We start from the raw sequence: 57671 nt of genomic DNA on the forward strand, positions 1-57671 counted from the left end.
CGTGGTGAAGACCATCGCCGGGACGGCGATGCCACGATGCCACGCACATCCACACCATCGCCGAGACGGGGGTCCTCGTGGCACGGGCGTCCCGCCCGTGATGAAGACCATCGCCGAGACGGCGATGCCACGGGTTGTGACCTCTTACTCCGGCTTGTAGGACCGCGGAACGCGCGATGTAGCATCCGGCAGCGGCGGGAGAGGCTCCGACCGCTTAGTCTGATACCAATACGCCACGCTGGAGTAGTCGTTGGACTGCAGGTTCGCATGCCCGTGCTCGATGCTCATCCTTAGGCTCTTCTCGAAGCACACCGGGTCTTCTATGTGGAAGCGATAGCTCGTACACATCTTGCGCGTGGGGCGGTCGGGGTCGTGTTCGTGAATGGAGGTACCGGAGTAGGGATAGGCTTTGTCATGCATCCCCCACGCCTGGGAGAAGTAGTCCTCGGAGCCCGTTCCGTGCAGGCTGGGCGGCCACGTCTCGCCGTCTATGAAGAACATGTCGTCGCCCTCGCCCCACCAGGTCAGCTCGTACACGTCCACTTCCTTCGATCCGACCAGCTTCTTGGAGACCATGGGGTCTATATTGTCCACCGAGATGTTGCAGCCGACGAAGTGGCCCGCGCCCTTAGTGTCCAGCACGAGGTAGTTGCCATCGCCGCCGATGTTGGGCACATCCATGTGCTTCCAGTAGTTGAGGCCCTTGCCGCTCAGATCACCCTGCTCGCCCTGGGTCGGATACTCTTGCCGGTAGTGCGCATGGAAGAGAAGGGCATCCTCGGGCACGTCCGTGTCCTCGTAGTCCACGTAGTAGTAGAAGGACCCGATGTCTTCGGTGCATTCGCTCTGTACTTCGATACGAGCCGATTGGTGATAGGGCATGGCGAAGTAGCAGTTGAGCGCGATCCCGCCTCCGAAAGCACCCTCGTTCGCTTTCTCCGTGACACAGGCGAACGGCAGGCAGGCGAAGCTCCGTGCGATGCCGTGGCCGAGGCAGAAGAAGTCGCCTAACGGCGCATGGATGCTGGGGGTCGTTTCGCTGTTCCAGTAGGCCCGTAGGACTGTCTTGCGAAGGTACATCTTGTCCTTTGCGCCCACCGTGATCCAGATATGGCGGATGCATCCTGGCTGGTCCATCTCGGCGAGAACTCTGGTCTCTCCGGGCGCGATGGTAAGGTAGTCACGGTTGCCACCCGTTCGATCCCAGCTAGACTGGCGGCGGCTGCGTGCCTGACGTCGGTACACCAAGGCCGACAGAGCTCCGGGGCCGGGCAGATGAAGGTCCACTTGTTTCTCCTCCATGCGATGCGTTGGGCTTAGCTTCCGCACCTCCACCTTCCCTCCTGCGACGCCGGGACTTGGGACTGGGATAGACTCGCACTCATGGAGTACACCCCCCGGCAGCGAATGGTGGATGCGCTAGAGATGCGTCAGCCACGAGACAAAGTCCCGCACTTCGAGATGCAGTTTCAGCTCTGCGAGGAGGCGTTCGGCCGCGACTTTCCCGAAGAGGAAGAGATTGCGGCGGCACAGGGAGCAGAGCGCGAGCGGCTGGTGGCGCAGGCAGCCGAGATGTCGCTGCTAGTGGCAGAAACCTTCGACTGGTCGGCGTTGGCTATATGGAGGCCCTATGCAGGCGAGGCCTACCTGGAGACTGTTCGGCTCTTGAAGAAGGAAACGGGCGACCACTACATGATCATGGCGTTCGCCGGCAACGGAACGCTTGGCATCCCGGACGGCCAAAGTATGGAGGACCTGGCGGTCAAGCTTTATGAGCGACCCGAGGAGATGCACGCGGAGTGCCGCAATATGTTGAGAGACGCCCTCGAGTGGGGCAAGCGCGCGTACGACGCAGGAGCGGAGTTGCTGATTCTGAACACCGACTACGCGCTGAACAAAGGACCGTTTCTGTCGCCGAAGCTGTTTGCGGAGTTCGTAACTCCGTATCTCCAAGAGAACGTACGGGTATTGCGCGAATACGGAGCGTACGTGATGCTGCACACGGACGGGCAGATCATGCCGATCATGGATCAGCTGATGTCCTCCGAGCCCCATGCGCTCCAGTCCATTGACCCGATGGCCGGTATGGACATCGGGGAGGTCAAGCGCCTCTACGGGGATCGCCTGTGCCTGATGGGCAATGTGAACTGCGCCATGCTGCAGGACGCCACACCCGAGCAAGTGATCGAAGAGAGCCGCCGATGCATCGAGGTCGCAAAACCAGGAGGCGGCTACATTTTCAGTTCGAGTAACGTTATCTTCAAAGGGATGCCGCTGGAGAATTACTGGGCGATGCTGGACGCCCTGAAGACCTACGGAGGGTATTCCGATTCGGAGTAGGTCTCGGTACAATCGCATGTCTCGAGAGTACATGAGTGGGGGGTTGCATGGAGTCTCTGGCTTCGAAGAAATGCGTGCCGTGTATGGGTGGGGTGCCGCCTCTAGAGCGAAGCAGAGTGGACGAACTACACGGCGAGGTAATTGACTGGCAGGTAGTGTCCTACAAGAAGCTGAGACGCAGCTATGATTTTCCGGACTTTCGCACTGCGCTGGAGTTCGTGAACCGGGTCGGTGAGATCGCGGAAGCCGAGGGGCACCATCCGGACATCCTGCTAAGCTATGGCAAAGTGGAGATATCCATCTGGACGCACAAAATTGACGGGCTGACGGAGAGCGACTTCATCCTCGCAGCGAAGATTGACAAGCTGAACAACGCCGAGTCATAGGATACCGTCCGGCGGCATCACGACCAGTTCGTCTATGTTCATGGTGTCCGGTGCGCTCAGGATTTGAGCGATTGCGGCCCCAACGTCTTTGGCGGGAAGCATGCGGTCTCGCTTCGGCCTCCAGGTCTGGCTGTCCCAGAACGGGGTGTCTACGCTTCCCGGCAGGAGGGCCGTTATCTTGATTCCGCGCACTCGGTACTCGGCGGCGAGGGAGAGCGTCAGTCCGAGCGCACCCCATTTGGAGGCGCAGTAGGCTGCGCTCGCGGGAAATGGCACCTTGGCGGCGATGGATAGGACATTGACGATCCGGCCCGAGCCTGCAGGCAGCATTCGGCGGACGGCGTGCTTGCAGCAGAGATAGACGCCTCGTAGGTTCACGGCTATGCAGCGGTCGAAGGTAGCGGTGTCCTCCTCCTCGGTAGGCCCGAACCTGCCGAAGCCGGCGCAGTTCACCAGCGCATCCACCCGCTCCAACCCGTCGAAGAGCCCTTTGACGGCGGACTCGTCTTGCACGTCCAGGCAACGGACGAGCGTGCGCGCCCCGGCCGCCTCGCACTCGCCGCCGACCAGTTCGAGCGCAGGTCGGCGCCGGGCGACCAGCACCAGCTCACGGTCTTTGGCGGCGAGGGCCTGGGCGGCGGCACGACCGATGCCCTGGCTTGCGCCGGTGATTACGATAACCACGCTCATCTTACTTCGAGATTCGCAGGTTCGGGCAGGCGTCCTTCGGCGGGGTAGCAGCTTTTTGCGGAGATGGTGTAGAATACGGAAGTTCCCCCATCTCTCCCGCGCGCAGCGCGCTGTTTAGGAGCGAGTGTCTTATGGCAGAAACCGGCAACGAAGGTAGGGACCGACTACGCACGCCCAAGGTGGCGGTTAGCCGTGCCTTTCGTGGTTTCTTCAAGAGAGGTGGACCGAAGGCGGTCTATCTGGACGTGGCCAAGGAGATGCGACAGACGACTTGGCCCAGCTCACAAGAGACATGGCGCCTGACTGGAGTCGTGCTCATCGTGATCGCGGTCTCCATGGGATATCTGTTTGCGATTGACACTATCCTGACGTGGTTGATGCGGTTCATCATGGGGGGTGCGTAGGGGTGTACCGAGCGTGGTACGCGGTGCACACGTTTGCGGGGCACGAGAACAAGGTTCGGCGCATCATCGAGCGCAGGGCCCAGATTCAGGGCCTGTGGGACCAGCGAATTTTCAAGATCCTGATCCCGACCGAACAGGAGCTTCGGACCCGAGGCGGGAAGCGCACGGTGGTGCAGCGGAACGTGTTCCCAGGGTACATCCTGGTGGAGATGACGCTCGACGATGACACGTGGGCGCTGATCAAGTCCACGTCCGGGGTCACCGGCTTCGTGAGTTCGGGCGAGAAGCCAGTACCGCTGAGCGAGCGCGAGGTCAAGGACATTCTGGACAGCTTGGACACCGGCAAGGCGAAGCCGAGGGTTTCCTGGAAGCGAGCCGACACGGTGCGGGTCACCAACGGCCCGTTTGCAGACCTGACGGGCAAGATTGATGAAGTGGATGTGGATCGGGAGAAGTTGCGTGTGCTGATCAACATCTTTGGGCGTGACACTCCGGTAGAACTGGAGTTCACGGACGTGGAGAAGATATAGCGAGCACGCGGCGCCGGAACGAGGACGACAATGGCAAAGAAGATCACCGGAGTAATCAAACTTCATATCGCAGCAGGAAAGGCGACTCCCGCACCGCCTGTCGGCCCGGCGCTGGGTCAGCACGGGATCAACATGATGGAGTTCATCAAGAAGTTCAATGAGGAGAGCGCGAGCCAGATCGGGATGAAGCTCCCGGTCGAAATCGTGGTGTACGAGGATCGTTCGTACAGCTACACGATCAAGCAGCCGCTTGCCGCCGACCTCCTGCGAACCGCAGCCGGCATAGACAAGGGCGCCGGCAACCCGAAGAACGAACGCGTGGGCAAGCTGACGCCCGACCAGCTTCGGCAAGTGGCGAAGCTGAAGATGAAAGACCTGAACGCCGAAGACGAAGAGGCCGCGATGAAGGTGCTGGCGGGAACGGCCCGCAGCATGGGCATCGAGATCGAAGGCTACACGCCCTAGATGCGTGAGGCCCTGACACCGAGGGAGTGGCGCGATGATCAAGCAAGAGCGAAAGAAACTGAAGACCAAACCGCACAGCGGGCGCTATGTCGAGCTGACGAAGAAGGTGGAACCGGACAAGTTTCTTCCAATGTCCGAAGCCATCGAGGTAGTCAAAGGTTTGGCCAACGCGAAGTTCGATGAGACCATCGAACTGGCAGTTCGGCTGGGTGTGGACCCTCGCAAGTCCGATCAGGTGGTGCGCGGAATCACCAATCTGCCTCATGGGACGGGCAAGAAACGAACCGTGGCCGTGCTAGCCCGAGGCAACCATGCCGAGGAGGCCAAGGCGGCGGGGGCGAGCCGCGTGGGCGCCGAAGACTTGATCGAGGAGATCCAGAACGGCTTTCGCGACTTCGACGTGCTGATCGCTCACACCGAGATGGCGCCGCTGGTGGGCAAGATCGGTCGCCTACTCGGCCCTCGCACACCCAACAAGCGAAACGGCACGGTGACGGACAACGTGGCGCAAGCGGTTCGCGAGATCACGATGGCCACGCGCGTGGAGTACCGCACGGAGAAGGCGGGCAACGTGCATCTGCCCATCGGCAAGGTATCGTTCACGAACGAGCAGATCGAGGAGAACCTGGTGGCTGCCCTGACTGCCTTGATGAAGGCGAAGCCCGCGGGCGCGAAGGGACGCTACTTCCGCTCCATCACCCTCTCCACCACGATGAGCCCTGGGGTGCCCGTGGACGTCGTTGCAACAGCCAAGGCGATAGGCGCGGCATAGGCGAAGGACCACTGACCTCTGTAGCTCCGGCGTCCCGCCGGTTCCGAACCCATCGCCGACACGGCGAAACCACTAGAGGAAGAGGCTACGGGCCTTCGGTGGACTGTGCACTAGAAGCGAACGAGAAGTCAGCTATGCTACGGGCGACGGTGGTTCCCGAAGGCGGTGCATCCAGGCAAAGTACGTTCAGGATTCGCTCGGGCGTGCGCAGCGAGAGACGGTAGTTGATCCCCAGACCATACATCATGTGCCCGCTTCCGGCGATGATCACCATCACCGTGTCCTTGGTTCGCGGGGTCCGGGACCAGTAGCGCAGTGCGTAGTGCGCCATCGCCGTGTCCCAAAGGACCTGACCAGCGTATACGTTGTCACCCATCCCGTGGCCCCCTGCCCCACCGATCATCGCGTTGAAGAGGGCGCGGTGTTCTGCGTTGGTCGTGTCTAGGTCCGGCATGTCCGCCTGGTCCTCTGGTGTGAGCGCCGCGGCTCCCCCACGCGAAACCTTCCTCACTAGCTCTCTCGGCACGTTCAGCCCGGTAAGCCGCAGCTTGTGTTCTCGAACGACGTCGAAGATGGGCTTGTACAGGGAGTAGTCGAAGCCCCAGACGGTCTTCCACTCCGAGCGTTCGATGAACTGCTCTTCGCTGAGCCGGCCCAGGCTCCAGAGGTCGAGGCTGGTCTGGGCGGTGTGTGGGAACATCTCCATACCGACGATGACGCTGCGACCACGCTCCACGAGAGCCCGGATGACGTCGGCTTGGAAGCGGTGGTGTTCGGCCTTGTCGTGCGACTCACCGACGAACACGAAGGAGGCGCCGTCCGCCGCGGCTGCGATGTCGCGCAGTGTGGCGGACGACCCGCTTCGAAGGTCGTGCAGTGTGTTCGGCGAGACGGTGATGGTTTTGCCTCGAAGGTGAGCAGGTCCGAGGTCGAGCCGATACACGTCGGCCTGGGCAGTGATGAGGATGGGAAGAACGGCAAGCAGGTTCATCGGTCCAGTTGCTCCGCTTCGGGATAGCTGCCTAGCACCGTGAGCTCGAGGGCGTAGCTCTCCAGGGTCTCGACGGCGCGGCTGACATTGGTATCCTTCTGGTGGCCGAGGGTGTCCACGTAGAACAGGTACTCGAAGGTGCCTCGTGGGGCAGGACGGCTCTCGATCATGGAGAGGTTCACGCCGTGCCTCTCGAACGCGCCGAGGGCGCGATACAACTCGCCGGGACGGTTGCGCAGGTTGAATAGGATGGATGTCTTGTCCCGTCCGGTCGGCTGGGGCTCGTTGTAGCCGACGACGAGGAAACGCGTGCGGTTGTTAGGGTTATCCTGGATGCCGGGGAACAGGATGGGCAGGCCGACGAGCTCCGCGCCGAGGGCGTTCGCGATGGCTGCCCCCTTCGGGTCCTCGGCGGCCATCTCGGCGGCGCGCGAGGTCGGGACCGCGGGGATGATCTGGGCGTTCGGCACGTTCATGCGCAGCCAGCGCTTGCACTGGGCGGCGGGCTGCGGGCCCGCGTAGACTCGCTCGATCTCCTTGATATCCGTCAGCTTGGTGCACAGGTGGTGTCGGATGCCGACATACACCTCGGCGCAGATTTTGACGTTGGTCTGCGGGAACATATCGAGCGTCTCGGGCACCACGCCTGCGATGGAGTTCTCGATGGGGACCACGCCGTACTCCGCTTTGCCGTGCTCCACCGCCTCGAACACTTCTTGGATGCTCTCCTTTTCCAGCAGCTCGGTGCTGGCGCCGAAACGCTCGATGGCGGCCATGTGGGTAAAGGTACCTGCGGGTCCCCAGAAAGCAGCCACCAACGGCTTCTCCAGCGATCGGGCGGCGCTGATGATCTCGCGAAAGATGGCCTTTACCTGGGCCCGCTGCAGAGGTCCGCTGTTGTCCTTTAGCAGGCGGCGGTAGATGGCGAGTTCTCGTTCCGGGGTGAAGAAGGGCTTGCGCGAGCGGCCTTTCGTCTCGCCGATCTCCTTGGCCAGGCGCGCACGCTCGTTGAGCAGCTTCAGCAATTCGGAATCTAGGCGGTCAATCTCACGGCGGAGGGCCTCGATGTCCTTGCTCATGGGCGGAGAGTGTATCACATAAAGCGGAGCGCTCCCCGGGAGTCGGGGAGCGCGCCTGTCGTTGCAGGAATCGTATTCAGAGGCTTACAGAAACCGTTACCGGCTCAGCAAGCCACGAAGTTCCCGTAACGGCCACAGATCCTGGGAAGATCGGCTGAATTGGCCGCGAGCCCCTCGACCCCTCCCTCTCCCTTGCGAAGGGGGAGGGAGGGACAGGTTCTCATGCTCGGAGGCGAAGATGCAACAGGGTGGCGCCGATGGAGGCTGCGGAGGCCGAGGCAATCAGCGGTGCCAGCGGCACACCGGGGTGGTCAGGATACTCGAGACTCGTCTGGACGTATTCCGGCGGAATCAGCCGCTTCAGTTCCTCTTCCGAGAGCTCCTCGGCGCCTGTCGAGCCGATGCGCACGGCTCCGCCGGGAAGCTGCACCACGACCGTATCCCCTACCTGGCTGTAGGACGCCAGCTTGCGGTAGCGTTCGATGAGCTGGATGTGCGCGCGGCTGAACGCCTGGACCTCCACCAGCTTGTCGCCCGGCTGCAGCATGCTGTCCACCATGGCGTTGCCTGCCTGGTAAAAGGTCTTGTCGGCGGCGTACACACCACCTTGTTGCCTCTGAGAGCGGGCCTCCCATCGGGCTTGCCCTTGTACCATCGGGCCGGCTTGGGCGATTCCTTCCGCGCCTTTCGGGCCGCCGACCTGATAGCCGCCGCCGTAGGCCTTGGACATCGGTGCGGCATCGGCATGCTGCTCGGTGCGGCCTACCCACTGGCCGAGGCGCTGGGTCGTGCCCTTCCTGTAAGCGTCGGCCGAGCGCTCCATCTCGGCATCGAGTTCTCGCATCCCCTCTGGCGCTCGGATGTCCTCTCCCCAAGCCCGGCGGGCGCGCCACATTTGGGGTACCGGCCCGTCGTCGGCGATCAGGAAGGCAGTCAGGGGCGTAACGATTCCGTACTCGAGTGAAAGACGAACAATCTCCTTCTCCAGCTCAGAGCTGCGGCCCGATCCGTTCAACTCGGTGAGCAGGTAGCCAATCTTGCGGGTTGCCCAGATTCGTGGGATGAAGTCGTCGCGATCGTGTCTGCCGCCGAGGTCCAGACGCAGTTCGACTTTTTCCTCTCCGCTCGCGCCTCGGCCGGTGACCATAATCCGGCCCGAACCCGTGCCACGATAGCGGCCGGCGATCACGAGTGCGCTGCCACGGAACAGGTCTCGCTGCTCGCGCGGGAAGATGTCGTAAGCGTCCATGCCCTCGTAGGTGATGCGGACGTCGCGGAGGGCCGGCACGCTGACCTTCTCGAAGAAGCCGGCCACTACGGGCTCGATGGCCTCGCCCTCGGTCACGTAGTTGTCGTCGCCACCCGAATCCATGCTCAGTCTGTTGAGCAAGCGGCTATTCACGTCGCGCCCGACGCCGAACGAGTAGATGCGTACGCGGGCGGGGCGTCGCTCCTGTTTCTCCGGCGCGCCCGGCACAGGGGCATGGTTGATTATATGCTTCAGCTCTTGGTTCCGGTCGGCGATCTTGTCGGCAATGCGCTTAGGGTCGGTCTCGCCGACAGTCGGCTGGCCGTCGGTGAGGAAGACGATGGCGTCGAAGGGGCCCGTCGAGGTGCTAAGGGCATCGAGTGCCGCGTCCAGGGCGGCGAGGATGTTCGTGCCGCCGCGCGCTTCCATGCTCTCGGCAAAGCGAATGGCCTTCTCGATGTTCGCTCTGGTGGCCTCGACAGTTCCACGGAAGAGCGCATCGGGGGAGTCGTCGAAAGCGATCACCTTGAAGCGGTCCATCGGGCGCAGCTTTTCCAGGCAGTAGCGCAGGGCCGTGCGTGCCTGCACAATCTTCTGACCGCTCATGCTGCCGGTGCGGTCGAAGACGAACACGACGTTCTTGGGAATCTCGGCCTCCGGCGCGTGGAGCCGTGGTGAAAGGAAGAGCAGGAAGAAGCCATCGCCGAAGGTGCGATAAGTCATGGCACTGAGCCCCAGGTTCTCGCTACCGGAGCGAATCAGCAGTTGGAAGTCCACGGGCTGGTAGGGCCGTCCACTCTCCCACGAGACGGTCGCTCGGCTCGCACTTTCGACGCGGATTGCCGCGGTCGGATGGCTAGGCGAGGTGACCGTTTGCAGGGGCTGTGAGCTAGAGATATCGGCGCGAAGCGTCACGAGGTCGGGCGCGCCCTCCGAGCGGGCGTCCATGCGGAACGGATACACGTACCGGTAGGCGCCGCCTTCGCGCTGCATCGTTTCACTGTAGGTAAGCTGGATTCGGCGCGTGCCCTGCGGTGGGATTGGGAAGATGCGCAGACGGACGAGGCGGTTGCCCGCGAGCTCGAGCAGCGCCGGGTCGCGCAGACCGCGCACGATGCTCTCGTAGATGCGGCGCGCCTCGTCGGCGGGCATGATCTTGGCTTCCATCAGCTTGTCGCCGTCGGTCATGCTGAGGCGCGAGATGTTGGCGCTCGCGGGGATTGGAAATAGGTAGTCGGCTTCGAGCGGTCGCGTTCCTTTGTTGAGGAAGACCTGCTCTACCCGGGTTTCGGCAACGCCATCCCGGATGCCGACCTCCACTCGATGCGACTGCAGGACCCAGGGGCCCCAACTGTCGGGGATGGGCGGCCGAATCTCCCTAGGAATGAGTGTTCCCTGGCTCCAGCAGGCCACCGACATGAGTCCCAACATGATGCTCAGCCATCGCCGCATATCCGCACCTCTCTCGCCGTCAGTGTGGCGCATTGTCTCTGCACATTTGGATGCAAGGGACCCGGGGACGGTTACACCCCCTCGAAGTTTCACGGGTAAGATTTGCAGGTCGGTCATGGGTTCGATGCACCTTGGGTCGGACTCGATGTGGCGGCGGGCTCCGGATGGGAGCCAGTGCAAAGCCGCCAAGAAATGCAAAGTATCCGGGTAGCTCTTCGGGGAGGTTCGAATGCGGTTCATTCTCAGCTTTCTGATTGCCTTCGTCTCGCTGGCCGGGGGCGCGCAGGCTCCACTTCGGGAGGCGCTGCTCGCGGACAAGGGACCTCGGCTCGTGGTCCTTATCGTCATTGACCAGTTTCGCGGGGACTATCTCACTCGTTTCAGCGACTTGTACCTACCCGCCCGTAAGGGGGGGACGCTCGGCGGCTTCCGATTCCTGATGGAAGAGGGAGCCTTTTTCACGAATGGGAGATTTGACCACATCCCGCTCGAGACGGGTGTCGGGCATTCGGTGATCGGTACCGGCGCGCCGCCGTTCTATAGCGGGATCGCAGGCAATGACTGGTTCGACCGCGCGACGCGCAAAGCCGTGTACTGCACGCAGGACCCACTCGATCCCAGCGAGATGTCACCTCGCAATCTGCTCAGCACTACGTTCGCGGATGAACTGAAGCTGGCGACCGGGGGCAAGGCGAAGGTGGTATCCATCTCGATCAAGGACCGAGCGGCGATTTTGCAGTCGGGTCACTTGCCGGATACCGTTGTTTGGTACGACTCGCGCACGGGACAAGCCAGAACCGGTAAGTACTACCATGGTGGCCGACTTCCGAAGTGGGCGCAGGAAGCGAACGAGCAAAAGCTCGCCGATAGTTACAAGGGCAAGGTGTGGGAGGCAGTCGTTCCGCAAGCGCACGACCGTTGCATACCGGTGCCAGCGGCGAACGTCGGTGCACCCGCATCGTTTGGTGCGAGGTTCCCACACAAGTTGGACGGCTCGGACTCGGGGTACTACGGAATCCTGAGGATGACCCCTTGGGGCACGGAGTGGACCCTAGAGTTGGCGAAGCGCGCGGCGGTCACCGAGCAGATGGGAAAGGACGAGGTGGCCGACGCACTCCTTGTCAGTATCTCTACCAACGACTACCTCGGTCATGCATTCGGACCGGACAGCCCCGAGGTGCTAGAGCTCTCGGTGGCGACTGACCGGATGCTATCGCAGTTCTTCAACTGGCTGAACACGCACGTTCCGGGCGGGATCGATCGATGCCTCATTGCGTTGACCGGAGACCACGGGGTGGCACCAATCCCGGAGCAGGCGATGCGTTCCGGCATCGGCGCGGGCAGGCTGGACATGGGGTCGGTATACAAGAAGATCATTGCCGCTCTGGACGAACGCTTTCCCGGCGAGGGGGACTGGCGGCTGGGTGAATCGGCCCAGTGGGTCCACTATGATCCCGATACTGCGAAGGCGCGTAAGGCCGATCCGGAGGCTGTCGAGAAGGTGATCGCGGACGTGCTGAGTCAGGAGCCCGGGGTGTTCGCCGCATATACACGCACTCAGTACATGGAGGGTCGCCTGCCTATCACAGAGCTGGGTAAGACCCTTTATCGCAGCTTTCGACCCGACCGCTGCGGCGACGTGCACATCGTGCTACAACCATGGTGGATGTTGGGTGCGTATCCTTCCGGAACCACCCACGGTCAGCCGTTCGTGTACGACACGCATGTTCCGATTCTGTTTCGGGGCCCCGGCATTCAGCCGGGGGTGTACGTCGAGCGAGTGTCACCGGAAGACATCGCGCCGACGATTGCGACGGTGTTAGGTACCACCTTCCCCAGCGCATGCACGGGGAAACCGATCGGCTTGAGCACCGTACGCAGGTAAGACTATCATCTACAAGAGCCAAGACGCTCTCCAGGATGGAGGTGAGAGCATCTTGAAGCGAGTGAGCATCTATCTCGGTGCGGTTCTCGTCGTGGGTGCGGTCGCTGCTTGGCTGTTGCGTCCGAGCGGCGACTCCCCGCTAGCCGTCAAAGCCTCGGCTGCGGAGTCGACGGAGAGTTTGTCGTTCGAGGCCTTCACGGTGGAAGAGCGGGACGTACCTATCACCCTCTCACTGCCCGGCACGTTGCGCCCGAAGATGGAGGCATCGGTTTCCAGCAAGATTCTGGCACGCATCGAGAGCATCACGGTTCGCGAGGGTGACTTCGTTCGCAAGGGGCAGACACTGGTAGTGCTGGACTCGCGCGATCTCGAAGCCGGCTTGCGACAGGCAGAAGCATCACTTGCCGCCGCGAAAAGCGGGAGTGCGGCTGCACAAACCGCAACCGACCTGGAGACGCGCCAGGCGGATGCGCGGGTCGCTGCTGCCACCGCACACTACGAGGCGGCAAAGGCACGGCTGGAACAAGCCCGTGCCGGGCTGAGGCAGCAAGAGAAGAGGCAAGCTTCGCTGGCCGTGCAGCAAGCGGAGGCGGACCTGCGGCTTGCCGAGGCGGACTATCAGCGGTACAAGTCACTCTATGACCAGAACGCGATCTCCAAGCAGGCACTCGACCAAGCGACCACACGCCGAGATGTGGCAGCCAGCCGCTTGGCAGCCGCGCGAGAGCAGGAGAGCCTGGCGATGGAGGGAACCCGCTCGGAGGAAGTTCGGGTTGCCGAGCAGGCCTTCGAGGCGGCGAAGGCCGAGTTGCAGGCGGCCAAATCGGCACGGCTCGGCGTGGATATCCGAAAAGCCGAGTCGATGGCCTCGCTCGCGCGCGTTTCGCAAGCCGGTGCAGCCACGCAGGCGGCCAAGGTCGCGATGAGTTACCGGACGGTGGCGGCACCGTTCGATGGTGTCGTAACCAAGCGGCTGGCCGACCCCGGCTCCACCGCTGCGCCGGGCATGCCGTTGTTGCAGATCGAGTCAGCGGGACCGCTGCGGCTAGAGGCTAGCACCCCAGAGAGAGCGCTGCGGTACGTGCGATTGGGTGTGACCTCGGCCAGAGTCGTGTTGGATGCACTGGACGGCGAGCGGGTAGGCCGTGTCGTAGAGATCGTGCCCAGCCTGCAGCCCAGCACGCGCACTGCCATCGTGCGGTTCGAGGTGGGGCGGGAACCCGGAATGTACTCCGGCATGTACGGTCGGGCCGACCTAACGACAGGTAGTAAGCGTGCAATCACCATCCCGGAGAGCGCGATATTGCGGCGCAGCGGCCTGGAATATGTGAGGGTGCTGGACGAACGGAATCGGACTAGGCTTCGGCTAATCACTACCGGCGAACGCATACAGGATGGTGTTATCGTGCTGACCGGGCTGCGGGCCGGTGAGCGCGTGCTAAGGAACGGCGAGGAAAGATAGCATGCACCTCGGATTAGCAGGTCGGCTGGCGCGGGCGTTCGTGGATTCCAAGCTAACACCGATCTTGATTGCGGCGTCGGTCGCGCTCGGGATCTGGGCCGTATGGCGCACCCCTCGCGAAGAAGAACCGCAGATCATCGTGCCGATGGTGGACGTCATCGTGCAAGCGCCGGGCCTTTCTGCAGAGGAGGTGGTAGAGCGGGTCAGCAAGCCGATGGAGGCCCTGCTGTGGGAGATACCTGGTGTGGAGTACATCTACACCACCAGCAGCCCCGGCCAGTCACTGTGTGTGGTTCGCTTCTACGTGGGCCAGAACGAAGAAGACAGCATGGTACGGCTGCGCGAGAAGCTGCAGTCCAACTATGATCGTATCCCACAGGGAGTAACTCCTCCAATTCTAAAACTACGGAGCATCGACGACATCCCGATCCTTGCGCTCACGCTACACGGTGGTGGTTATTCGGCGGACGAACTTCGCCTGATAGCAGCGCGTTTGGAGACCGAGCTCAAGCAGATACCGAAGGTGTCGGAGATAGCAATCATCGGCGGGCGTCCCAGAGAGATGTCGGTGGAGCTAGACGCTAACAGGATGGCAGGGCTGGGAGTCACGGTGCCGGATGTGGCCGGGGCGATACGAGGTGTCAATGAACGGCGAGAAACCGGCGCAGTCACTGCCTCCGACCAGTGGCTCGGTGTGCGCACCGGGCGCTTCTTGCCAGAGCCGTCGGCGATCGGCGAGGTCCCCGTTGCGGTGGCAGAGGGTAGTCCCGTGCGGCTGAGCGACGTGGCGGACGTGCGATTGGGGAGGGGCGATGCGGATCAGTACGTGTTCTTCGGCCGTCCCAATCGCGACGGCGGACCAGAGAACTTCGAAGAGGCAGTTACTCTGACACTCGCCAAGCGCAAGGGCACGAACGCGAGCGATTTAGCTCACGCAGTTCTTGCCAAAGTGGAGCACCTCAAGGGCACCCTGATCCCTTCCGACGTGCAGGTGACGGTGACTCGCGATTACGGCGAGACGGCCAAGGAGAAGTCGAACGAGCTTCTGTTCCACATGGCCATTGCCGTGGTAGGAGTCACACTGCTGATTGCTCTTGCATTGGGCCTCAAGGAGTCGCTGGTAGTTCTCATCGCGATACCTGTCACCCTGGCGCTGACGATGGCAGTGATGTACTTTTACGGGTACACGCTGAACCGTATCACGCTATTCGCGCTGATCTTCTCCATCGGTATCCTGGTGGACGATGCCATTGTGGTAGTGGAGAACATCGTCCGCCACATACGGATGAAGTCGAAGGACCAATCGCTGATAGATGTAGCGATCTACGCCGTGGACGAGGTCGGCAATCCGACGATTCTCGCCACCTTCGCGGTGATCGCGGCGATACTGCCCTTAGCGTTCGTCGGTGGTCTCATGGGGCCTTACATGAGGCCCATTCCCGTCAACGCTTCATCGGCGATGATGTGGTCGTTGCTCGTTGCATTCATTGTTACACCCTGGGCCGCAGTCCGCATTTTGCGCAACCACGTAGGAGGCCACGATCACAGTTCTCATGACCGGAGGGGATTTCTAACACGGCTGTACCTGGTGGTGATGGGATCGCTGCTTCGCAGCAGGTTGGCGCGGTTCGGGTTCTTCGCACTCGTTGGTTTGATGCTGCTGGGGTCAGTGGGCCTGATTGCCACGAAGTTCGTCGTCGTGAAGATGTTGCCGTTCGACAACAAGAGCGAGTTCCAGGTGATCGTAGACATGCCAGAAGGCTCTTCGTTGGAACAGACGGCAGCGGTGACCAAGGCGCTCGCCGACGTGATCGCCGAAGTGCCGGAGGTGACGGACTACCAGTTGTACGTTGGGACTGCAGGGCCCTATAACTTCAATGGTCTCGTGCGCCACTACTTCCTACGGCGAGGGCCCCATGTGGCCGACATACAGGTTAACCTGGTTTCCAAGTCGGAACGCAAGGCCCAGAGTCATGACATTGCGAAGCGACTGCGCCCACAACTACTGAATGTCGGTAGACGCATGGGTGCCAACGTGAAGGTGGCCGAAGTGCCCCCTGGGCCACCGGTGCTGTCCACACTCGTTGCAGAAGTGTACGGCCCGACCGAGGAGAGCAGGATCGCAGTCGCGCGTCAGGTGCGCGAGATCATGGAGCGCACCGAGGGCGTCACCGACGTGGACTGGTACGTGGAGGCGGATCGCCCCGAGGTGCACATCGAGCCGGACTTCACCAAGGCTTCTCTGACGGGTGTGCGGACGGACGACATTCATGCCACTGTGACCGCGGCGCTTTCCGGCCTGCCAGTCGGACTGGCTCATCGCAGCGAAGAGGAAGAGGACGTGCGCATCATGCTTCGCTTCCCGCGCAAGCAGAGGAGCGATGCATATCATCTGGAGTCGTTTCATGTTCGTTCGGCAGGGGGACTATCGCCGCTGTCCACCGTCACGCGAACGATCGAGCGGCCTGCGGACAAGAGTCGTTACCACAAGAACCTGATGCCTGTGACCTACGTGATAGGTGATGTCACCGGCAGGCAGGAGTCGCCGGTGTACGCGATCCTGACGATGAACAAGGAACTTGACAAGCTGCGCATGCCCGATGGCTCCAAGCTGAATGTTCTCTCTACGCGGCTGCCGGAAACCAGCGACAGGTTCTCGATGAAGTGGGATGGGGAGTGGCACATCACCTATGAGGTATTTCGCGATCTCGGCATAGCATTCGCTGCGGTGCTGATCATCATCTACATGCTGGTGGTGGCTAGCTTCCAGAACTTCATCACGCCGTTCGTCATCATGGCACCCATTCCGCTGACGCTCATTGGCATATTGCCTGCACATGGATTGATGGGTGCGTTCTTCACTGCTACCTCCATGATCGGCTTCATTGCGGGAGCGGGCATCATCGTTCGGAACTCCATTATATTGGTAGATTTCATCGAGCTTCGACTTTCTCAAGGGCTAACGCTGGAGGAGGCGGTTCTGGACGCAGGGGTGACGCGCTTCCGTCCCATGCTGCTAACGGCGGCGGCCGTCATCGTGGGGTCGTCGGTCATACTGTTCGACCCGATCTTTCAGGGTCTGGCGATTGCGTTAATGGCGGGCGAGATTGCTTCTACGCTCATCTCGCGCCTCGCCGTGCCAGCGCTGTATTACATGACAAGGGGCAGACAGTTGCGCCGCTCCGGTGGTGCCTAGATCAGTCCTCCGGCGGAGTGGAATGGAGGTAGGCGATGTGGGCGGCGATCTTACCGAGTGCCTCGCCCAGCTGCTTAGGAGTTAGCTGCTTGGTCTTTTCAGAGAAGATGGGAGAGCTGGGTGGTAGGTAGCCGGCTTCGAGTAGGTGTAGTAGCGAGCCGTACGCCCAATGGGTCGGCGCGACACCTACGTTCTTGTCCTTGACGTTCGGGCTCTTGGGAGCTTCCTTCAGCCCCTTCTCTACGTCACGTACGAAGCGATCCAGGGCGACCGCGAACTCGAATCGCGTGATAGGGCGCTCGCCTTGAAAGGTGCTGTCCGGGTAACCCGAGATGTAGCCTCGCGCGCTCATCGCCGTGACGGCTTCATACGCCCAGTGGTCCTTCGGCACATCACTGAATCCACCGAACACCAGTGCGACAGAGAAACAGACACCAAACAGCCACATGGAAGTACTCCTTCCTTCTACCACAGATTGGCGGCGGGGGCGCCGGTTCTTCCGAGGTCCCGCATCTGCTCCAACGCTTTGCCCGTGCCGATGGCCACGCAACTCAGCGGGTTATCGGCGACGTGAATCGGGATGTCGGTCGCGACGTTCAGCAGCTCGTCGAGCCCGCGCAGCAACGCGCCACCGCCCGTCATCACGATTCCTCTCTCAATGATATCGGAGGAAAGCTCGGGTGGGGTCTCCTCCAGCACTTTGCACACCTTCTCGACGATAGCGTTCACTGGCTCAGCGATGGCGTCCCGGATTTCCTCACTGGTGACTTCGACCGTCTTGGGGAGTCCGGCGACGAGGTCCCTGCCTCGCACTTCTAGGCGCATCTCTGGCTGCAGCGTGTAGGCCGAGCCGATCTTGATTTTGATCTCTTCGGCGGTGGCATTGCCGATCATCAGGTTGTAGGCGGTGCGGACGTGGCGGATGATAGCCTCATCCATCTTGTTGCCGCCGACGCGAATGCCCTGCGCTTTCACGATGCCACCGAGCGAGATCACTGCGATGTCGGTCGTTCCGCCCCCGATATCCACCACCATGTTGCCGCCCGGCATGGCGATGGGGAGCCCTGCCCCGATTGCGGCCGCCATTGGCTCTTCGATGGTATCGGCATCGCCTGCGCCCGCCTCCTTGGCTGCCTGCACCACTGCGCGACGCTCTACACTGGTACAGCCGCTGGGGACGCAGATCAGGACGCGCGGCTTCAGCCATCTTCGAGGGCCGCAACACTTGTCGAAAAGGTATTGCAGCATCTTGAGGGTCGTGGTGTAGTCGGCAATGACGCCGTCGCGCAGTGGCCGAACTGCGGTGATGTTGCCCGGAGTGCGCCCCAGCATGAGTCTGGCCTCTTCGCCTACGGCCACGACCTTGCGGGACGGCATGCCGATGGCGACCACGGTCGGTTCGCGCAGCACGATGCCCTTTCCGCGCTGGTACACGAGGATATTGGCCGTGCCGAGATCAATGCCGAGTTCGGGCACGAGGTTCATTTGGCGACCACGTCCATGGGGTCGGGCACGGTGGCACGCTCGATGTCGGCTCCGAGCGAGCCGAGGATGGTATCCACGTGCTCGTACCCCCGTTCTACGTTCTGCAGGTTATGTAGTTCGGTTTCCCCTTCGGCACCCAGAGCGGCGACAATGAGCGACGCCCCCGCTCGAAGGTCGGTTGCCGTTACCTTTGCACCCGTCAGCCGCTCGACGCCGGTTATACTGATGTTGCGGCCGTCCACCCGGATGTCGGCCCCCATGCGACGCAGCTCGGCAACGTGGCCTATCCTAGCCTCATAGATGGTCTCACTGATGAGAGAGGTGCCCGTTGCGGTAGCCAGGTAGGCGCACATGGGCTGCTGGAGGTCCGTCGGAAAGCCCGGATGGGGCATCGTGCGGACATCCACGGCTTTCGGGCGGTTCGGTTGGCTGACGCGCAGCCAATCGTGGCCTTCGGTGACCTGCGCGCCGGCCTCGCGCAGTTTGGCGATCAGCGAGTGCAGGTGCTCGGGCACCATCGCGCGCACGGTTACATCGCCTCGAGAAGCCGCGCCGGCAAGCAAGTAGGTTCCCGCCTGTAGCCGGTCCGCCGGTACTGGGAACTCTCCGCCTCCCAGACGCTTCACCCCTTCGATAGTGACCGTACTCGTTCCCGCGCCGTCTATTCTGGCGCCGAGCCTGTTGAGGAAGTCGGCGAGGGCGACGACTTCGGGCTCGATGGCGCAGTTGTGAATGGATGTCGCGCCCTCGGCCAGCACGGCGGCCGTCATCAAGTGCTGGGTGGCCCCTGCGCTCGGGAAGTCGAGGTAGATGTCGCCGCCGATCAGCTTTTCGGCATTGGCGTGATAGCAGCCCTCGCGCAGCACGAGCGAGGCTCCGAGGGTCTTCAGACCGCGCACGTGGAAGTTCACCGGTCTCGCGCCGATGTTGCAACCGCCAGGTAGCGGCACTACGCACTCCCCCACTCGAGCCAGCAGCGGGCCGAGCAGGTAGAAAGCGGTTCGGATGCTGCGGCAACCCTCTGGTGGCACGATGCCGCTTCGCAGATGCTTCGCATTGAGCCACAGGCCATCGTCCGTCCAATCGGCCTTGACACCGATCTCGCGCAGAAGGTCAACCTTGATACGGACGTCGCGGACGTCCGGCAGGTTTCTGAGAAGGATGTCCTCTTCCGTGAGGATGCTCCCCGCGAGAAGGGCGAGTGCCGCGTTTTTGCTTCCTGCAACCTGCACCTCGCCCTCTAGGCGGAGGCCACCCCGAATCCGTAGTACTTCCAACCGTCCCTCCAAGGCGCTCGCGGCGCGTACCGCGACTGAACTCCAGTGTAGCCGATTCGCGGGAACGCAGTATACTGAGGTGCCCTCGTTTCCGCCCTCTGTTGTTGAAGGCGGGACAGGCACGCACCACTCACTCGAAGAACGATGTTCGCCCGGTTCGCACTGCTATCCTGCGGTCTATTCGCGCTGGCCTTCAGCGGCTGTGCGCGGTTTCCGGACGTGTCCGACGGCACGCGAGCAAAGCGCCTCGTAATCACGATTACGCTTGCGGGCGAGGCGAGGCTGGGAATCGGCTCCGACCTTCGGGACCCGTATTACTACTTCTTCCTCATTCGCAACGAAGGCGATCCGGCCGGGCAGACCGGGCCGCTGCCCGTGATTCAGCCGCCTTGGGGCAACGGGTATGCCGCGGGACGCTACACGCATATGGTGGCGCTGGGGCCGTTTCAGGCACAGCCGCTTGGGCAATACTTCCTGTACCGTTTCGATGATCCGGGGGTGCAGGTACAGGCCGTGCTGCTCGGAACACCGGTCGCCTTCACGGCTCCAGCAACCGGCGACCGCATTCTGCGGTTCGAGATCGACCTTGCGCAGATCAGTGCGACTCCGGCGGACGCGGCCAATATCACTCACCTTCAGGTGAACATCATCGCCACGGATTACCTGCCGACCAATCCGGACGAGCCCTCGAACAGCAAACGCTGGGATGCACTCGGAGCCGGGGCGGGAGACATCAACCGATTCCTGAATCTCTCGGTGACGCAGGACACCACGTACGACAACTCGTACTTTGGGAACATCGAACCGCGAGGCGACGTTGCCGATCCGTCGCTGGACATCGTGGATTTCAGCATCGAGGTCCGGTCTTAGACGCCTCGCGCAAGGAGGACGGTATGCGCCACGTATTGTTTCTGCTTGCTGCCCTGTCGCTATTGACCTTCGCGGGTTGTGGAGGCCAGAAGGGATCTGCGGAAGACGAGCTGGTCATCGTCTGGGCGAAGTGGGAGCCCGCAGACGCCTTGGCCAAGCTGTGCGAGAAGTACACGGAGGAGACCGGAAAGAAGGTCGTAGTGGAGCAAATCCCTTGGCAGAACTTCGGCGACAAGATCCGCAACGTGGTTTGGGCCGGGAAGAGCGCCGAGTATGACATCATCATCGGCGACAGCCAGTGGCTCGGGCAGGCCGTGACGCAAGGCCACTACGTAGACCTCACCGAGTGGATGGCGAAGGCAATCCGGCTTCGCGACATCTCACCCGAGGCGCTGAAGCTGTATGGCGAGTACCCTGCCGGATCTGGCAAATACTACGCGCTGCCTTGCGAGTTCGACGCAATCGGCTTCGCGTATCGCAAGGACAAGTTCGAGGACCCGAAGGAGCGGGAAGCGTTCAAAGCGAAGTACGGCTATGATCTGGCCCCGCCGAAGACCTGGACCCAGCTTCGGGACATCGCCGAGTTCTTCACCCGCCCGCAGCAGAACCTGTGGGGCGTTGCAGCCTACTACTCGAAGGGCTACGACGCGTTGACGATGGGCTTCCAGCAGATACTGTGGTGCTGGGGTGCGGATTGGGCCGACCCGACCACGGGCGATCCGGTGGGCGCTATCAATTCCAACAAGGCCGTCGAGGCGCTGAAATTCTACATAGACTTGAAGCGCTTCAACCCGATCGGCGCGGAGGACTACTACTTCGACGAGACGAAGAACGCGTTCAAGGAAGGCCTGGTAGTGATGGCGATGGAGTGGTACGCCTTCATGCCAGGGTTTGCCGACAAGCAGTACAACCCCTATGCCGACGTGACAGGGTACTTCGTTAGCCCCGGTGAGGTCGCACACGCGGTGTCGCTGGGTGGTCAAGGGATGTCCATATCCACCTACTCGAAGCGGCAGAGCGAAGCGAAGGAGTTCATGCAATGGTTTGCGAAGGAGGAGACGCAGCGGAAGTGGGCACAGCTAGGCGGACTGACTGCTAACGTGGTAGTGCTGCAAAGCGACGACTTCAAGAACGCGAAGCCATACAATCAGGCATTCAGTGATACGGCCGGGCTCCTGCGGGACTTCACGAACAACCCGGTCTACCAAGAAATGCTGGACGTGTCGCAGGAGAAGCTGCACGCTGCGATTACCGGGCAGCTCTCGCCTAAGGAATCACTGGACGCCATCGCTACAGCGCATCGCAAGATATTGGTCGACGCGGATCTCCTGAAAGCGAAGTAGGACGGGCTTGGCGACGATTCGAGCGTTCCGGATGGGCTTGGGCGACCGAGGGGTCGCCAACCTGTTCCTTGCACCTACGCTCGTCTTGCTCATTGCCATGAACGTGTTCCCGCTGTTCTGGTCGCTGTATCTCAGCTTCACGAAGTACCGCGCGGCGGGTCAGGATGCACCTGTGTGGATCGGCGGCGAGAACTACCGCGCCGTGTTCACCGACCCCGAGATGTGGGGCTACTTCGTCACGACGGCACAGATTGTGGTGCTATCGGTCATCGCGCAGTTCGTGATCGGGTTCGGAGTTGCGCTTCTGCTGAACCGGAAGTTCCGGGGGAAGGGTCTTGTCACCACACTACTCCTGCTGCCTATGATGCTCTCACCCGTGTTGGTGGGGTTGTTCTGGCGTTTCTTGCTCGACCCTAACTGGGGGCTGATCAACGTCGTGGCGGGCGTGCTGGGATACGAACCTAGCCTGTGGCTAATGGACCCCACGCGCGCAGTATGGTCGGTGGTAGCGGTGGACACTTGGATGTGGTCGCCGTTCATCATGCTGGTTTCGCTGGCAGGGCTCTCCTCGGTGCCACGGCACCTGTACGAGGCCGCAGAGGTGGATCGGGCGACTGGGTGGTTCAAGTTCCGCTACATAACACTGCCCATCATCATGCCGCTGCTGTTAGTGGCTCTTCTGTTCCGAACGATGGATGCGTTCAAGATGTTCGATCTCGTTTTCGTGCTTACGAGCGGCGGGCCTGGCAGTGCGACCGAGACCGTGGCAATGCAGCTGTGGCGCCTCGCCTTTTCGCGACTCGATACGGGGAAGGCGTGCGCGCTTGCATACGTGGTTCTACTGATGATCATAGGACTGGCGAACCTGTACATACGCATGCTGAACCGAACGAGGGGCGAATCCAAACCGGATGCACGACCGTTGGTGTCAATCCCGGAGCGCATTCTGAACAACGCCTGGTTTGCGCGCCTGGAAGCATCGTGGCCGATGCTGATCCTCGGTGTGCTAGTGTTGTGGAACCTTGATACCGTGCTCGGCGCAATCGCTGTGTTGTTCCGACAACCCGTGGTTGGTGTTGCGGTGCTAGCCGTCTTGGTGGTAGCAGTAGTGGGTGGAATGAAGATCCGCAACGTGCTTGCGTTCTTCGGCATCGCATGTGCGTTAGTCGTGTTTCTGTTCCCTCTCTATTGGATCGGCATCACATCCTTCAAGAATGACAAGGATATCGTTACCAAGCCGCCACGCCTGGTCGCGCCGCTGACGCTGCGCCAATATGACAAGCTGTTGTTTCAGGGCGAGGGACGAAACAGGGAGATGACCGCATATGTGAAGCAGGTGAGCAACAGCCTGATCGTAGGCGTGACCGCCACGGTGCTGGCAGTAGGATTGGGCGCGATGGCTGCCTATGCCTTGGCACGATTCCGTATCAAGGGCAAGAGCGACTGGCTCTTTTTCATCCTATCCACGCGCATGTTGCCACCCGTAGTGGTCGCCATCCCGATCTACCTGATGTACCGTACGCTGGGTCTGTTGGACACCCACATAGGGCTCATCCTGCTGTACACGGTGTTCAACCTGGCGTTCGCGGTGTGGCTTCTGAAGGGGTTCTTCGAAGAGATACCGGCGGAGCTGGAAGAAGCGGCGCTGCTCGATGGGTACTCACGGCTGCGCGCTTTTCGACTGGTGACGATGCCTCAGGTGCTGCCCGGCATAGCGGCCACGGCGGTATTCTGCTTTATCACGGCATGGAACGAGTTCGCCTTCGCCCTGTTCCTCACCAGCCGGGCTGCGCTGACCGCTCCGCCGGGACTGCAGACCCGCGTCGGCTCGGGTGGGTTGGAATGGGGCGTGATCGCCGCGGGTACGCTGCTGTTCCTGCTGCCGGTGGCGATCTTCACGTTTCTGCTTCGGAATCACCTCCTACGGGGGGTCACGTTCGGGGCGATCAAGAGGTAGCGATGGCGGAAGTTCGGGTCGAGAACCTGACCAAGAGATTCGACAACGTGGTGGCGGTGAGAAACCTGTCGCTGACGGTGAACGACGGCGAGTTCGTGGTATTCCTCGGGCCGTCGGGATGCGGCAAGACGACTACCCTGCGCTGCATCGCCGGTCTCGAGATCCCGGACGGCGGGGAGATTCGCATCGGCGACGACGTGGTGACCAATCTGCCGCCCGCCATGAGGGACATCGCGTTCGTTTTCCAGCAGTATGCACTTTACCCACACCTCACGGTCTTCGACAATCTGGCATTCCCACTGCGGGCCACGCGAACGCCGAAGGACGTGATCGCGAGAAGAGTGCAAGAAGTAGCCAAAATCTTGCGCATTGAACGGGTCCTTGAGCGGCGACCTAGCAAGATCTCCGGCGGCGAGATGCAGCGAGTCGCTATAGGTCGAGCGATGGTGAGGCGGCCCAAGGTGTTCCTGATGGACGAGCCGCTGACGAACCTGGACGCAAAGCTGCGGATGGAGATGCGGACCGAGCTAAAGCGGCTTCAGGCGGATCAGCAGGCGACAACGGTGTACGTGACCCACGACCAGGTGGAAGCGATGTCCATGGGCGACCGCGTGGCGGTCATCAATGAGGGGCGTCTGCTGCAGTTCGGGACGCCAGGCGAGGTATACGACCACCCCCGAGACATGTTCGTTGCTGGCTTCATCGGCAGCCCCGCGATGAACATGATCCCCTGCAGCGTGGAGGACGGGCACATTGCGCTGTCGGGCGGCGAGGCAATGTCGCTGTCGAGCGCGCCATCACGCTTCCGCGACCTACCGCGCGAAGCAAACCTCGTGCTCGGGGCTCGGCCTGAGGACGTTGCTCTTTCCACCGAGCCGGCGAAGGAGTTCCTGCAAGGCGAGGTGTACGTCGTGGAGCCGCTCGGCTCGGAGAACATCATAGACGTTCGCCTCGCGGGGCACCTTCTGAAGGCGCGGACGCCGCCCACGTTCCTGGTCAAGACGGGGCAACCGATCTATGTTCGGGTGGACTTGGAACGGGCGCACATCTTCGACCCTACTACCCAAGAGGCGTTGTTCTAGAGATGCTCAGCGGACGATTCGCTCAGTGGATGGAGGCGCTTGCACTCGCGTTGATCGTAGTGGGCATCGTAGCCCTCTGCCAACCGTGGAGCTTCGCGTTGTACCGACACGGCTTCAAAGGGCTCTTCGCGGGCGTTCTGCTGTTCGTGCTTTTCTCCCATCGCCGACCTGTCCGGTAAGAATGCCGGAACTGCGAATAAGCTTCTTGCCCGGCACGAGAGCCTGCGTTAGAATGGGAGTGGGAGTCTTCCGGTGCAACTTGCACCACGTCCTTGCTCGGTGCGCCGTGTTCTTTACCTTCGAGGAGCCGTATCCGCTCGGGCTTAGGCGCGCGAGTAGTGTCATAGTCCCGGTCCCTGCCCTACCGGCTCCTCCATCCGGCCCCTCGCCTCGTGCGAGGGGCCGTTCTGGTCGTGCTTTTGGATGCAGGACGTGTGCGGCAACGCGGTGAACTTAAGCCGCATGTCTCACGCTTCGGCCGAGCCGCTCGAATTGAACGGCGCCGGGCTCACCCTCGGTGCCCTAGCCGAGGTGGTGGAGGGGCGACACGTGCGCCTATCGGCAGTCACGCTGGAGCGACTCGCGGCTGCGCGAGCGGCGGTGATTCAGGCGGCAGGCGGTTCGGAAGCCGTGTACGGCGTGAACACGGGCTTCGGGCCACTCCGGGATCGGCGCGTGGACGCAGCGCGGCTTGCCGAGCTCCAACTGAACCTTGTCCGCAGTCATGCCGCGGGAGTCGGTCCGCTCTTCTCTTCCGGGCAGGTGCGTGGAGCGATGGCGCTACTCATCAACTGCCTTGCCCACGGCAACTCGGGCATCAATCCGAGCATTGTGCAACTTATCGTTGATTTTTTGAACAATTCGATTCACCCAATCGTGCCCTCGCAGGGATCGCTCGGGGCGAGTGGGGACCTCGCGCCGCTCGCGCATGTCGCTCTCTGCCTGGTGGGCGAAGGCGATGTGGAGTTCGGCGGCGCGCGGATGCCGGTACACGAGGCACTCTCCAAAACCGGACTCAGTCCCGTTACTCTCGGCCCCAAGGACGGGCTCTCGCTGGTCAACGGCACGCACTTCCTTACCGCCGTCGGGGCGCTCGCGGCCGTTGAGGCTGCCGACGTGATCAAGTCGGCGGATATCGCTGCGGCGCTGCATGTGGAGGCCTCGCTCAGTTCCATCCGACCGTACTCGGAAGAGGTCCTAATGTTACGTCCGCATCCCGGTGCGCTGCAGACGGCGGCCAACGTGCGAAGGCTGGTCGAAGGCAGCGGCCTGATGCGCTCGCACGAGAATTGCGGTGAGGTTCAGGACGCTTACAGCGTGCGGTGCGTGCCGCAAGTACACGGCGCAGTGCGACAGGCGTGGATGCATGCTGTACAGGTGCTGGAAGTCGAGATGAACGCGGTGACCGACAACCCGGTTTGGGTCGGGGGGCAGTTCGTGTCGGCAGGCAACTTCCACGGGGAGCCCTGCGCGCTGGCTCTCGACTATCTCACGCTCGGTTTAGTCGAGCTGGGCAACATCTCGGAGAGACGCACGGAGCGCCTGCTCAATCCTGCGTTGTCCAGGGGTCTGTCCGCTTTCTTGGCGTCGGACCCCGGGGTGGAGTCGGGGCTGATGCTCGCGCACTACACGGCCGCCGCGCTGGCTTCGGAAAACAAGTCGCTCGCGTTCCCCCCTTCGGCGGACACGATCCCCACTGGAGCCAACCAAGAGGATCACGTCTCGATGGGGGCGACCTCTGCCAGACGTCTCGATAGCGTGATCGGCAACCTGTCGAGCATCATTGCGGTCGAGTTGCTGGCGGGGGCGAGGGCCGTGCGCATGCGAGTGGAGGAGCGTGGCACCCAACCCGGCAGTGGCACCGCAGCAGCTCAGTCGGCCGTAGAATCCATTGCCCCACACCTACCGGGAGACCGCTCCCCGAGCGAAGACATCGAGCGTGTCAGCAGGGCCGTGCGCAGGGGCGAGTTGGCGAGATACGTAGAAGAGAGGATGGGAGAACTGGCATGACCGTTGGCACCTTGCAGCAGGGCTTACAGCCCATATCGCCGGCGCTTCTGTATGGAAGGCAGGACGAAGACGATTGGCGGATCGGCGAAGTCGTTCGCGTTAGCACCTTGGAGCAGCTAGGAGATCACGAGACGGACCTGGTGGTGATAGGCGTGCCCGACGATCGAGCCGTGGTAGCTATCGGAGGTCGTCCCGGTGCCAACCGTGGGCCGTCCGAGATCCGGCGGGCGTGGTTCCGCATGACACTAGGCGACAAGAACCAACTCGGGCGCTTCCACATTGCCGACGTGGGCGACGTCCGGCTGCTGGATACCATCGAGGAGACGCATACACGGGTCGAGGCCATCGTGAAGTGGCTGTTTGCCAACACCTCGGCACGCGTCCTTCTGCTGGGGGGCGGGCATGACATCGCCTATCCACATTTCGCCGGATTGATTGACTGCTGCAAGCATCAGAAGCGTGTGGGGATCATCAACGTAGACGCGCACTTCGACGTGCGCCCCGTGGTGGACGGGATTACCAGCGGCACTGCGTTCTGGAGGCTGCTGGAGAAGGGTGACGAACGTTTTCGCGGGCACGAGATGGTCTCGTTCGGAGTGCAGTATCACGCGACATCGAACGCTCACAGGCGTTATTTGGAACAGCGTGGCGCCACCATCGTGATGTTAGAGGAGTCCGGACCGACAGGCCATATACAGGCGTTCGCGAAGTCGCTCGATTCGCTAGGCAAGTGGGCGCACTCTATCGGTGTTAGTTTCGACATGGATGCAGTCCGAATGTCCGATGCGCACGGCGTAAGTGCGCCCAGTCCGGTGGGACTCTCGGCGGCGGATGCTTCGGCGATTGCCTTCCTCAGTGGGCGTGACAAGAGGATTCGCACGCTGGGCATTTACGAGGTCGCTCCGCCCCTCGACGATGGAACGGCGGTGCGCCTGGCGGCGCTGATGTGTCAGCAGTACGCTACCGGGATTGCCGCGAGCCGGTGAACGCTTGCACGCTTTGCGGATCGGGAAACACGAAGTTACCGCGCTTAATCACCATGGCGGGGATCGGTCGGGCGAACCTGGCCATGAGATCGTTCAGACTGTTGCACTCCCACACGACAGCGTCCCCCCAGTAGCCTGGGGCGAGCTGGCCGTGGGTGGCCTCCAGCCCGATGGCCGCGGCTGCGTTCACGGTTGCGGCGCCCAACGCCTCCGCTGGCGTCAGGCTCATGCGGAGGCAGGCAAGACCCATGATGAAGTGCATGGATGAGATGTTGCAGGAACCTGGGTTGAAGTCGGAGCCGAGCGCGACGATGCACCCCGCCTCGATCATCTTGCGGGCGGGCGCCGAGTGGGGCAGGTTCAAGTAGAAGCACGTGCCGGGAAGCAGCACGGCGGCGGTGTTGGAGGCGGCCAGCGCCTCGATATCGTCGTCCGTCGCCTGCAGCAGGTGCTCGGCGCTGGCCGCACCCATATCCACGGCGAGACGAGCGGCCCCGGTGTGCGCGAACTCCTCGGCGTGCACCTTTGGCTGGAGGAAGTATTGCTGTCCGGCCTCGAGAATGGCGCGCGTCTGTGCCAGGTCGAACGCGCCTTCGTCGCAAAACACATCGTTGAAGCGGGGAGCCGCCGGATGTTGAGCCGCCAATGGAATCAAGTTTTCAGCCAAATCCTTTACATAACTATCCGCGTCTCGGTCGGGATCGGGCATGTGGGCACCCATGAAGGTGGGGATCACCTCAACTGGAGACTCATTGGAGAGCGAGTAGATCACGTCCAGCATCTTCATTTCGGCATCGCGGTTCAACCCGTAGCCGGTCTTGACTTCCACGGTGGTGGTGCCGGTCATGACCATCACCTCGAGCCGGTCGCGCGCGGTTTCCAGTAGTTCCTCGAAGGGCGCACGGCGCGTCTGCTCGACCGTTCTTCGAATACCGCCGCCCGCCGCGGCGATCTGGGCATAGCTTGCGCCTGCGCAGCGCATCGCGAACTCGTCACCCCTGTGACCGGCGAACACGGTATGGGTGTGTGGATCAATCAGACCCGGTGTAACGAGTCTCTTGCCTACGGAGAACTCAGGAAAGTCGAAGCGGTTCCGCATCTCCTCGGTGCGCCCTACGGCGACGACCTTGCCGCGCGCTATGGCGATCGCATCTGCGTCGGATTCGGTTAGTCCGGAGAGCGCCGCGCCCCTGAGGGGCCTGGGGCCCGCGCAGGTCCAGAGCTCGCCGATCTCGGTCAGAAGCAGGTTGCCGTCATTCACTCGATGTCTTCTCGCATTGGGATGCGCAGTCCGTGCTTCTCGGCCACGGCAATCGCCTCCTCGTATCCCGCATCGGCGTGACGCAGAATGCCGAGGCCTGGGTCGGTGTCCAGCACACGGCTGAGGCGGCGTGCTGCATCGGGAGTGCCGTCTGCCACGATCACCATTCCGGCATGGAGCGAGTACCCCATGCCGACTCCACCGCCGTGGTGCACGGACACCCAGCTCGCGCCGCCGACTGCGTTGATGAGTGCGTTGAGCGCCACCCAGTCGGCAACCACGTCCGAGCCGTCCTTCATCCCTTCGGTTTCGCGGTTCGGCGAAGCTACGCTACCGGTGTCCAGGTGATCCCGCCCTATAACCACCGGCGCAGTCACACGCCCCGATGCGACGAGGTCATTGATGATGAGCCCCAGCTTCTTTCGATCACCGTAGCCGAGCCAACAGATGCGCGCGGGCAGGCCTTGGTAGCTCACTTTGTCCGCTGCCATGCGGATCCACCTGCAGAGCGCCTCATCCTGTGCGAAGTGCTGGAGGATCGCGTCGTCTATCGCTGCAATGTCGTTTGGATCGCCGGAGAGCGCTGCCCAACGGAAGGGCCCTTTGCCTACACAGAAGAGCGGACGGATGAAAGCGGGAACGAAGCCAGGGAAGTCGAAAGCACGGTCCACACCGTGGTCCTTTGCGACTTGCCTAATGTTGTTGCCGTAGTCGAAGACCACGGAGCCGCGCTGTTGGAACTCCAGCATCGTGCGAACGTGAGTGCAGATGGAGCCATAGACGTCCTCGAGGTAACGCTCGGGTGTTTCTTTCCGAGCCAGTGCTGCCTGCTCCAAAGTGTAACCTGCCGCGATGTAACCGTTGAGCGGATCGTGGGCCGAGGTCTGGTCGGTCACCGCGTCCGGTATCACGCCAGACTGGAGCAGCATGGGGTGCACTTCGGCTGCGTTGCCTAGCAGCGCGATAGACTTCGCTACCTTGCGCTCGACCGCATCCCGCACCCACGTGAGCGCTCGATCCAGGTTGTCGGTCCACACGTCGCAGTATCGCGTCTGAATACGCCGCTCAATGCGCGCGGGGTCCACCTCTACACATAGTGCCACGCCCCCGTTCATAGTGACGGCCAGGGGCTGCGCTCCACCCATCCCGCCGAGTCCCGCCGTTAGTACTAACCGACCTGCCAGCGAGCCGCCGAAGTGCTTGCGTGCGAGTTCTGCGAATGTCTCATAGGTTCCTTGCAGAATGCCCTGCGAGCCGATATAGATCCACGAGCCCGCAGTCATCTGTCCATACATGATCAGGCCCTTGCGGTCCAGCTCGCGGAACACCTCCCACGTCGCCCATGCGGGCACTAACAAGCTGTTAGCTATGAGCACGCGAGGCGCATCAGGGTGGCTAGAGAGCACACCCACGGGCTTGCCGGACTGCACTAGCAGAGTCTCTTCGTCCCCGAGGTCGAGCAGGCAACGAACGATGTGACGCAGACAGTCCCAGTTGCGCGCTGCTTTGCCGATGCCGCCGTACACCACCAGGTCCAGGGGGCGCTCGGCCACCTCGGGGTCCAGGTTATTCAGCAGCATGCGGAGGGCGGCCTCTTGCACCCACCCGCGGGCGTTCCGCGCAGTGCCGCGCGGGCTGCGGACGTGAATGGGTCTCTCGGCGGCCAGTATCTCGCGAAGCATCTCGGATTGCGTGACGGTCATCGTCGACCTCCTGCGGTTCAGTGGGATTCTACCGTGCGCCCGTCTGGCAGTGGGGGTCGTGCGGGGGCGGAACCCGTCCGCAACCCATCACGAACATTCGCGTTATCTCGGGTCCGCAGAATCGGAAGGTTTTGCGAAACACCTTCTGATAGTTGGCCAGGTCGCTGTTCGGCAGGCTGTCCAGCCAGCCGGCGAAGGAGCCGCTCTCCCTCGCCAGGTCTCGGATGATCCTTGCGTTCTCGATAGTGGACTCGATCTTCTTGCGATTGCGGATGATGCCCGCGTCGGCCATCAGCCGCTCGACGTCCGAGGGACCGAAGGTGGCCACCCGCTCGATGTCGAAGCCCTCGAACGCCCTGCGGAACGCCTCGCGGCGCACCAGCACGGAGCGCCAGCTCAGGCCGGCCTGGAACACCTCGAGGGTAAGGAGCTCGAAGAGGGCGGTGTCGTCGTCGCTTCGGACTCCCCACTCGTTGTCGTGGTAGTCCTCCATCAGAGGGTCGCCTGCGCACCAGTCGCATCTCGTGAGCATGGCGGCAAGTGTACCGCTCGCAACCCTTGCGTCCGTGGTTTCGCCGTCTCGGCGATTCGGATTCTGACCGGCGGGACGCCGGAACCACGATGCAAGAACCACGGACCAAACCGAAAAGGGGCCCGGTGGGCCGGCACCCCTGATTGATCCGTGCGGGGCTCGGGGGCTACAATGTGATGAAAAGCCTGGAGGGCCTCGTGGCTAGGGATTTCCCGCTCGGCCTAAGCTTCGACGACGTACTTCTTCAACCTCGAGACACCGAGGTGCTTCCTAGCGAAGTCAGCACGGCGACGACTCTTGCCGGAAGCATCCGCTTGCACCTCCCGATCGTCAGCAGCCCGATGGACACCGTGACCGAGAGCCGCATGGCCATCGCCCTGGCACGAGAGGGGGGCGTGGGGGTCATTCACCGTAATCTTCCGCCCGACGTGCAAGCCCAAGAGGTGGACCGGGTGAAGCGTTCGGAGTCGGGCGTCATCGTTGACCCGTTCCATCTCTCTCCCGACCAGCCACTGCGAGAGGCCAAGGAGATGATGGAGCGCTATCACATCTCCGGCGTGCCCGTGACCGACGAGAGCGGCAGGTTGGTCGGCATTCTGACCAACCGCGACATTCGCTTCGAGACCGACTTCAGCGGGCCCATCCGCTCGCGCATGACCACCGAGAACCTGATCACCGCACCCGTAGGCACCACTCTGGAGCAGGCTCAGCAGATGCTGCAGGAGCACCGTATCGAGAAGCTGCCCATCGTGGACGAGTCGTTCCGGCTATGCGGGCTGATCACCATCAAGGACCTGTTGAAGCTGCGGCAATTCCCGAATGCGACGAAGGACGCGAAGGGGCGGTTGTGCGTGGGGGCTGCGGTCGGGCCGATGTCGGCACCCGTCGAGCGGGCGCGCGCGCTGGCAGAGGCGGGAGTGGACTTCATCGTAGTGGACGCCGCGCACGGGCACTCGCGCGGCGTCCTGGATGCAGTCGCCGCAATCAAGCGCGCGCTGCCGGACATGCTGGTCATCGGCGGGAACGTGGCAACCGGAGAGGCAACGCACGCACTAATCGAACGGGGCGCCGACGCGATACGAGTCGGGATCGGCGCCGGCTCCATCTGCACTACGCGCATCGTGGCGGGCGTGGGGGTACCACAGCTTTCGGCGTTGCTGGAATGCGCGGAGGCCGCGGCCAAGCTGGGCGTGCCCATCATCGCAGACGGAGGCGTGCGCTCCAGCGGCGACATCGTGAAGAGCCTAGCGGCGGGTGCGTCCAGCGTCATGCTGGGCAACATGCTCGCCGGTTGCGACGAATCGCCGGGCGAGATCGAGATGTACCGCAACAGAGCGTACAAGGTGTATCGCGGCATGGGCTCGATCGGAGCCATGCGGCAAGGCGGCATGGACCGCTACGGACAGACGGCCGGCGGAAAGATCGTACCGGAGGGTGTGGAGGGCCGAGTGCCCTACCGCGGCCCTATGTCCGAGACTATCGCGCAACTCGCGGGCGGCATCCGCTCCGGCATGGGATACGTGGGGGCCAGGGACTTGAACGAACTGAGAGAGCGCGCCGTGTTCACCCGGATCACCAACGCGGGCCTTCGCGAGAGCCACGTACACGACGTGTGGGTGACGAAGGAGCCGCCGAACTACTCGGCTTGGTGGACCGGCGCCGAGACCGGCGAGTAGCAGGTTGTGGTAACGGGGCCGCTCAAGCCAGGGCGGCCCCGTTGGGCGGTTAGAGTGGCGTCGTTGCCTCTTGCGATGCGCAGAGCGCATCACGGCGCCCTTCGTAGGACTGCGGACCTCCCCGCTCTCTGAAGGCTTGGCGAAAGAGGGTGGACCGACGGGGACGGCATGGACACACACGAGGGCGCGGATCGGCCAAGGAGGGGATTGCGGGGCGATACGCGGCTCCGCGCGGTACTCTCTCCTTACTAACCTGCGTGGCAAACAAGTCCAACTCCGCATCGTCGGTCCACCCAGGTCAAACAGAGGCACAGGTAGCGGGCTATGGCAAATGCTAACCGCAAAGGTCCTGATCCGACAATCGTAGGTGTACCTGGTTGGGGCTCTTTTAGACAGAACCCGGCGATCTTGGTAGGGCTGGATAGGTGTGCGAAGCGTTTTCACGCGAGTGCCCCGAGTTCCTCCTCCGTGATGTCGAGCCTGTCGGAGCATACAGCCGAGTGCCCCAATGGACCACTTTGAGCCGACAGCATGGGATTGATGGAACTGATAGCAGCGATGGTAGTAGTACCTGCACTTTGGAGTATCGGCGTTTCGGACGACACTTCCATGGGGCTAGCACATGCCCCCTCGGCCTATAGGGAGTTCTCAGGCGATGCCTACTACGTAGTGGGTACCTCCCGCCCAGAACGTGACTGGCCTTATGTGCACCCAGGCCCCTCGGATGCTTGGGCAGGTAGTACCAGCCACACCTTCACGGTCTGGTTTGGGCTCGAAGCGAGGCCGGCCCTCGATTGCACTCTGGTACTGGACCTGCTCGACACGCACGGATCTGTGCCCCCGCAGTTGCTGGTGGATCTCAACGGCGTGCGCATAGCCGATGTTCAGACGCCACACGGATCGGGTGACGAGCGCGCATTGGAAGGGGATTTCGGGCGCGGCAAGTCGTTCGTGTCCGAGGTCAGGCTACCGCACGAGCACCTGACGGAGGGCGACAACGTGCTGACGATCACGAACGCTAAGGGGAGTTGGGTGGTATATGACAGTTTGCGAATGGAGGCACCCGATGGGACGACGCTGAAGCAGGTGACTCCCCACCTAAGTGTGGAAGTCCTGCCGACCCGAGCGGTCATCTATAGAACGCCGGAAGGGCCACGCCAACAGGTGGCGGTGCGAGTGACCTATCGTGGCGAGCCTACCAAAGCATACATCTCGGTGGACGGAGCGACTCCCATGACGGCCGACATCCACTCGGGGGCGCAGACGCTGCGGGCGATGATCTCCGCGGCAGCATCTCCACGCACAGTGGGCATCGAGATCCGAACGGAGTCGGGCATGGCAGCCGACCAACAGGCCGACATCGAGCCAGTCCGCCAATGGGACGTGTACATTCTTCCCCACTCCCACGTGGACGTCGGTTATACGAGCCACCAAAGTGTTGCACTGAAGACCCATCAGAAGAACATATTAGACGCGGCCCTGCTGGCAAAGGCTACGAGCAATTATCCCGAAGGCGCGCGCTTCCGATGGAACTGCGAGACCTTTTGGGCGCTGGACGACCTGCTTCACACGACCGGCGACTCGGAGTGGCAGGAGATCGCGCCGTGGCTATGGAACGGGTCCATCCACCCCGACGCCTCCTATGCCCATCTGCTCTCCGGTCTGGCTCGGCCCGAGGAGCTGCTGAGGAGCTTCCGCATGTCCCGTATGCCTGGCCCGAGGAGCGTGCCTCATTCGGATGCAGCGATGCTGGTGGACGTGCCCGGCGCGAGCTGGGGCATGGTAACCGCAATGGCACACGCGGGTATCCGGTACCTGCTCTTAGCACCTAACAACTCGGATCGCATAGGACGTGTTAGGGTAGCGTGGGAGAACAAGCCCTTCTACTGGGTGTCGCCCTCCGGCAAAGAAGAGGTGCTGGTTTGGCAGACGGAACCCTATTCGCTCGGGACTTTTCTGAAGACGGGACCCAACGGGTGGGGGTACTCCAACGTGGACACGCCACCCGAGCCCATCCGTAGCCACGACCCGATGAAGCACTTCCTCGAGCCGTGGCTGTTTGAGAAGCTGTCGGCCCTCGAGCGGGAGCAATTCCCTTATGACATGCTACTGATAACGTGGGCTTTAGCCGACAACTCACCGATTGACCCCGATCTCCCCGATGCCGTACGCCGCTGGAACGAGATGTATGAGTCGCCTAGGCTGGTGATTGCCACCACCTCCGAAGCGATGCGTGCATTCGAGCGTCGGCATGGGAGCCGGGTACCCCACATCAGCGGTGACTATTCGCCTTACTGGGAGGAGGGTGCGGCATCCAGCGCACGTGAGACCGCTCTCAACCGGGCCTCCGCCGACCGGTTAGTGCAAGCCGAGACGCTGTGGGCGATGCTCGACCCGGACAAGTACCCTTCCCACGACTTCCTGGATGCGTGGCGCAATGTACTACTATACACCGAACACACGTGGGGGGCGCACTCCAGCGTGTGGGATCCTGACAGTGACTTCGTGCGAAAGCAGTGGGAGACGAAGCAGCGGTTTGCGCTGGACGCGGACGAGCAGTCTCGTCGTTTGCTGAGCCAGGCGCTTAGTGAAAGGGATGGTAACGACCGGCGTGAGATCGATGTGTTCAATACCTCGTCCTGGGCACGCACGGATCTCGTATCACTCCCTCGCGACTGGTCGCTCGCGAGGGACCGCGTGGAAGATGCCGATGGCAAGCCAGTTCCCTCCCAGCGCCTTTCGAGCGGCGAGCTGGTGTTCATCGCCTCGGACGTGCCGGCCTTAGGTGCGAAGCGCTTCCGAGTCGTAGCGGGCGAGCCTTACGTGGCGCAGACTGCTACCGCCGAGGGTCTCTCCGTCCAGAACGACACCTACCGTGTCACCTTGGACGAAGTCACCGGAGACATTGCCAGCATCCTGCGGATTGAAGACGGACGGGAGCTGGTGGACGGCTCACAGCCGTATCGTTTCAACCAATACCTGTACGTTCGAGGAGCAGATATCGAGGGTGCGAGCACCTCCGGCACTCCCAAGATCGAGGTGGTCGAGCGCGGCCCACTGGTTGCCACATTGCGCGTCATCTCAGCCGCGCCCGGAGCCAGGTACCTGGTGCGAGAAGTGCGTGTAATGGCGGGCATGGACCGCGTGGACATCATGAACAAGGTCTGGAAGCGACCGGTGCGCGAGAAGGAGGGCGTGCACTTCGCATTCCCTTTCTCGGTCGAAGGTGGGCAAGTACGCTTCGACACGGCATGGGCCGTCGTGACGCCGGAGACGGTTCAGCTTCCGGGTGCTAACAAGAACTTCCTCAGCGTGCAGCGCTGGGTAGACGTGTCGAATACCTCGCACGGCATCACGTTAACGACCTCCGACGCCCCGCTGATCGAGCTCGGCGGCCTGTGGGGGAATCTGATCGGGAGCCAGACCAATCCGGAAGCGTGGCTCGAGAAGCTGACACCGACGCAGACGATCTACTCGTGGGTGATGAACAACCACTGGCACACGAATTATCGGGCAGACCAGGAAGGAGAAGTCACATTCCGCTACTCGCTTCGCGCCCATGACGCCTACGACTCCGCCGCCGCAACGCGCTTCGGTGTCGAAGCAAGCAGCCCGCTGATTGTTGCGCCCGCGGCTCCGGGCAAGCGTCTCTCTCTGCCCTTCGGAGTCCAGGCGGAGGGGACGATCGTAACGGCCCTCAAACCGAGCGACATCGGCAGGGGGTGGATCCTGCGATTGTACGCTGCGTCGGGACAAGACGAGAAGGTGAGAATCCTCTGGAAGGACGGACGGGCGCGCGGCGTGTGGACGACGGACGCGTGCGAGATGCCCATGGGCCCATCCTCCGGCGAGATCACGGTACCGGCGTGGGGCGTGCGAACCCTTTACATCGAACGCTAGAGCGAGATTCCTCGTCCAGCAGTCAGATAAGATCGAAGGAAAGCACCATTGGAACGTAAGATTCGGATCGGCCCCAGTGTTAGCGGGTAGGGGTGCGAACCCGCGCGGTACGTGGGACGTAGTTCCGATCAGGAGGAGAATGTGAACACTCTGAAGGTTGGTGTTCTGTTGGTGGTGCTGACCGCGCTGCTGATGTGGATCGGCAGCCTGGTCGGCGGAATGAGCGGGGTCCTGGTGGCCTTCGCCGTGGCGATGGCCCTCAACTTCGGCAGCTACTGGTTCAGCGATCGGATCGTGCTGAGCATTCACCGTGCGCGACCAGTGAGCAGGGCTGACGCTCCTGAGCTCTACGCGATGCTGGACCGAATCTGTGCCCGGGCCGGAATCCCGACTCCGCGGCTGTACATCCTACCGGAGCAGCAGCCGAACGCGTTTGCCACCGGTAGGAACCCCCACCACGCAGCCGTAGCCGTGACCGAGGGTCTGCTGCGCAGTCTCCAGCCGCATGAGGTCGAGGGCGTGATCGCCCACGAGGTCGCCCACATCAAACACCGCGACACTCTCACCATGACTATCGTCGCGACCATTGCGGGCGCGGTGATGATGCTGTCTTATGTGGGCCGATGGGCTCTCATCTTCTCGGGGCGGGATGACCGCAACGGGGGCGGCTTGGCTCTGCTTCTGGCGCTCATCGTTGCACCGATTGCCGCAACGCTGGTCCAGCTCGCCATCTCGCGGGCACGGGAGTTCGAGGCCGATGCCACTGGCGCGAGGCTTGCAGGCTCTCCGACTGGGCTGGCGAGCGCGTTGGCGAACCTGGAGCGGTCGGCCAGGCTCATGCCCGCGGAGACCGTGCCGAGCGCGGCGCACCTGTTCATTGTCAATCCGTTCGGCGGTGTGGGCTCCGCCATGCTCAATCTGTTCCGGACGCACCCACCGACCGAACAGCGGATCGCGCGGCTCCGGGCCATGGAAGCCGGTCACAGGTCGTAGCTTCCACAATTCACTTTACGGGGTGGGTCCCGCCATCTGGGCAGTGACCCGCCCTTTTGCGTTAGACTCTGGGCTGCATGTCGTCTTGGAGGTATCCGCGCTGTCGCCCGAATTGATTGGTTGGCTCATCTTCGCCGCCATCATCCTGTCTCTGCTTTATCTGGACCTAGGCGTTCTTCACCGCCATGCCCACGAGGTCAAGGTGAAGGAGGCGCTGATATGGAGTGGCGTGTGGGTCCTTATCGCTTTGGCCTTCAACGTCGGCATCTACCTGTGGAAGGGCCACGGCCCAGCCATCGAGTTCCTCACGGGCTACGTGATCGAGCGTTCCCTCTCGATAGACAACGTCTTCGTGTTTCTCGTCGTCTTCCGCTACTTCCAGGTTCCTGCGAAGTACCAGCACCGTGTGCTGTTCTGGGGAGTGTTCGGCGCGGTGGTGCTGAGGATCCTGATGATTCTTGCGGGCATCTCGCTGCTAAACCGGTTTGCCTGGATGGTTTACGTGTTCGGCGTCCTGCTGATCGCTACCGGCATCCGCATGGCATTCGAGAAGGACAAGAAGGCCGACATCGAGGGGAACGTGGTCATCAAGTTGACTCGCCGCCTCCTACCCATAACGAACCAGTATCACGGGGCTAGGTTCTTGGTCCGCCAATCGGGCAAGCTGTTCGCCACGCCCTTACTCGTCACGCTCATTTTCGTCGAGGTGAGCGACGTGGTTTTCGCGATCGATTCCATCCCCGCCATCCTGGCCATCACCCGCGACCCCTTCATCGTGTACACGTCGAACGTCTTTGCCATCCTCGGTCTCCGCGCGCTTTACTTCGCGATGGCCGGGGTGATGGACATGTTCCATTACCTGCACTACGGCCTGTCGCTCATTTTGGTGTTCGTGGGCGTGAAAATGCTCTTAGCGGAGTCGCCCTATGAGATTCCGACCGAAGCGTCGCTGATCGTGGTGTGCGCGGTGCTCACGGTGTCCGTCCTCGCTTCGGTGTGGCGACCGCGGCGAACACCGAGGACCACGGAACCATCACCCGACGGTGTAGCGGACGCATCCGAAGTGCAGTCGGTGCAGGCCACCCCTACGCCGAAGTAGCGCTCGCAGCCGCGGGACGCGAGCCAGGGCATAGGGGCTTTTTCAACGGGTCCCTCCGCGGGAACGGCAACCCGTTGCGGAGGAGCGCCAGTAATTGTCGTTCCCGCGAAGGCGGGGATTCCAGGAAACTCAGACAAGCCCGCACGCTCGGCTCTTGCCCGGAGAGTCGGGCGCTGTCTCCCCCCAAAATGTGTAGCAGTGCCCTAGCTTGCGGCTACGATGGCATCGTTCGGGCAGACGGCCTCGCACTTCGGGCCGTCCGGTTCGCCGGCGCAGTCCGTGCACTTATTCGGGTCAACGACGTACGTGTCGGTGCCTTCCGAGATGGCTCCGTTCGGGCACTCGGGCTCGCACACCCCGCAAGCGATGCACTCTTCGGTAATCTTTCTCGGCATTTTGTTCCCCTCCAGAAGGTTCCGGCGCTGCTCTCACCGATTGCGTCATTATGCACAAAGCGCCAGTCTCATCATAGCACACTTCGTGCCGCTAAGGATCGTCGGAGTCTTCGGGTCCTAGGCAGACTCAGCCTATTGCCGGGTCCCTATCTCCAGAGGATCATGGCGCCGGCAGCGAATCCTGAGCACGATGTCAGAGTTCGTTCTGGAGTCAAAACCCGACGCTGGGATGGCTATCTGCCGCATGGAAGCCTGGTGGGAGGGTGCAATCCTCGACCGGCCTGCCGTCCAAGTCCGGGCGCCCAAGCCACGGCAGGTCACCGCACCCGAGAGCCGCCACGCCTCTTTGCGCGAGCGATGGATGGACGCGGAGTACGCGGTGCGATGCGCCGAGGCCTGGGTCGCTTCGACTTATTGGTGCGGCGAGACGTTACCGACTTTCGTTCCCAACCTCGGGCCTGAACTGCTTGCGGCAGCGTACGGCGCTGAGTTGGAGTTCGGTGAGGACACCTCCTGGTCCGTACCGGTCCTGCGCGATTGGGATGGGCTCGACCGCCTGAGCTTCAACCAGTTCAATCCCTACATCCAGAAGATCCTGGAGATGACGCGGCTGGGGCTGGACGTCGGACGCGGCAAGTTCCTCGTCGGCATCACCGACCTGCATCCCGGCGCGGACCTAGCGGCATCCCTCCGAGACCCGCAGCAGCTCTGTGTGGATCTCGTCGAGGCTCCCGAGCATGTGCACCAGTTGATGGACCGCATCCGGCCTGCATTCTACGAGATGTACGGCCTGCAGGAGACCATCCTGAAGGAGGCGGGACAAGAGATCGCTGTGAGTTGGCACCCGCTGTTCGCGCGAGGCCGCTACTACATCCCATCCGCCGACTTCTCGTGCATGGTGTCGGAGAGGATGTTTCGCGATTTCTTCCTGCAAGAGATCGTGGAGGAGGTCGAGTGGCTAGACCGTTCGGTGTACCACCTGGACGGTCCCGGAGCGCTTCACCTCTTGGACGCGATCCTGGAGATTCCGAAGCTGGACGCTTTGGAGTTCGTGTATGGCGCCGGCAACGGGCCGGCATCCAAGTGGATGGATGTGTATCGCCGCGTACTGGCCGCCGGGAAGAACATCCACATCTCGGCGGAGCCGGACGACCTCGATCCGTTTTTCGAGGCTCTCGATCCTGAAGGCGTGATGCTCTGCACTTGGGCGAACGATGTGGAGCACGCGGATGCGATCGTGCGAAGGGTGTCGAAGTGGTCTAGGCGCGGGCGCTAGTCTACGAAGTCCTCGCCCTCGTAGGCACGGTCCTCGCCGACGCCGGGGAACAGGAACATCAGGTCTGGCCCATCACCGAACACCGCGGTCGTAGTGCGGGACAGTTTCTTGTACTTGGTGCTGCCGTCTGCGAACAGCACGTTCAAGGTTGCCCGATCATCGCGCGAGCTCTCTCGCCCGGCTTGATGGAATGCCCACTGCTCCCAGAGCACCGCCACCTTCGAAGGAACGATCAACCGTGCAAGGTCTCCGTCATAGGCGAGGTCCAGCTTGTACTCGTAGGACGTCGAGTAACGGGAGCGATCATCTCCGCGGTCAGCCGGGCAAAACAGGTTGGTTAGGCGCAAGTAGGAGTGAATGTCGTCGAGCCAGCAATATCTGTCGACTGCCGGGCGGCTGGCGCAGAGGCAGTAGGAGCGGTGTACGAACTGCTCGGCGTACGTGTACTGAAAGGCCTCGGCCAGTAAGTTGTGCTCTGGAAGCACGCCCGCGTGGTCGTCGCTGTACATCGCCAGTGCACTTCCCGCCTGACGCAGGTTAGAAAGGCACGACGATCCCATCCCGGAGCGCTTTGCCGCCGACACAACCGGAAACAGCAGTGCGGCGAGCGTGGATAGGATAGCCACAACGGTGAGAAGTTCGATGAGGCTAAAGCCTCTCACGAGTTCACCATTTGTCTTCGCAGCAGGCGAGCAAACCATAGGACCTTTGGACCTTACACCGATAATCTATTCTAACGCGAATCCTGCGAAACTTGCCGCTGCCGTTTATGGTTTTGAGTCGATTTCTTGCGTGTTGAGCCCGAATCCCCCAGAAAACCGGTATCGGATCGCTTGCCAATGCGATCTTACTTTCGAGTCGAATTCCCTATAATGCGAACGTACCAACCTGCACGAGACGGAGAGCCTACCCGGACATGTCGATCGGCACGATTCCGAGGTAGCGGCACGCCGCTTCCAACTCGGCGAGCCAGTCTCCTTCGATGGCGTGGATGTGATTGCACGAGAACTGCATCGCCAGGTCGCGCTCCGAGCAGTCGAACTTGGCATACGCATGGGGCCACTCATAGCTGGTCTGCTTCGCGAGCCGCTCATTCTCCTCCCAACCGTAATCCACGAACGAACCCGTGAAGAAGTGCATTCGATACGTTCCGCTTGCCCGCGTGATCCGCGCGAAGGTCACCTTTTCGGCGGGTGCGGCATAGAACTGCACCGACGCGCCGCCGCACGGGAAGTACATCGGGTCGCTGGGGAATAGGCGTACTTTGGACCAGTTCTCTGCGAACTCGTCGGTTCGAGTGGCGAACCACGGGGCGTGTTGGCCGGAGTTGACCAAGTCGTAGATGCCCTGCTCCTTGTGGTAGTGGCGCAGGTCGGCGAACAGCACGGGGGTCCCCGAAAGGTGATGCAGGAGTTGCATCGTGAGAGCACCGTTCGAGTCGCACTCGGTGGCCGTGATGATGGGCTTTTTGCGGGGGTTCTCCCAGTCGGCCGTATCGTTTAGGAGCGCCTCCGGGAGGTCCATCGTGATGCCGTGCGGCCACTCCGTGTAATCGAGTTGCCCGGTGAGCCCGAGGAAGTCTATTCCCTCCTCTGCGCAGTAGTCTTTGATGGCCAGGTAGAGCCGCACCTGCCGACCGAGCTGCCCATCAACGCCCCTCGGCAACCGCTCGTTGTCCCAAAGTATCTCCTTTGCATGACGCTCCAGCCACTGCAGACCGGCTTCGACGCGGTCATTGGGGATTTTCTCGGCGAGCCAAGCGAGCGTGAGCTGGCTCCGATGGAACACGTGAACGCCGAACTCCTCCATCCACTGGCTGGGGTCGATGTGACCTGTGTACATTCCCATGGACGGACCGTCGAACTCGCCGTATCGCAGTCCACTCAAGCGCTCGGCAGCGTGCTCTCCGCGATGAATCCGGTCAGGCTCGTGCATGGCCAAGAATCGCCGAATATCCGCTGCAACTTCGGGCTCGTCCACGTCGCCCAAAGCTCTGCCGTATGGGATGCCGATCTCGTCGAGTGCTCCTGCCGCCGCGAAGAAGGCAACCCAACCCGGATACGACGGATTGATGTTGCCGACGAAGAGAATGGGGCAGTCCACGTCGCGCGCAGCCTGTGCCGTGAAATCCGGATACGCCCAGACACAATAGTTGAAGACGACGACGTCGCAGCCACCCTCGTTCATTCGAGTGGCCTCGTCCCGAGCGGTGCTCCAGTTCCAGACGGCCTGCGCGCCTTCGATCACTTCATGCCCTTCCTTGCGGAAGAACTCGGCGATCTTGGTCTGGAATCGTGTGGTGGACTCCTTCCCTCGCTCGGCCACTCGCCTGCGGCCATCGGTAAAGGTGATGATGCCGATTCGCATAGCTCACTCCCTCGAATACCGGCCCGGGGGGGGTCACGGCGACCCGCGGCGCGGGTCGCAGCCGAGTGGGTCTCCGCGGAGGCGCCGGGCCGCGCTTGCCATCGTCCACTATTCGTGGTTCGCGCGGTCCTCCCTTCCCGTAAAGGAGTAGGAATGTATACTTGCGCTCGCGCCTGTGCTGACGGGCAGGCGACGCGAGAAAGGGATCGATTTGCTTGAGTGAGGCGGTGATTGTCGGAGCAGGAAGCTGGGGAACGGCTCTGGCCCTAGTGCTCGGTCGCAAGGAAGTACCCGTCTCTCTGTGGGGGCGAGATGGCGCTGAAATTGCACGCCTGCGAGCCTCGCGGGTGAACGAAAAGTACCTTCCCGGCCACCCACTGCCAGAGTGCGTACAAGCGTTCGACGACCTCGAAGAGGCCGCCGACGCTGCGAGAGTTGCGATACTAGCCGTGCCTAGTGGTGCGGCGCGCGAGGTGCTGCAGAGGTGCGTTGCGGTGCCGCGACTGCGCGATCTTCCTTGGGTTATGGCCGCCAAGGGTCTCGAAGGCGCTACAGGAAGGCTGATGAGCGAGTTGGCCCTAGAGGTTCTCGGACCGCAGGCTAGGGTGGCCGCTCTATCAGGTCCCAATCTCGCCAAGGAGTTGGCCGCGGGCCTTCCGACAGCTACCGTGATTGCCTCCCGGGTCAGCGGGCTAGCCGCCGACCTGCAGACGCTGTTCATGTCGCCGACGCTACGGGTTTACACGGGCGAAGACGTCGTCGGCGTCGAGCTTGCCGGCGCGCTCAAGAACGTGCTCGCCATCGGCGGCGGAATGACCGACGGGTTGGGCTTCCGTGACAACACCAAAGCCGCGGTGCTAACACGGGGGCTTGCCGAGATGGCGAGGTTGGGCGAGGCGATGGGTGCGGAGCCGAGAACGTTCATGGGGCTGGCAGGCGTCGGAGACCTGTTCGCTACCGCCGTCAGCACCTATAGCCGCAACTATCGAGTGGGCCATGCGGTCGGACGCGGCGTCCCGCTGGAAGATGCCATCCGAGAGGTGCAGCAGGTGGCCGAAGGAGTGCCGACGGCACACGCCGCGGTGCTACTGTCTGAACGATATCATGTCGAGATGCCGCTTTTCCATGCGATTCACCGCGTGTTATCGGGAACGCTAGCACCGATGGACGCGGTACGCGAGCTGATGCATCGCACGCCCAAAGGAGAGTGACTTGCTGTCCGTATTCGGTCTGATCGTCGCCGTTTGCCTGCACCAGGCTACGCCAGTCCAAGAGTCGCCACCGCCGAGGATGCATGGCCGGATTGCACTCTTGCCGCTGGACTCCCGCCCGGCGTGCACCCAGATGCCCACGATGATGGGCCAGATCGCCGGAGTGTCGGTGCTGACCCCACCCGAGGACATGTTGGGCGTGTTTCGCACACCCGGGAAGTGCGACGAGCTGGCCGTCTGGCTGAAGGAGATCGCCCGATCCGACGTGGGTGCGATCATTGTCTCTGCGGACATGCTGTGCTACGGTGGTCTCGTCGCGTCGCGCACGGATTCCGTCTCTCAGGACAAGGCCGAACAGCGACTGGAGCTGCTGCGCATCATCCGTGCGGACCGACCGAACCTTCCAATCTACGTCTTCAGCACCATTATGCGTACAGCACCCACCGCCACCAAGGAGGCGGCTTCGTGGCGAATTGAGCTCGCGAAGTACCTGTACTACCGAGACCGATACCGAGTGACCGGCAGCAAGGGGGCAGCGGACAAGGCGAAGGAGCATCTCGAAAACGTGCCCAAGGGCGAGTTGGACAGATACGAGCGGACGCGAGCGAGGAACGCACAAGTGCAGCGCCACCTCGTACGACTGCTGAAGGACGGGGCGATCGATTTCCTCATTTTCGGGCAGGACGACGCTGAGCCTTACGGTCCTCATCGGCTGGAGCGGGCTTCTCTCAAGTCGCTGCTGGAACGCGAGGGCATCGCCGGCAAGGCGATGATTTGCGGGGGGATAGACCAAACCGCATGTGTCCTTCTCGCACGTGCCTTGGTGCGGGCCGAGCGCCTGACACCACGCATCTGGGTACAGTGGTCCAGTGAAGCCGGCAAGGCCGTCGTTGCACCGAACGAGGGCCAGACCACGGAGAAGGCGGTCCAGATGCAGGTGTTCGGTGCCGGCGCACGTCCCGCGACATCCAAGGATCAGGCAGATGTCGTTCTGTCCATCAACAGCTATGGCCGAAGCGAAGAGGACCTGGCCGAGTTTCTGCGCACGCTGCGGGAAGACTTGGCGGCCGGGCGGCTCGTCGCGCTAGCGGACTTGAACCTCGATGCAGGGGGCACCGCAGACCCCGCCTTGGTCCGTTTCTTGTTGGACAGCAAGCTCTGTGGCTACCTGGCAGGATATGCAGGGTGGAACACCGTGAGCAACACGCTAGGCACTTCCCTACCGCAAGCGATCGTGTACTGGCTCGCTCTACGCAACCCTCGGCTCGATGCGCGGGCGCGAGAGCTGAGTCAGCGCGCGTTCATCTTGCAGCGCCTGGCGGGGGAGTATGGATACCACAACTACATCCGTCCGCAGGCCTACTCCTACCTGACGAGCGACCTAAAGGGGCACAAGGAAGAGGTTGACGGCATGGACCTGGCTCTTCTCAACCGCTTCGTCGCAAAGCACACCGCGAAGATGCTCGAGTCGTTCTTCCGGCTGGGGTTCCTGGGCACGAAGGTCGCGTCCGATGGGGAAAACGGTTGGGAGATTCTCACCGATCTCGTGGATGTCAATATTGGCCTACCCTGGCCACGCGCTTATGAGGTACGAATCTCCTTTGGGTTCGCTACTTCGCCAATCGCGCGCACCCACTCCGAGGCGAACGGTGCCGAACCCGAATCGGAGGGAGAAGAGGATGGCACGAAGACGCCAAGCTGACTGGTTCTGGCAGATCGGCACCGAGTTGCAGTCCCTGTCGGAGGAACTGCTACACGGCGCGTTGAACTCCCCCGTTACAGCACGAAGGTTCTGGGAACCTCGGGTGGACGTGTGTGAGACGGAAGATGCCATCATGGTAGTCGCAGAGATCGCCGGTATGGACCCGAATGCAATCTCGGTGTCCTTCTCACCGGACCGAAAGTCGCTCATACTGCGTGGGTCCCGAACGGAGCACGAGGCCGAGGAGTCCAAACGTACTCGGTGCTTCCAGTTGGAGATTTACTACGGGGACTTCTTGCGGGAGGTACCGTTGCCCAACATCCCGATCGACGTGGATCGGATTACGGCCAACTACCGAAGCGGGATGCTCACGATCACCGTGCCGAAGAGTGACCTGCCTGTCGAAGCGCGCACGATCCCAGTAGTCGAAGGATAGTCGCATGGAACTGCCCACGCTGGGCGACCAACAGATTGAGGAAGAGGAGCCGAGACCGGATATCCCGGCGGAACTGAACCTCCTGCCCCTTCGGGACGCCGTGGTGTTCCCGATGCTGATTGCTCCGCTCGCTGTGGGGCGCGAGCACTCGATCCAGTTGGTGGACGACAGTATTCTGGGCAACAAGCGCATCATCGGCGTGGTCGCTCAGCGCGACCCCAGTACGGAGAAACCTTCTTTCGAAGAGGTGTACGAGTACGGCTGCGCCGTGATCATCCGCACCATGGTCAAGATGGCCGACGGGGTGCGCCTCATCGTTCAGGGTCTCTCGCGTTTCCGCGTAGTCGAGCCGATACAGGAGGACCCTTACCTCCGGGCTCGCATCGAGCAGCTCGCGGAACCACCGCAACCGGAGGGTGAAGAGGCCATCGAGATCGAAGCCCTCCGGCGCGGAGTGGCCACGTTGTTCGAGCGTGCGGTCTCCCTCTCGCCCCAACTGCCTGACGAGCTGAGGTCGCTGACCCAGTCGGTTGCAGAGCCCAACGTGCTTGCCGACCTCGTCGCGGCCCACATGCCGCTGAGCGTGGTGGACAAGCAGAAGATCCTGGAGACCGTGCAACTGGGTCCGCGCCTGCGGGCGCTTATGGCCATCCTGGGCCGCGAAGTGCGTGTGCTGGAGCTGTCCAGCAAAGTGCAGAGTGAAGTCACCACCGAGTTGAGCAAGTCGCAGCGCGAGTACTACCTGCGCGAGCAGCTTCGAGCCATCCAAAGGGAGCTGGGCGAGGGCGACGACCAGCAGATGGAGATCGAGGAGCTGGAGGCGAAGATTCGCGAAGCGGGCATGAGCGAAGAAGCCGAGAAGGAGTGTCGCAGAGAGCTCGACCGTCTTCGCCGCATGTCCGCTGGCTCGCCAGAGTACTCGGTCGCCCGCACCTACATAGATTGGATGGTGGCACTGCCCTGGTCCGTCAGCACCGAGGACAACCTCGACCTGCATCGCGTGAAGCGGGTCTTGGACCGCGACCACCACGGTCTCGAGAAGATCAAGGAGCGCATCATCGAGTTCCTTGCGGTGAGGCGTGTCAAGGGCGGTCCGGTGAGGCAGCCCATCCTCGCCTTCGTCGGCCCTCCGGGAACCGGTAAGACTTCCCTGGGCCGCTCGATCGCCGAGGCGCTCGGACGGAAGTTCGTGCGCATCTCTCTCGGCGGCATGAGGGACGAAGCCGAGATCCGGGGTCACCGCAGAACCTACATCGGCGCGCTCCCCGGCCAGATCATGCAAGGGCTTCGCCGAGCAGGTTCCAACAACCCCGTGTTCATGCTGGACGAGATTGACAAACTGGGCTCGGACTTTCGGGGCGACCCGTCCTCGGCAATGTTGGAAGTACTCGATCCGGAACAGAACAACGCCTTTCGGGACCACTACTTCGACGTGAACTTCGACCTTAGCCGCGTCTTCTTCATCACGACAGCGAATCTCCTCGAGACCATTCCGCCGCCTCTGCGCGACCGCATGGAGATGATCGAGCTGTCGGGATACACAGACGAAGAGAAGGTGGCCATCGCTCGAAAGCACCTCGTGCCCAAGCAGCTTGCCGAACACGGCCTGGCTACGGCCAAGCTGAAGTTCCATCAGAGCGCGCTGCGGCACATCATCGCCAACTACACTCGCGAAGCGGGCGTGCGCAATCTCGAGCGACGGATCGCCGCCGTCTGCCGCAAGGCCGCCCGACGCATCGCAGAGGGGAACGAGGAACCTCTGACGGTCACTTCAGCGAACCTAAGCGAATTCCTAGGCCCACCCGTGTTCCTCCGCGAGGCCGTGATGGAACGCAAGATGGAACCTGGTGTCGCCGTTGGGCTCGCGTGGACCCCTGCCGGCGGAGACATCCTGTTCATCGAGAGCACGAAGATGCCGGGGGGTAAGAACTTGGTGCTGACCGGGCAGCTCGGTGAAGTCATGCGCGAGTCGGCGCAGGCCGCCCTGAGCTTCCTACGGACCAACGCCGAAGCATACGGGATCCCGCCCGACTTTTTCGAGAAGAACGACATCCATGTTCACGTGCCCGCCGGAGCCACCCCGAAAGACGGTCCGAGTGCCGGCGTCGCCATCCTCGCATCCCTAGCAGGATTGTTGTCCGGCAGATCCTTCCGCTCCCGGCTTGCCTTGACCGGAGAGATCACGCTTCGCGGACAGGTGCTTCCGGTTGGAGGCATCAAGGAGAAGGTACTTGCGGCTTATCGGGCCGGGGTGCGCACGGTGCTGCTCCCGGAACGCAACGAAAAGGACATCTTGGAGGACATCCCTCCCGAGATCCGTGAGGAGATGACGATCCACTACGTCTCGCGGGCCGAAGAGGTGCTGCGCCTGGCTTTGGAGGACGCTCCCTCGCGCAACGAACGGCACCAGAAGTCGAAGCGTGTGGCGAGGAGACCGGTGGTAAAATCCTGACGCAGTGACCTCGGTTCAACTAGCGAGCGGACCTACCCCTGCCGGCACGGTACTGGGAATTCCCATCCACGTAACCACCATGTCGGACGCATTGCGGCGGGTGCAAGAGTTCATCCGCGAGGGCGTGCCGCGATTGGTGGTCACACTGGATGCGGGGGGACTCGTGCTCGCCGCGAGGGACCCCGAGTGGGCCAAGCTACTCGAGTCCGCGGACCTGATCACGCCGGACAGCAGCGGCATCGTTTGGGCTCTGCGCCGGAGTGGTCTGGCGATCGGGGGGCGCGTGGCCGGGTGTGACATGGCGGGGGAGCTGTGCAGGCTGAGTCAGCAGCACGGGTACCGCGTATATCTGCTGGGGGGCGCGCCGGGTGTCGCGGAGAAGGCAGCCTGTGCACTGACCGCCACCTATCCCGGATGCAGCATCGTCGGCTTCGACCATGGGTACTTCCAAGAAGCGGAAGAGCCCGAAGTACTGTCAAGGATTGCCAACGCGAAACCGGACATCTTGCTGGTTGCGATGGGCATGCCTCGTCAGGAGAAATGGATCGCGCGGCATCGGGAACGGCTAGGCGTCCCCGTGTCTATCGGCGTTGGGGGAACGCTGGACGTGTTCGCGGGCGTGGCCAAACGGGCTCCCCGAGCCTTTCAGCGGCTAGGGCTGGAGTGGCTGTGGCGGGTGGCCCGAAATCCACGGAAGATGCGGAAGGTTCTCTCGCTTCCTACGTTTGTACTGATGGTGCTACGAAACCAAAGCGTTGTGTAAGGAGGGATTGGATTGCCGACCTACGGTTACATCTGCACAGAGTGCGACCACGAGTTCGAGGTGTTCCAGAGCGCGACCGCCCCACCCGTCTCCACCTGCGAGCGATGCGGAGGCAAGGTCCGGAAGCAGATTCACGCTGTGGGCATAGCCTTCAAGGGCGCTGGCTTTCACATCAACGACTACTCGTCGCGCCCCAGCACACCCCCTGCATGCGAGGCAAGCTCTAAGTCCGAGACCCCCTGCGCATCCGGGGGCTGTTGCCCCCTGAACTCGGACTAGCCGACTTTCTGCCCGTGGGGCAGACACACGCTCGGAAAGAGATACGCCCCGCCAGTCCATGTGGCGGGGCGTAGAGCAATTTCTGGCCTACCTTCTTAGAACGCCATGTCGGCGGATGGGCCGGGGGCGTTGCGGTTCTTCTTCGCTTCCGCGCCGATGCGGTGCACCAACTCCACCCAGTCCAGCGGCACGAAGAGCTCGGCCGTGGTCGTCTTCCCGTCATAGGAGGCGCTGAAAGTCAGCCCGTCGTCCCCGAACAGCTTGTGCCAATCCCAAGCGGGTCCTCTATCCTTCTCGGCAGCGTCCTTCATGAGGGTTGGTAGGTCTGCCATCAGCGTGAAGCGACCTGCCTTCAGCCCACGGTCCACCATTCGCTTGAAACGAGGGTCGGACCGCAGCGCATTCGCATCGCTCCCCGAAGAGTCCACCACTTGCTTCAGCAAAGTCAGCGAAGTGGAGGCGACGACGGTTTTCCCGAGTATCGCATAGCACGGCGTCTTGCCCTTCGCGTTCGGGTCGCCGGACACGTCGAGCAGATGAATCGTGGTGGTGCCATACGGTTGCGACGAGAACCTTGCCTTCGGCCCCCCCTTGTCGAAGCGGCCGGAGTCGATGGCCAACCGCAGCTTCTCGATGAAGGTGGCCGGGTCGGCACCGTTCGCATCATCCGCGATGAACAGCGCATCGGGGTCGTCGTTACCGGGCACCTGAGACGGGTAAAGGGCGACCGTGAACTCCCCTCGGAACGCGGGGACAACGTCCTTCTCGAGGTCGAAGCCCGTCTCGGACCGGAACTTCGCCAACCCTTCCTCCATCTCGCGCTTCGACTCGGGCTTGGCGAGTGCGAAGTTGCGTAACGTGTCATAGATAGCGGCGGGCTGTGACAGCGCCGCGAGTCCATAGGCCCCGCGCGGCAGCAAGCCGAGTGAATCGAGGCTCAGGACCGGCAGATTCGCTAGGGGCTGCATCTCCTTCACCTCGTCGGCGCTGAACGGCGCACGCACGGAGCAGAGCAACCCATCGTTGCGAATGGCGAGGCCCGCGGCGAACCACCCGTTATGGCGGAAGGGGTTCGCGCCCTTCAACTCACGCTCGGCTTCCTTGCCCGCCTCGCGCAGCAACGAGTTGGAAACGAACAGCATTGCGTTCGCGTCGTCGGGGAGCGCCTTTCTGGCTTCCTGGTAGGCGGCGAGGTCGGCGGCGGAAGGCGACTTGCCCGCTTTCACGGCAATCACCCGACGCATCGACTCCTCGTTGGGTGAGATGATCAGGTAGTTCCCGAGGACAGCAGCCGTAGACTTCTTGTCAATCACGTAGGCTTGCTCGCCCTCGAGTCTGTAGCCCCGCAGGTGCTTCTCCAGCGACGAGCTCACGGCCCCGGGGTTGCCGACCGCCATCAGGAGCGCGGCATACTTCGGCTCCTTGCCCTCCTCGATGCCCCACACTCCCACGGCGAAGCTATTCTTGATGTGCGGGCGGATCTCTCGAACTAGCTCGTTCTGAGCGGCAGCCTCGGCAATCTCCTTCTCGAGTTCGTCCAGCAGGCCTTCTTGCTTGAGTGCATCGCCTATGGCCTTGAAGGTCTGCGCCTGAGCCGGGCTGGGCGACAGGTCTACCGTGATGATGGCCTGGGCGTCAGCAGGCATGAAGCCGATTGCTAACTCCCCTGGGCGGTCGAATAGGACCTTGTAGCCGACTGCGCCAGCCCCAACGACCGCGGCGATGGCCGCCACTCCCCACCAGGACGCACCACCACGAAGCCCGCGCGGGCGGGCACCGGCAGCATGTGAACGCAGGTTCCCCACTCTCATCCCTCCACGAGGCACCACCGTGCGACGGACGGTGCCTGCATCTACGCTACTTACCTTCCACGTCTGCACCGGGTTGCACCTCGCACGGAGTCGAGGGAGATTCGATCGATTTGACAGGTCGTTACACTAGCTGAGACGGATACATACAAAACAATCCGCTGTCTTGATCGTCAGAATGGCCGAGAAGGACCTAACCGGAAGGTCGGTCCCCCGAAATTAAAGGAGTTTGTGTATGAAGAGGCTGTTGATTGGCCTGCTAGGAGTAGCCCTTTTCGCCGCGATGGCGTTGGCCGTTGGCGAGGGAGTCGCATTCGGAAGCGGCACGATCCAGATGCCCAATCGCGCCTTGGGAGTGTTCAGCTTCCACGCGGGCTCGTTCGATGGCAACATCAGAGGGTTTCTGAACTTCCGAGAGGTGCTTCGGTCCAACACCGGGCGCGAGAAGACGATCCACACCGTTCGCCTTAAAGTCGAGAAGTTCGAGTGCCGGGATAAGAACGCCGTGTTCTCTGGGCCAGCTTTGTTCGACGGCAGGCAGGCCTACGCCGAGGTGTTCGTATCGGATCGCTGGTACCCCGGCAGCCCCCTCGACGTCTTGGATCATTTCGAGATGAAGGTGTTCTCGCCGGACGGCAACGCAGTGTATCGGGCCGGCGGTCCGGTGCGCGGCGACATCGTCGTACGCTGTGGCCCTCCTCCCGGGCGTCTGTAGTTCGTAGAGTTCTCACCTCTGCCTGTCTACCGTACCAGGGCCGCTCATCGCAGCGGCCCTGCTTCATAGCTGTTCTCCCAAGGAACTGGCATGGCGAAGTCGAAAGTACAAAAGCAGTACGCAGTGCCGGGTGCCCAAGGCCCGGCGTTCGAGGTGGGGGATGAGCGAGGAAAAGAAGCCCGAGCTCAGTCGAAGGCAATTCCTAAAGTCGGTAGGTGCAGCGGCGGCCGTTGCGACCGTAGGTGGAGCCGCTGGGCTGCACAAAGGTCACCCCGAGACCGTGGGAAGCCCGGCGAGCGTGACACCACAGGGTGTCGGCGAGCGGACGGTCAGTCTGAATGTGAACGGCGAAGTCCATCGGCTGCTCCTGGAGCCACGCATGACTTTGTTGGACGCGATTCGTGATAGGCTGGGCCTCACTGGATCCAAACGAGTGTGCGACCGAGGCACCTGCGGCGCTTGCACCGTATACCTCGACGGCAAACCCATCTATGCGTGCCTGAAACTCGCCGTCGACTGCGAGGGCCACAAGGTCGAGACGGTTGAAAGCCTCGCGCCCGACGGCAAGCTGAATGCTGTTCAGCAGGCGTTCGTGAACCACGACTCGCTGCAATGCGGGTTTTGCACGCCCGGCTTCGTGATGTGTGTGAATCATCTGTTGAAGACGAACAAAAGCCCGAGTTTGGCGGATATCAAGAACGCTTGCTCGGGCAACGTGTGCCGATGCGGCACGTACACACGCATCTTCGAGGCCGCCGAGAGCGCAGCGAAGGCGATGAGGGAGGGAGCCTAACATGTCGGAGTGGAACGACCGCTCGAAGACCAAGTATGTCGGTCAGCGGGTGACGCGCGTCGAGGGGCCCCTCAAGGTGTCGGGGCGGGCGAAATACACGTACGACATTCAGCTCCCCGACATGCTATACGGTGCCATCCTTGGCTCGCCCCACGCCGCGGCGCAGGTTAAGTCCGTGGATATCTCGGAGGCGGAACGAATGCCCGGGGTGAAGGCCGTGCACGTGGTTGCAGGGCCGGGAACCAACCTCAGGCACCAGGGGCAGGACGTCGCGGCAGTGGCGGCGACAACGGAGCAGCAAGCACGCGATGCGCTGCGGGCAATCCGGGTCGAGTACGAGGTTCGCCCCCATCGAGTCATTACACAAGTCGCCTCTCAAGACCCGGAGCGGATGGAGCCCTTCCCTGCTCTTTCCGACGAAGCGCAGACCGCACTCCGTGCGGCCGACGCGACCATTGAGGGCTCCTACAGCGTCCCTGTCCGCATTCACACCTGCCTGGAGACTCATGGTTGCGTGGTGCGTTGGGACGGAGATGACCGATTCACCATGTGGTGCTCCACCCAGGCCGTACACGGCGTGCGTGGCGGCATGGCGCAGAACCAAGGCGTGCCCGCGGGGAACGTCCGCGTGATCTGCGAGCATATGGGTGGGGGGTTCGGCAGCAAGCTGGGACCGGGCAGCGAGTTCGCCGTCTGCGCCGCGCTGGCGAAGAAGGCGAAGGCTCCTGTCAAGTTGATGCGCGACCGCCACACCGAGCAGTTGACCACGGGCAACGGTCCGGATGCCCATGCTCGCGTGAGGGCGGGCGCTCGCAAGGACGGAAAGCTGGCAGTGATTGCGGCGGATTGCTTCGGCACCTCCGGCTACAGTGCGCAATGGGGAATGCCCTTTCCGTACGTGTACCGAGCGGAGACACGGGCGGTGAGATCTCGGCCCGTTCGCACCAATTGCGGGTCCGATGCGCCACTTCGCGCACCCATGCATCCGCAGGCTTGCGCGATCACCGAGCAAGTGGTGGATGAGCTGGCCTATGCTCTGGGCATGGATCCGCTGGAGCTGCGGCTGGCAAACACCGACGGGGTACGCAAACAGCAGTTCGAGTTGGGAGCAAAACTCTTCGGGTGGGAGAAGCGGAACCCGAAGCCTGGGTCGGACGGCGGGCGCTTCCGGCGCGGCATGGGGGTGGGAACGTCCGCGTGGGGTGGCGGCGGGGGCCCCGGCTCTCGAGTAGAGCTCACGATTCACCGAGACGCCACGATCGAGGTTAAGCTAGGCACCCAGGACCTCGGCACCGGTACCCGCACCTACGTGGCTTCCATCGTTGCGGAAGATCTCGGGGTGGATATCTCTCAGGTTCGCGCCATGATCGGTGACAGCGACTTCGGCTACTCCGGTGCGAGCGGGGGGTCCACCACTACGGCATCGGTAGCACCTGCGGTGAAAACGGCGTCGCTCGAAGCGAGGAGGCAGCTTTTCGAGAAGGCTGCCGAGATGGTCGGCCAGCCCGCCGAGGAACTCGACGCTCGCGACGGCAAGGTGTTCGTTTCGAGCGACCCGTCGAAGAGCATCACGTTTGCCGAAGTCTGCTCTAGGCTCGGTGTCGCGGGGATCGTGGCGAACGGGACCTTCGATGCTTCGTTGCAGCAGGGCGGCGTCGCGGGGGTGCAGTTCGCGGAGGTGGAAGTGGACATGTGGACCGGCCGTGTGCGGCCCATTCGCGTTCTGGCAGTCCATGACTGCGGCTACTGGATGAACCGACTGACCACCGAGAGCCAGATCATCGGCGGCGTCATTCAAGGCATTGGCATGGCGCTACTCGAAGAGCGCAAGATGGACGAGAACACGGGCCGATGCCTGAACCCGGACCTGGAGCAGTACAAGTTGCCCGGACCGTGGGAGATGCCCGAGATTGTGCCACACCTTTTCGAGACGCACCAGAAAGTGGCGGGCATAGGCGAGCCGCCGGTCATCCCAACTGCAGGCGCCATTGCCAACGCCGTGTTCCACGCGTCGGGCCTGCGCATTCGGCACCTACCTATCACCCCGCGGAAGCTCTTGGAGGCGATGGATGAACGCGTTTGAGTGGGTAACACCCAAAGACCTGAAGGGAGCCGTCTCCGCACTGAGTGGCGACAGCGCCAAAGTGCTCGCGGGTGGGATTGACCTGCTATGCGAGATGAAAGAGGGGCTTGTCACCCCCTCGCACGTCGTCAACCTGAAATCCATCGCCGGGCTGAACCAGATGGTGGGAAGAGACGACCTGCGGATCGGCGCTCTGGTCACGCTGACGGAGCTTGCCGAATCGGAGTCTGTCAGGTCGCAGTACAAGGCGGTGGCGGAGGCCGCATTGTCCGTCGGTTCGCCGCAGATCCGGAACGTGGGGACGGTGGGCGGGAACCTGTGCCAACGGCCCCGCTGTTGGTATTACCGCGACGTCGCAATCGAGTGCTTGAAAAAGGGCGGCGACCGCTGCTTTGCGGAGGACGGCGAGAACGAGTACCACGCGATCTTGGGCGGGGGGCCTTGCCACATCGTGCATCCTTCGGACCTCGCCCCGGCTCTGATCGCCTTCGACGCCAAGGTGGAGATTCAGGGCACGTCAGCGCGCTCGCTTCCGTTGCTCGACTTCTTCGTGCTGCCTGCGGTGAACTGGGGGCAAGAGAACGTTCTGGCCCCGAACGAGATCGTGACCGCCGTGACGCTGCCCAAGGCGACGGCGGGCTGGAAGAGCGCCTACTACAAGTTCCGCGAGCGGGAGTCTTTCGATTGGGCGTTGGCGAGCGCAGCCGTAACGCTGCGAATGTCGGGCAACACCGTCCAGGACTGTCGGGTAGTGCTCGGCGGGGTGGCGCCAATTCCATGGCGGTCCAAGGAAGCGGAATCGGCCTTGAAAGGCAAGACTATAAGCCCCGCCCTAGCCGAAGCTGCGGGCAAGGCCGCGGTCACGGGGGCGAAGCCGCTGAAGCACAACGGCTACAAGGTGCGGTTGGCAGCCAACGTGGTTCGAATCGCGTTGCTTCGCGCCGCAGGGTTAGAGGAGGCCTAGGGATGGAGCAAGCCGAACGCGTCCGCTGCATCTACCTGTACTGCAAGAACGAGCAATACGAGGAGATCCCGCCGCCCGAGTTGGACCCCGATCACGTCTCCCCTCCGAAGCACTACTGGTGCGGGAGGACCTTGAGCTCCTTTGGGCCGGACGGCGAGGAAGCGTGCCTGGAGGCGTGTGGTCCGGGCCGCTCCTGCCACGCCGCCCACACGGCTGTGCAACAGGGAACCTGAGACATACGCGGTCAGTTACCGTCAATTTAACGGGTGGCCGACTCTGCGCTTGGGGCGTGGCTGCGTGCCCATCCAGCTGTGGTGGCTGGGTAGAGGTCGCTTGCTGAGCACGCACAAGGGTAGAATGGCTGCGAATAACCCCGTACAAGGGAGGGTCATTAGATGCGAAATTGGATTTCGCTGTTGGCGGTCGCCGTACTGGTCGGTTCGTTTGCGTTCGGAACCATGGCAAGAGCGCAGGACGTCCAGCCGGTCGGCCTGACCGTCCGAGCGGGTGCGTTCTTCCCCACGGAGAGTGAGACGCGCGACGCTACGGAAGACGTCTGGTTCACTGCGGGTCTGGAGTACAAGCTCGGGAACCTCGGCGAGCCCGACTACAGCAACAACTACCGCGCGGAGTACTCGGTCAGCGGGGACTACTACGGCTCCGGTGACTTCACCGCCATTCCCGTGCTGGTGAACTATGTCGGCCGCGTGGACACGTTCCGGTACAGCCTGGGCCTCGGCGTCACATTCGCCGATACGCCTGACGACAACAACAAGACCGTGTTCGGCTACCGGTTCGCCGTGGGTTACGAGTTCGCGACGGGCTCGACCCCGTTCTTTATCGAGGGCGGCTATATGGGCGCCTCCGGTTCGGGCATCGGATCGAAGCTCAACGGGTTCTTCGCTGGAGTGGGCTTCCGCTTCTAGGCGGAGACCCGTTCTCTGACATATAGGGCTCGCCCCTCGACGGGGCGAGCCCGTTGTCTTTACGCTGTATTTAGCGACAAAAGGCACGGTCGCGGATACAATCACAGGCGATGAAATGGCTGCTGCTCGCCGGTGGGCTGTTGGTCGCCTTCTGGATCACGGCTATGGCGTTGCGACCGCCGGAAGCTGGCCCTGGTGTAATCAAGCTGCGCGTATGGGGCATGAGCCTGGGGGAGGAAGACAAGGGCTTCGCGGCGCAGATCCGCGAGTTCGAACGCAGAAACCCCGGCATCGAGGTCTCGGTGCTCTCGATGGGCGCGGGGGCCATGAACCCCCAGAAGCTCCTGACGGCCATCGTCGGCAAGTCGCCCCCTGATCTCGTCTTCCAAGACCGCTTCACCATCGGCGACTGGGCAAGTCGTGGCG

The 57671-nt window shown here is 62.4% G+C and carries 49 protein-coding genes and 1 pseudogene (1 of these 50 running past the window's edge); 35 read left to right on the top strand and 15 right to left on the bottom strand.

The window, feature by feature from the left end; genetic code table 11:
• Positions 1-144 precede the first annotated feature (144 nt).
• Entirely contained in the window at positions 145-1302 is a 1158-nt protein-coding gene (locus HRF45_08400; GenBank protein ID MEP0766542.1) for a DUF2961 domain-containing protein, read from the bottom strand.
• Positions 1303-1383: 81 nt separating this feature from the next.
• Between HRF45_08400 and HRF45_08405 the strand changes: the two genes are divergently transcribed.
• Entirely contained in the window at positions 1384-2340 is a 957-nt protein-coding gene (locus tag HRF45_08405; GenBank protein ID MEP0766543.1) for a hypothetical protein, read from the top strand.
• Positions 2341-2387: 47 nt separating this feature from the next.
• A complete protein-coding gene (locus HRF45_08410; GenBank protein MEP0766544.1) occupies positions 2388-2726 on the top strand; it encodes a 4a-hydroxytetrahydrobiopterin dehydratase in 339 nt (112 codons plus the stop codon).
• Here the strand turns inward: HRF45_08410 and HRF45_08415 are convergent.
• Positions 2721-3416 (bottom strand): SDR family oxidoreductase, encoded by a 696-nt coding sequence (locus HRF45_08415; protein ID MEP0766545.1) that lies wholly within the window; start codon positions 3414-3416, stop codon positions 2721-2723. The genes HRF45_08410 and HRF45_08415 overlap by 6 nt on opposite strands.
• Positions 3417-3547: 131 nt before the next feature.
• Between HRF45_08415 and secE the strand changes: the two genes are divergently transcribed.
• The 4 genes from secE to HRF45_08435 are packed head-to-tail and all read left to right on the top strand — an operon-like array spanning position 3548 to position 5587.
• Positions 3548-3820, top strand: coding sequence for a preprotein translocase subunit SecE (secE, locus tag HRF45_08420; GenBank protein MEP0766546.1), 273 nt, complete (start codon positions 3548-3550; stop codon positions 3818-3820).
• A gap of 2 nt (positions 3821-3822) precedes the next feature.
• Complete coding sequence (gene nusG / locus HRF45_08425; GenBank protein MEP0766547.1) at positions 3823-4350, top strand: transcription termination/antitermination factor NusG; 528 nt, start codon at positions 3823-3825, stop codon at positions 4348-4350.
• Between the two features lie 30 nt (positions 4351-4380).
• Positions 4381-4815 carry a 50S ribosomal protein L11 gene (rplK, locus tag HRF45_08430; protein MEP0766548.1) on the top strand — a complete coding sequence of 145 codons (435 nt, stop codon included), beginning with the start codon at positions 4381-4383 and terminating at the stop codon, positions 4813-4815.
• A gap of 34 nt (positions 4816-4849) precedes the next feature.
• Positions 4850-5587 carry a 50S ribosomal protein L1 gene (locus tag HRF45_08435; protein MEP0766549.1) on the top strand — a complete coding sequence of 246 codons (738 nt, stop codon included), beginning with the start codon at positions 4850-4852 and terminating at the stop codon, positions 5585-5587.
• Between the two features lie 85 nt (positions 5588-5672).
• Here the strand turns inward: HRF45_08435 and HRF45_08440 are convergent, their stop codons facing one another.
• The 3 genes from HRF45_08440 to HRF45_08450 form a co-directional block, all read right to left on the bottom strand.
• Entirely contained in the window at positions 5673-6578 is a 906-nt protein-coding gene (locus tag HRF45_08440) for a ChaN family lipoprotein (GenBank protein MEP0766550.1), read from the bottom strand.
• Positions 6575-7657: a prephenate dehydratase gene (pheA, locus tag HRF45_08445; protein MEP0766551.1), complete on the bottom strand. Its 1083-nt coding sequence runs from the start codon at positions 7655-7657 to the stop codon at positions 6575-6577. The genes HRF45_08440 and pheA overlap by 4 nt, the downstream gene beginning before the upstream one ends.
• Positions 7658-7877: 220 nt before the next feature.
• Positions 7878-10358 (bottom strand): VWA domain-containing protein, encoded by a 2481-nt coding sequence (locus HRF45_08450; GenBank protein MEP0766552.1) that lies wholly within the window; start codon positions 10356-10358, stop codon positions 7878-7880.
• Positions 10359-10587: 229 nt separating this feature from the next.
• On the opposite strand from HRF45_08450, the gene HRF45_08455 reads away from it, so the two are divergent.
• From HRF45_08455 to HRF45_08465, 3 genes are read left to right on the top strand one after another with little or no spacing between them, the layout of a single operon-like run.
• Positions 10588-12243: an alkaline phosphatase family protein gene (locus tag HRF45_08455; GenBank protein MEP0766553.1), complete on the top strand. Its 1656-nt coding sequence runs from the start codon at positions 10588-10590 to the stop codon at positions 12241-12243.
• A 52-nt stretch (positions 12244-12295) separates the two neighbouring features.
• Positions 12296-13705 carry an efflux RND transporter periplasmic adaptor subunit gene (locus tag HRF45_08460; GenBank protein ID MEP0766554.1) on the top strand — a complete coding sequence of 470 codons (1410 nt, stop codon included), beginning with the start codon at positions 12296-12298 and terminating at the stop codon, positions 13703-13705.
• A gap of 1 nt (position 13706) precedes the next feature.
• Positions 13707-16901 (top strand): efflux RND transporter permease subunit, encoded by a 3195-nt coding sequence (locus tag HRF45_08465; GenBank protein ID MEP0766555.1) that lies wholly within the window; start codon positions 13707-13709, stop codon positions 16899-16901.
• 1 nt (position 16902) lies between these two features.
• On the opposite strand, the gene HRF45_08470 is transcribed toward HRF45_08465, so the two are convergent.
• Genes HRF45_08470 through murA form a run of 3 tightly spaced genes read right to left on the bottom strand, consistent with a single transcriptional unit; the run spans position 16903 to position 19663 of the window.
• The gene (locus tag HRF45_08470) at positions 16903-17349 is read right to left on the bottom strand and encodes an S-layer homology domain-containing protein (GenBank protein MEP0766556.1); all 447 of its coding nucleotides are present in this window, start codon (positions 17347-17349) and stop codon (positions 16903-16905) included.
• 17 nt (positions 17350-17366) lie between these two features.
• Positions 17367-18386: a rod shape-determining protein gene (locus HRF45_08475; GenBank protein MEP0766557.1), complete on the bottom strand. Its 1020-nt coding sequence runs from the start codon at positions 18384-18386 to the stop codon at positions 17367-17369.
• A complete protein-coding gene (gene murA, locus HRF45_08480) occupies positions 18383-19663 on the bottom strand; it encodes a UDP-N-acetylglucosamine 1-carboxyvinyltransferase (protein ID MEP0766558.1) in 1281 nt (426 codons plus the stop codon). Before murA ends, HRF45_08475 begins: the two co-directional genes overlap by 4 nt.
• A 144-nt stretch (positions 19664-19807) precedes the next feature.
• On the opposite strand from murA, the gene HRF45_08485 reads away from it, so the two are divergent.
• The 8 genes and pseudogenes from HRF45_08485 to HRF45_08520 all read left to right on the top strand — a co-directional run bounded on the left by HRF45_08485 (position 19808) and on the right by HRF45_08520 (position 27911).
• Positions 19808-20533, top strand: coding sequence for a hypothetical protein (locus HRF45_08485; protein ID MEP0766559.1), 726 nt, complete (start codon positions 19808-19810; stop codon positions 20531-20533).
• 23 nt (positions 20534-20556) lie between these two features.
• A complete protein-coding gene (locus HRF45_08490) occupies positions 20557-21876 on the top strand; it encodes an extracellular solute-binding protein (GenBank protein MEP0766560.1) in 1320 nt (439 codons plus the stop codon).
• Positions 21877-21907: 31 nt separating this feature from the next.
• A pseudogene (locus tag HRF45_08495) lies at positions 21908-22771 on the top strand (sugar ABC transporter permease).
• A 222-nt stretch (positions 22772-22993) separates the two neighbouring features.
• The gene (locus tag HRF45_08500) at positions 22994-23833 is read left to right on the top strand and encodes a carbohydrate ABC transporter permease (GenBank protein MEP0766561.1); all 840 of its coding nucleotides are present in this window, start codon (positions 22994-22996) and stop codon (positions 23831-23833) included.
• Positions 23834-23835: 2 nt separating this feature from the next.
• Positions 23836-24915, top strand: a complete 1080-nt coding sequence (locus tag HRF45_08505) for an ABC transporter ATP-binding protein (protein ID MEP0766562.1) — start codon at positions 23836-23838, stop codon at positions 24913-24915.
• A 2-nt stretch (positions 24916-24917) separates the two neighbouring features.
• Positions 24918-25094, top strand: a complete 177-nt coding sequence (locus HRF45_08510) for a hypothetical protein (GenBank protein ID MEP0766563.1) — start codon at positions 24918-24920, stop codon at positions 25092-25094.
• Positions 25095-25377: 283 nt separating this feature from the next.
• Positions 25378-26925 (top strand): histidine ammonia-lyase, encoded by a 1548-nt coding sequence (gene hutH, locus HRF45_08515; protein ID MEP0766564.1) that lies wholly within the window; start codon positions 25378-25380, stop codon positions 26923-26925.
• The gene (locus HRF45_08520) at positions 26922-27911 is read left to right on the top strand and encodes a formimidoylglutamase (GenBank protein MEP0766565.1); all 990 of its coding nucleotides are present in this window, start codon (positions 26922-26924) and stop codon (positions 27909-27911) included. Before hutH ends, HRF45_08520 begins: the two co-directional genes overlap by 4 nt.
• On the opposite strand, the gene HRF45_08525 is transcribed toward HRF45_08520, so the two are convergent.
• Genes HRF45_08525 through HRF45_08535 form a run of 3 tightly spaced genes read right to left on the bottom strand, consistent with a single transcriptional unit; the run spans position 27886 to position 31407 of the window.
• Entirely contained in the window at positions 27886-29172 is a 1287-nt protein-coding gene (locus tag HRF45_08525) for an imidazolonepropionase (GenBank protein MEP0766566.1), read from the bottom strand. The genes HRF45_08520 and HRF45_08525 overlap by 26 nt on opposite strands.
• Positions 29169-30875, bottom strand: coding sequence for a urocanate hydratase (gene hutU / locus HRF45_08530; protein MEP0766567.1), 1707 nt, complete (start codon positions 30873-30875; stop codon positions 29169-29171). The genes HRF45_08525 and hutU overlap by 4 nt, the downstream gene beginning before the upstream one ends.
• A 28-nt stretch (positions 30876-30903) precedes the next feature.
• Positions 30904-31407 (bottom strand): DNA-3-methyladenine glycosylase I, encoded by a 504-nt coding sequence (locus tag HRF45_08535; protein MEP0766568.1) that lies wholly within the window; start codon positions 31405-31407, stop codon positions 30904-30906.
• A gap of 176 nt (positions 31408-31583) precedes the next feature.
• Here HRF45_08535 and guaB point away from each other — a divergent pair, with 176 nt between their 5' ends.
• The 4 genes from guaB (at position 31584) to HRF45_08555 (ending at position 39075) form a co-directional block, all read left to right on the top strand.
• Complete coding sequence (gene guaB, locus HRF45_08540) at positions 31584-33083, top strand: IMP dehydrogenase (protein MEP0766569.1); 1500 nt, start codon at positions 31584-31586, stop codon at positions 33081-33083.
• Positions 33084-33623: 540 nt separating this feature from the next.
• Positions 33624-36983, top strand: coding sequence for a glycoside hydrolase (locus HRF45_08545; protein MEP0766570.1), 3360 nt, complete (start codon positions 33624-33626; stop codon positions 36981-36983).
• 192 nt (positions 36984-37175) lie between these two features.
• The gene (locus HRF45_08550) at positions 37176-37976 is read left to right on the top strand and encodes a zinc metalloprotease HtpX (protein ID MEP0766571.1); all 801 of its coding nucleotides are present in this window, start codon (positions 37176-37178) and stop codon (positions 37974-37976) included.
• Between the two features lie 100 nt (positions 37977-38076).
• Complete coding sequence (locus HRF45_08555; GenBank protein ID MEP0766572.1) at positions 38077-39075, top strand: TerC family protein; 999 nt, start codon at positions 38077-38079, stop codon at positions 39073-39075.
• 203 nt (positions 39076-39278) lie between these two features.
• Here HRF45_08555 and HRF45_08560 read toward each other — a convergent pair whose 3' ends face one another.
• On the bottom strand, positions 39279-39470 hold the full coding sequence (locus tag HRF45_08560; GenBank protein ID MEP0766573.1) for a 4Fe-4S binding protein: 192 nt from the start codon (positions 39468-39470) through the stop codon (positions 39279-39281).
• A 190-nt stretch (positions 39471-39660) separates the two neighbouring features.
• Between HRF45_08560 and HRF45_08565 the strand changes: the two genes are divergently transcribed.
• Positions 39661-40746, top strand: a complete 1086-nt coding sequence (locus tag HRF45_08565) for a trimethylamine corrinoid protein 2 (protein MEP0766574.1) — start codon at positions 39661-39663, stop codon at positions 40744-40746.
• Here HRF45_08565 and HRF45_08570 read toward each other — a convergent pair.
• Positions 40743-41408 (bottom strand): type II secretion system protein, encoded by a 666-nt coding sequence (locus tag HRF45_08570; protein MEP0766575.1) that lies wholly within the window; start codon positions 41406-41408, stop codon positions 40743-40745. The two genes, HRF45_08565 and HRF45_08570, sit on opposite strands and share 4 nt — an antisense overlap.
• A gap of 244 nt (positions 41409-41652) precedes the next feature.
• Positions 41653-43113 (bottom strand): fucose isomerase, encoded by a 1461-nt coding sequence (locus HRF45_08575; protein ID MEP0766576.1) that lies wholly within the window; start codon positions 43111-43113, stop codon positions 41653-41655.
• Between the two features lie 215 nt (positions 43114-43328).
• Between HRF45_08575 and HRF45_08580 the strand changes: the two genes are divergently transcribed.
• The 6 genes from HRF45_08580 to HRF45_08605 are packed head-to-tail and all read left to right on the top strand — an operon-like array spanning position 43329 to position 49956.
• The gene (locus HRF45_08580) at positions 43329-44324 is read left to right on the top strand and encodes an NAD(P)-dependent glycerol-3-phosphate dehydrogenase (GenBank protein ID MEP0766577.1); all 996 of its coding nucleotides are present in this window, start codon (positions 43329-43331) and stop codon (positions 44322-44324) included.
• Position 44325: 1 nt separating this feature from the next.
• Positions 44326-46026, top strand: coding sequence for a DUF4127 family protein (locus HRF45_08585; GenBank protein ID MEP0766578.1), 1701 nt, complete (start codon positions 44326-44328; stop codon positions 46024-46026).
• Positions 46004-46462 (top strand): Hsp20/alpha crystallin family protein, encoded by a 459-nt coding sequence (locus HRF45_08590; protein MEP0766579.1) that lies wholly within the window; start codon positions 46004-46006, stop codon positions 46460-46462. The genes HRF45_08585 and HRF45_08590 overlap by 23 nt, the downstream gene beginning before the upstream one ends.
• Positions 46463-46466: 4 nt before the next feature.
• Positions 46467-48914: an endopeptidase La gene (gene lon / locus HRF45_08595; protein ID MEP0766580.1), complete on the top strand. Its 2448-nt coding sequence runs from the start codon at positions 46467-46469 to the stop codon at positions 48912-48914.
• Between the two features lie 4 nt (positions 48915-48918).
• The gene (locus HRF45_08600) at positions 48919-49677 is read left to right on the top strand and encodes a WecB/TagA/CpsF family glycosyltransferase (protein MEP0766581.1); all 759 of its coding nucleotides are present in this window, start codon (positions 48919-48921) and stop codon (positions 49675-49677) included.
• A 12-nt stretch (positions 49678-49689) separates the two neighbouring features.
• Positions 49690-49956, top strand: coding sequence for a hypothetical protein (locus HRF45_08605; GenBank protein ID MEP0766582.1), 267 nt, complete (start codon positions 49690-49692; stop codon positions 49954-49956).
• Positions 49957-50051: 95 nt separating this feature from the next.
• On the opposite strand, the gene HRF45_08610 is transcribed toward HRF45_08605, so the two are convergent.
• Complete coding sequence (locus tag HRF45_08610; GenBank protein MEP0766583.1) at positions 50052-51761, bottom strand: DUF3352 domain-containing protein; 1710 nt, start codon at positions 51759-51761, stop codon at positions 50052-50054.
• A 238-nt stretch (positions 51762-51999) separates the two neighbouring features.
• Between HRF45_08610 and HRF45_08615 the strand changes: the two genes are divergently transcribed.
• The 7 genes from HRF45_08615 to HRF45_08645 all read left to right on the top strand — a co-directional run.
• Entirely contained in the window at positions 52000-52479 is a 480-nt protein-coding gene (locus HRF45_08615) for a hypothetical protein (GenBank protein MEP0766584.1), read from the top strand.
• Between the two features lie 160 nt (positions 52480-52639).
• Positions 52640-53272: a (2Fe-2S)-binding protein gene (locus HRF45_08620; GenBank protein MEP0766585.1), complete on the top strand. Its 633-nt coding sequence runs from the start codon at positions 52640-52642 to the stop codon at positions 53270-53272.
• A gap of 1 nt (position 53273) precedes the next feature.
• Complete coding sequence (locus HRF45_08625; GenBank protein ID MEP0766586.1) at positions 53274-55355, top strand: xanthine dehydrogenase family protein molybdopterin-binding subunit; 2082 nt, start codon at positions 53274-53276, stop codon at positions 55353-55355.
• Complete coding sequence (locus HRF45_08630) at positions 55342-56319, top strand: xanthine dehydrogenase family protein subunit M (protein ID MEP0766587.1); 978 nt, start codon at positions 55342-55344, stop codon at positions 56317-56319. Before HRF45_08625 ends, HRF45_08630 begins: the two co-directional genes overlap by 14 nt.
• A 2-nt stretch (positions 56320-56321) precedes the next feature.
• A complete protein-coding gene (locus tag HRF45_08635) occupies positions 56322-56552 on the top strand; it encodes a hypothetical protein (protein ID MEP0766588.1) in 231 nt (76 codons plus the stop codon).
• Positions 56553-56714: 162 nt separating this feature from the next.
• Positions 56715-57245, top strand: coding sequence for a hypothetical protein (locus HRF45_08640; GenBank protein MEP0766589.1), 531 nt, complete (start codon positions 56715-56717; stop codon positions 57243-57245).
• A 110-nt stretch (positions 57246-57355) separates the two neighbouring features.
• Positions 57356-57671, top strand: the 5' portion of a protein-coding gene (locus HRF45_08645) for an extracellular solute-binding protein (protein MEP0766590.1). 2126 nt of this gene lie beyond the right edge of the window; 316 of the gene's 2442 nt are visible here — the first part of the coding sequence; the start codon lies at positions 57356-57358; the stop codon falls past the right edge of the window.

Source organism: Fimbriimonadia bacterium (genome assembly GCA_039961735.1).
Classification (GTDB): domain Bacteria; phylum Armatimonadota; class Fimbriimonadia; order Fimbriimonadales; family JABRVX01; genus JABRVX01.

Coding starts and splice junctions, on each gene's coding strand:
- HRF45_08545 (MEP0766570.1), top strand. CDS start 33,624: ATGGAACTGATAGCAGCGATGGTAGTAGTACCTGCACTTTGGAGTATC.
- secE (MEP0766546.1), top strand. CDS start 3,548: ATGGCAGAAACCGGCAACGAAGGTAGGGACCGACTACGCACGCCCAAG.
- HRF45_08535 (MEP0766568.1), bottom strand. CDS start 31,407: ATGCTCACGAGATGCGACTGGTGCGCAGGCGACCCTCTGATGGAGGAC.
- rplK (MEP0766548.1), top strand. CDS start 4,381: ATGGCAAAGAAGATCACCGGAGTAATCAAACTTCATATCGCAGCAGGA.
- HRF45_08455 (MEP0766553.1), top strand. CDS start 10,588: ATGCGGTTCATTCTCAGCTTTCTGATTGCCTTCGTCTCGCTGGCCGGG.
- HRF45_08440 (MEP0766550.1), bottom strand. CDS start 6,578: ATGAACCTGCTTGCCGTTCTTCCCATCCTCATCACTGCCCAGGCCGAC.
- HRF45_08565 (MEP0766574.1), top strand. CDS start 39,661: ATGTCAGAGTTCGTTCTGGAGTCAAAACCCGACGCTGGGATGGCTATC.
- HRF45_08560 (MEP0766573.1), bottom strand. CDS start 39,470: ATGCCGAGAAAGATTACCGAAGAGTGCATCGCTTGCGGGGTGTGCGAG.
- HRF45_08435 (MEP0766549.1), top strand. CDS start 4,850: ATGATCAAGCAAGAGCGAAAGAAACTGAAGACCAAACCGCACAGCGGG.
- HRF45_08400 (MEP0766542.1), bottom strand. CDS start 1,302: ATGGAGGAGAAACAAGTGGACCTTCATCTGCCCGGCCCCGGAGCTCTG.
- HRF45_08485 (MEP0766559.1), top strand. CDS start 19,808: ATGTTCGCCCGGTTCGCACTGCTATCCTGCGGTCTATTCGCGCTGGCC.
- HRF45_08500 (MEP0766561.1), top strand. CDS start 22,994: ATGAAGATCCGCAACGTGCTTGCGTTCTTCGGCATCGCATGTGCGTTA.
- hutU (MEP0766567.1), bottom strand. CDS start 30,875: ATGACCGTCACGCAATCCGAGATGCTTCGCGAGATACTGGCCGCCGAG.
- HRF45_08630 (MEP0766587.1), top strand. CDS start 55,342: ATGAACGCGTTTGAGTGGGTAACACCCAAAGACCTGAAGGGAGCCGTC.
- HRF45_08450 (MEP0766552.1), bottom strand. CDS start 10,358: ATGCGGCGATGGCTGAGCATCATGTTGGGACTCATGTCGGTGGCCTGC.
- hutH (MEP0766564.1), top strand. CDS start 25,378: ATGTCTCACGCTTCGGCCGAGCCGCTCGAATTGAACGGCGCCGGGCTC.
- HRF45_08410 (MEP0766544.1), top strand. CDS start 2,388: ATGGAGTCTCTGGCTTCGAAGAAATGCGTGCCGTGTATGGGTGGGGTG.
- HRF45_08510 (MEP0766563.1), top strand. CDS start 24,918: ATGCTCAGCGGACGATTCGCTCAGTGGATGGAGGCGCTTGCACTCGCG.
- HRF45_08405 (MEP0766543.1), top strand. CDS start 1,384: ATGGAGTACACCCCCCGGCAGCGAATGGTGGATGCGCTAGAGATGCGT.
- HRF45_08415 (MEP0766545.1), bottom strand. CDS start 3,416: ATGAGCGTGGTTATCGTAATCACCGGCGCAAGCCAGGGCATCGGTCGT.
- lon (MEP0766580.1), top strand. CDS start 46,467: ATGGAACTGCCCACGCTGGGCGACCAACAGATTGAGGAAGAGGAGCCG.
- HRF45_08475 (MEP0766557.1), bottom strand. CDS start 18,386: ATGAACCTCGTGCCCGAACTCGGCATTGATCTCGGCACGGCCAATATC.
- HRF45_08550 (MEP0766571.1), top strand. CDS start 37,176: ATGTGGATCGGCAGCCTGGTCGGCGGAATGAGCGGGGTCCTGGTGGCC.
- HRF45_08590 (MEP0766579.1), top strand. CDS start 46,004: ATGGCACGAAGACGCCAAGCTGACTGGTTCTGGCAGATCGGCACCGAG.
- HRF45_08615 (MEP0766584.1), top strand. CDS start 52,000: ATGAAGAGGCTGTTGATTGGCCTGCTAGGAGTAGCCCTTTTCGCCGCG.
- HRF45_08490 (MEP0766560.1), top strand. CDS start 20,557: ATGCGCCACGTATTGTTTCTGCTTGCTGCCCTGTCGCTATTGACCTTC.
- guaB (MEP0766569.1), top strand. CDS start 31,584: ATGAAAAGCCTGGAGGGCCTCGTGGCTAGGGATTTCCCGCTCGGCCTA.
- HRF45_08470 (MEP0766556.1), bottom strand. CDS start 17,349: ATGTGGCTGTTTGGTGTCTGTTTCTCTGTCGCACTGGTGTTCGGTGGA.
- pheA (MEP0766551.1), bottom strand. CDS start 7,657: ATGAGCAAGGACATCGAGGCCCTCCGCCGTGAGATTGACCGCCTAGAT.
- HRF45_08635 (MEP0766588.1), top strand. CDS start 56,322: ATGGAGCAAGCCGAACGCGTCCGCTGCATCTACCTGTACTGCAAGAAC.
- HRF45_08575 (MEP0766576.1), bottom strand. CDS start 43,113: ATGCGAATCGGCATCATCACCTTTACCGATGGCCGCAGGCGAGTGGCC.
- HRF45_08625 (MEP0766586.1), top strand. CDS start 53,274: ATGTCGGAGTGGAACGACCGCTCGAAGACCAAGTATGTCGGTCAGCGG.
- HRF45_08640 (MEP0766589.1), top strand. CDS start 56,715: ATGCGAAATTGGATTTCGCTGTTGGCGGTCGCCGTACTGGTCGGTTCG.
- HRF45_08465 (MEP0766555.1), top strand. CDS start 13,707: ATGCACCTCGGATTAGCAGGTCGGCTGGCGCGGGCGTTCGTGGATTCC.
- HRF45_08505 (MEP0766562.1), top strand. CDS start 23,836: ATGGCGGAAGTTCGGGTCGAGAACCTGACCAAGAGATTCGACAACGTG.
- HRF45_08620 (MEP0766585.1), top strand. CDS start 52,640: ATGAGCGAGGAAAAGAAGCCCGAGCTCAGTCGAAGGCAATTCCTAAAG.
- HRF45_08520 (MEP0766565.1), top strand. CDS start 26,922: ATGACCGTTGGCACCTTGCAGCAGGGCTTACAGCCCATATCGCCGGCG.